We start from the raw sequence: 57,671 nt of genomic DNA, 5'->3' as shown, positions 1-57,671 counted from the left end.
GCGAGGACGGCGCTTCGCCGGCCGTGCCGCTGTGGTACAGCGCCCCCGAAAGCGCGATGTAGTTGTTGTCGTGACCGGCGGCACTGGCCATCGGGCCGTTCTGGCCCCAACCGGTCATGCGCCCGTAGACCAGGCGTGGATTACGCGCCTGGCATTCCTGCGGTCCGAGGCCCAGGCGTTCCATGACCCCGGGACGCATGCCCTCGATCAGCACGTCGGCGCTCTCGATGAGTTTCAGGACCGCTTCGCGCCCCTCCGGGGTTTTCAGGTCGGCCACCACCGAGCGCTTGCCTCGGTTCAGCGGATTGACCGGGGCATTGGCCTGGCCGGTGATCGAGACTGACTCGGCACGCTCGACAGCGATGACATCCGCCCCCAGGTCGGCCAGGTGCATGGCACAGAACGGCCCCGGGCCGATGCCACAGATTTCTACGACTTTGATACCTGAGAGCATGTGTTTTTTCCTTTTTCGTCGGGAGCTGACAACGGGGCATTGATCGCGCGCGATGCGCGAAGCATGGCCACTACGCTAGCAGGGCACCCACCCCGAACATGCCCCCCGCGGTGGGGGGCTATAGGGCGAAAAAGGGATTGCATCCCTGCGTGCAGGACCGCGGACTCAAGCAGACGGCGCGCACGCCAAGGCGTTTTCAACGAAAGCCAGCATCTGCGAATGCACCAACTCCAGGTCGACGCCCGCAGGATTGAGCAGGACCTGCAGCATCATGCCGCGCAACGTGCCCAGGAACAGCAAGGCGCCCGTCATCGGGTCCACGTCCGGGCGCATCTCGCCGTTGTCGATGCCTTCGCGGATGTAGCGTGCCAGGTGCTTTTGCACCGAGAGGTTGTACTCGGCGAGGACCTGCACGGTTTCCGAGTCCTGGGTCACCGCTTCAGACATCAGGGCCAATAGCGCGCGGGTATTGACCCAGTCGCCGTCCGGGCGCGCCAGATAGACACTGACAAATCCCTTGAGCGCATCCATCCCCGGGCGCCACTGTGGCGACCGGGCCTGAACCAACTCCATGAACGTCGAGTTGACGAAACCCGCCAGGGCACGCAGCAGACCGGCCTTGTTGCCGAAATGGTGAGTCGCCAGGCCACGGCTGTAGCCCGCCTCCTCGCCCACCTCCGACAGCGTCGTGCCGACCCAGCCCTTGCGCGCAACGATCTGTCGGGCAGCGACCAGCAGGCGTTGTTCCGCCTCGGCGCGACGCTCCAGTTGCGTGCGCCGCGACGTCGGCCGGGTGGTTTTTTCAACGGGTTCCATCGGGTGATTCCTTACTGTCCTGTAAAAACGGGCGTGCGACGTTCGGCCATGGCGCGGGTGCCTTCGGCAAAATCGGCGCTGACAATCTGCCATTCCTGCTCGGACGCCTCGCGATCGATGATCCGGTCAACCGCATCGGCCAACCCCATGCGCAGGGTTTCACGACTGGACATGACCGCGCCGGGTGCCGAAGCGGCGATTTCCTCGGCCAGCTCGCGGGCCTTTTGTCGCTCCGTGCCCGGCTCTGCCAGTACATCGGCCAAACCGATACGCACCGCTTCGCGACCATCGATGCGGCGCCCGGTAGCGATGAGCAGCGAGGCCATTTGCGGGCCGACCAGGCGCGGCATGGTAACCGAAATCCCGAAGCCTTGATGAATGCCGAGCCGGTTGAAGTTGGCCGAGAACCGCGCTTTTTCGCTGGTCACGCGAAAGTCCGCGACCAGCGCCAGGCCCAGGCCGCCGCCGATGGCGGCGCCCTCCACCACACAGATCAGCGGCTTGCGATTGCGAAACAGGCGCACGGCCGACTTGTAGACGCGACGCGGGTATTGCGGGTCGCGCTGATCGGCACCCGAGAAGTCGGCCCCGGCACAGAACACCTTGCCTTCAGCCTGCAGGATGACGACCCGGCACTGTGGCAAATCGTCGAGGTATTGCAGTGCGTCGGCCAGGTCATTGATCAGCTCGGCATCGAAAAAATTCAATGGCGGACGATTGAAATCGAGGATCGCGACATGGCCTTCAAGGTTCAGTGTCAGGCCGCGGCCGGGGATAAAGGAGGTGTTGGTCGACATGAAAGCTCCGTTTCTTTGGCGATGTTCAAGAGTGGCAGCGGCTTGATTCGCTGCCAAGGTTGCTGTTAGCTTATTTACTTGTTGGGCGTTCAGCAAGTTAGAAAACAAGACCACCACCCACTCTTCACATGAGCAAAAAGCCATGCAGGCACTCGATATCCGTCCCTGTCAATTGGACGCCAAAACACAGGCTTTACGGGCCGAAGTGCGCGAATTCGTCGCCGAAACACTGAAGGACTACCCGGCCCACGAACGCGCGAAAAACTGGAATGGCGCCGACCCTGAATTCAGCCGCAAGCTGGGCCAGCGCGGCTGGCTGGGCATGACCTGGCCCAAGCGCTACGGCGGACAGGAACGCAGTGCCCTGGAACGTTATGTGGTGCTTGAGGAGCTGCTCGCCGCTGGCGCGCCGGTCAATGCGCACTGGATCGCCGAGCGTCAATCCGGTCCGTTGCTGATGAAGTTTTCCCCCGATGTGCTGGCGCCGCGACTGATGCCGGCGATTGCACGCGGCGAACTGCTGTTCTGCATTGGCATGAGCGAGCCGAATGTCGGTTCCGACCTGGCGTCGGTGCAGACCAGGGCGGTCAAGACCGAGGGCGGCTGGGTCGTCAACGGCAGCAAGGTCTGGACTACCGGTGCCCACCGCTGCCACTACATGGTCACCCTGCTGCGTACCGGTCCGAAAGATGACAGCAATCGCCACGCGGGCCTTTCGCAACTGTTGATCGACATGCACGCCAAGGGCGTCACGGTACGTCCGATCTACAACATGCTGGGCGAGCACGACTTCAATGAGGTGTTCCTCGACGATGTGTTTGTGCCAGACGACTTTGTCATCGGCCAGCCAGGCGATGGCTGGAAGCAGGTCGGCGCTGAACTGGCGCTTGAACGCAGCGGCCCGGAACGCTACCTCAGCAGCACCCAGCTGTACCTGGAAATGCTCGACGCCGCCGACCCCGAGGATTCGCGCCACAGTGTCAGCCTCGGTCGCGTCGCCGCGCGCTACGCGGTGCTGCGGCAGATGTCGCTGGGCGTCGCCGGCATGCTCGCTCGCGGCGACAACCCGGCAACTCCGGCAGCGCTGGTCAAGGATCAGGGCGCCCTGCTCGAACAATCCCTGCCCGACCTTGCCCATGACCTGTTTGGCGGCACCCGCCAACCCGGTTCCCGACTCGACCAGGTGATGCGTTACCTGACCCAGACCGCCCCGTCGTTTTCCCTGCGTGGCGGCACCCGCGAAATTCTTCGCGGCATCATTGCCAGAGGATTAGGACTGCGATGAACCAGGCCACCCACTCTCAAGCGCTGGACGACAGTGCTCCATCCCAGTTGCAATCGATCATCGCCGACAGCGTCGAGCGCCTGTTCGCCGAACAGATCACGCCTCAGGTGCTGGCCAGTTTCGATGCCGGCCACGCCGCGACAGCGTTGTGGCAACAGGTGGTCGAGCAAGGCCTGCCCGGCGCCCTGATGGCCGAAGAAGCCGGCGGCAGCGCCGCGAGTTGGCTGGAAGTCAGCCCGGTATTGCGCGCCATTGGTTACTGGAGCGCGCCACTGCCTTTGGGCGAAACCATGCTCGCCTCGTTGTTGCTGGCCCGTGCCGGTCTGGAGGTGCCCGAAGAGCCCATCACGCTGATCCAGATCGGTCGCCTCGGTGAGCTGGTCTTGACCGCGGAGGGTCATCTCGACGGCCGTACATTCAATGTGCCGTGGGCCCGCAGCAGTCGCTGGGCCGTGGTCGCCGATGGCACAGGACAGGTGGCGCTGGTGGACCTGCGCCAGGCCACCGTCAGCCTGGAGGCCGGCAGCAACTTTGCCGGCGAGGAGCGCGACACCCTGCACTTCGCCCATGCTCGCACTCACGCCGTTGGCCACCTGCAACTGGCCGATGTGCAGGAGCCTGTCTGGGTCTTCGGTGCGTTGATCCGTGCCTGTGCGCTGGTCGGTGCGCTGGAGTCGAGCCTGGACAAGGCCGTCGGTTACGCCAATGAACGCGCCCAGTTCGGCAAGGCCATCGGCAAATTCCAGGCGATCCAGCAGCAATTGGCGCAGATGGCCGGTGCCATCGGTGCCGCGCGCATGGCGACCCAGGTTGCCTTGCGCAGTGCCTGCGAAGTGCTGCAAGCCGACGCCGGTAGCCGCAGCTGCCTGGCGTTCGATGTGGCCGTGGCCAAAGTCTGCGCTGGCGAGGCCGCCACCCTGGCGACGTCTATCGCTCATCAGGTTCACGGGGCCATCGGCTTCACCCACGAGCACACCCTGCATTTCACCACCCGCCGCCTGTGGTCGTGGCGCGATGAATTCGGCAGCGATTCGCAGTGGGCTGAAGTCCTCGGCCAGGCAGCGATCGCGGTCGGTGGCAAGGGCTTCTGGGCGGGACTGACGCAGCGCCAGTTCTGACAACAGGCACTGTCGAAGGCCCCTCAGTCAACCTGCGTCAATGACGCCTATGAGCCGGCACCCGTAAAGCGGGTGCCGGCATTTTGCGCTTGGCGCCACATTGATAGCAGAGGCCGCTTTTTCGTCTAACGTCAATGGATGCTTTTGCATGATCCACTTCCTCTGAAAATGGAGTTCGACGATGAAAACTATTGTTTCCTGGCTGACGATTACGCTGCTTGGTCTAGTGCTTGGTGCCTGTTCCGCGGTCGACTCCGTGAGTGGAGGCGCAGGCGAGACGGAGATTCGCTCGGGTAAGATCGAGCAGATTACCCAGACCCAGATGCAGACCAATCACGATAGCGGCGTCGGGGCCATATTGGGTGGTATCGGCGGTTTAGCCCTGGGAAGCCTGATCGGCCAGGGTACGGGCCGGGATGTGGCAATGGTCGCGGGAGCCCTCGCTGGCGGGGTAGGCGGCAACTACGTCGAAAAGAAAAAATATGATCAGCCCATGGACGCCCAGCAGATCATCGTCCGCACCCACAGCGGCGTACTGGTCCAGGTGACCCAGCCGATCAACCCCGCGTTGAAAAAAGGCATGAACGTTTATGTCGAAGGTTCCGGCAACGAAGCGCGGGTAGTGCCACAAAGCTAGTGGCAGCCAGGGTAATGGATGCAGATGTCTGTCTTGACCCTTGAAGGGGTGACACCCGATGAGCGAGAACAAATCGCCTGTCAGCCTCGATGAAGATATCTGCGTTCATGTCTTCACCGCCTCCGCCGCCATGGTGGGCGTCTGCATCACGGTGATCGGGATATTCCAGGTCATCACCACGCTGAGAAGTGAAAACTCGCTGGGTGATGACTTTCTTGCGATCAACGCCATTTTGTACCTGATCACCACCCTGCTTTCCTACTGGACGTTGCGCACCCAGAAAATCAACCGCAACCCCTTGCTGGAAAAGCTCACCGATGCCCTTTTCCTGATAGCGCTGACCTGCACCACCGGCATTGCCGGCTTTATCACGTGGACCATTACCCTGAAGTAATTTTTTCGGCTCGGATTATTTGAAAACCGGCACGCTGGCTGACGCGTTGGGCTTTTTCAGGTACTCACGCAACCGGGCACCCATCTCGGCAATCTTCGTCTCACCTGCCCGTAAGGCTTGCGGGTTGGTATGCACCGAGTAGTTGCCCAGCGCGAGATCGTAAGGATGAGGTTGCGCTGAACCGATCACGAAGACTGTATCTTTTTGCGGCGCGGTGAGCGTAACGGCATCGTTGCCGCGTTCGAAGATGGCCATCTCTCCCGCGTTGATCAACCCTGGTGCGGACAAAGCGCCCCGACTGACACTCAACCACAACGACTCGTGCCCATTGGGCGGCACATAGGTCCAGGACTCCCCGGCTCGCAGCGTGACTAGCAGGTAGTTCATGCCGACGGGAGCGCGGACCGGACTCTGGACGCCCAGGTAGGTGCCGAGGATCAACCGCGCCGGCCCCACTTCAGGCATCGCGCTTGACTCCAGGTATTGGCTGTCGACACTGGCGTTTTCCAACGCTGGCGGCAATGCAACCCACAGTTGAAAACCCTGAATCCGTTTCGATGTACCGACCGACATTTCCTTGCCGTGCCAGACCCCGCCTCCCGCGCGCATCCACTCGACACCGCCGTAGTCAATCATCCCCTTGCCTGAATCAGCGTCCTCGAAGCGCAGATTGCCTTCGGTAATGACCGTGACGGTGGCGATCCCCGAGTGCGGGTGCAGTGGCATGCCGTTGATGAATGAGCTCTCGCCTTCAAACAGATCAAGGAACACGAAGGGTTTGACCAGGTGGCCGAGATCGCCAGGGCTCATCAACCGGACAATCGCGCCATGCCCGCTGCCTGTGGTGCGGTAGCTGATTGCGCGATGAGTTTCGGGTTCGCGTGCAGGACCTGGGTCAATGGCGATGTGAGGTCGTGGCTGAAGGTTCATCATGATCACTCGAAGTGGGAAGCCTCTGGGCTCGATGCCTAGAACAATAGAGCGAGGCCGATTACTTTATTAGCCGGTACAATTGGATTGCACTCGTCCACTCACGTCAGGAATGACCGGCATGCTCGACCTCAATGACATCGCCATGTTTGTCCAGGTGGTACGCTGCGGCAGCTTTGCCGAGGCGGCACGACGGCTGGGCATGCCAGCCAATACCGTGAGTCGCCGCATCCAGCAACTCGAAATGCATCTGGGTACGCGGCTTCTGCAACGCTCCACCCGCAAGCTCACGCTCACCAGCGCTGGCGAGGATTTCCATGAGCGTTGTGCAGGCGCAGTCGATGGTCTGCTCGAAGCCGGACAGGAATTGATCACGGGCAGTCACGAGCCCAGTGGTCTGGTGCGCGTGGCGGCACCGGCAGACTTCTTCGATTTCTTCCAGATGGACTGGGTGAGCGAATTTCTCGCCGCACATCCGCGCGTACGGCTCGACTTCGTGCTCAGCGATGCAAAAGCAGACTTGATCGCAGAGCAGATCGATGTCGCCTTTCGCGGCGGCGCCTTGCGTGACTCCGGTTTTGTCGGCCGGCAGATCCTTGATCCGCGCAGCGTCGGGATGGTCGCCAGTCCTGCCTACCTTGCGGCGCGTGGCTCACCACGCACGCTGCAGGACCTGGTGAACCACGACTGCGTGATATCTGCGCATCCCGGCAGCCACGCCACCTGGCGTCTGGTCGGTCCGAACGGTGAGGAAGAAATACAAGTGGCCGGGCGCTTCAGCGGCAATACCGCCCAGGCATTGCGCAAGGCTGCCGTGGCGGGCCTCGGCATCGCGCTGCTGCCGCCGGTGATGGCCAGGCTTGAAGTAGAGGCCGGCCTGCTGGTCCCAGTACTGGCACAATACCAACCCAAGGGCTACGGCCTGAACGTGCTGTACCCGAGCCGTCGGCAGCTACCGCTTGCGGTATCGGCGTTCATCGCTTTGGTGATCCAGAAAATGAATGCGCTGGACGCACCGACGGTGTATCAGTAATCGCGCCCATTGCCGGCAACGCATCGACCCCTGACTCTTGTGAGCCTGAACCTTGCGTGTCTCGCCCTCCTCGCCGATTGTTGAACGAGCCCCATGACTGAGCATGCCAAATACCATCACGTGTCCGAAGTACCAGGCCTGGTGCTCGGGTCCGCACGCTTTGTAGACAACGGTTTCGATCGCCATTACCACCTCGATTTCCACATCGGCTTTGTCACCGAAGGCATCCAGCGTCATCGATCCAAAGGCGAGTCGTTTCTTTTGGGGCCGGGAAGTATTGCACTGATGCCGCCGGGTGAAATCCACGATGGTGTGCCCGAGGGCGGTAGTGTCTATACGCTCAAGACATTCCGTCTGTCCCAGGCGCTGGTTGCGAGCATGACCGAAGAGATCAGCGGCCAACCGAGCGAGCTTGAGTTGGCCGGTGTGCTGCTCGAAAACGCGGGGCTTGTCGGCCACCTGCACGGGTTGCACGAAGCGATGCAGCAGGCTGTCGGCCCCGGCAACCTCGCGCTGCAGACGCAATGGCTCACCCTCGTTGAACACCTGTTGAGCCAGTCACGGGCGATCAAGCCCGAGACGATTACCGGCACGCTATCCCCCCTGCAATGGTCTCGCGTCAGGGACTATTGTTTCAGCCATATCGATGAACGAATCACCCTCGATGATCTCGCCGGGCTGTGTGGGCTGGGCCGCTTTGCGTTTCTCAAGCAGTTCAAGCGCACCGTCGGCATGACGCCGCACGCGTGGCTGCTGCGCCTGCGTCTCGAACGGGCCTGTGGCCTGCTGTCACGCAGCGGCCAACCGATCATCGATGTCGCCCAGGCCGTTGGCTTTTACGATCAAAGCCATTTCAATCGCGCCTTTCGCCAGGCATTTGGCGTCGCGCCCTCGCGCTACAGGACATAGGGCGTCGGCCATCGGACGACCGTCAATTTTTTACAAGCGCCTTAACCATCCTTCTCCATAGGATGCGTCAATCCGGGCGAAACACCTTCGCCCGCACAGGCGAGATTTGGATGATGAACGGTGAAACAAACAGAGTGCCCGCGCTGGGTTTTTCAAGTGACAACATCGCCGGCGCATCGCCAGAGGTGGCGCAAGCCATCGTGAAGCACAGCACGGGCCAGGCGGGCCCCTATGGCAGCGACGAATTGACGGCGCAGGTCCGGCGCAAATTCTGCGAGATCTTCGAGCGTGACGTGGAGGTGTTGCTCGTGCCCACCGGCACCGCCGCCAACGCCCTGTGCCTGAGCGCGATGACGCCACCCTGGGGCAACATCTACTGCCATCCGGCCAGTCATATCAACAACGATGAGTGCGGCGCGCCGGAGTTCTTTTCCAACGGTGCGAAGCTGATGACCGTCGACGGCCCGGCAGCCAAGCTGGATATCGTCCGCCTGCGCGAGCGGACTCGCGACAAAGTCGGCGACGTGCACACGACTCAACCCGCCTGCGTCAGCATCACTCAGGCCACGGAGGTCGGCAGCCTCTACACCCTGGACGAGATTGCAGCCATTGGTGAAGTCTGCCAGTCATCCTCCCTTGGGTTCCATATGGATGGGTCCCGGTTTGCCAACGCCCTGGTGTCGCTTGGTTGCTCCCCTGCCGAGATGACGTGGAAGGCCGGCGTCGATGCCCTGTCGTTTGGTGCCACGAAGAACGGCGCGCTGGCGGCGGAAGCCATCGTCCTGTTCAACACCTCGCTCGCCACCGAATTGAATTACCGGCGCAAGCGTGCGGGCCATCTCTTCTCGAAGATGCGCTTTCTTTCCGCGCAGATCGATGCGTACCTGACCGACGATCTCTGGCTGCGCAACGCCCGCAAGGCCAACGCTGCCGCCCAACGCCTGGCGCAAGGGCTTGGCGGCCTGGGCGGCGTTGAAGTGCTGGGCGGCACCGAGGCGAACATCCTGTTCTGTCGGCTGGCCCCGACAATGATCGAAGCACTATTAAAGGCCGGCTTCGGCTTCTATCACGATCGCTGGGGGCCGAACATCGTGCGCTTTGTCACCTCGTTCGCCACCACCGCCGAAGATGTCGATCACCTGTTGAATCAGGTGAGGCGAGCGGTTGATCAGATCCACGAGTAACGGTCGTCACACAATACAGCGGCAGATGGGCGTCTCCAGTTTCGACGCCCAACTCTACGAACAAACTCTGGCAACCACTTACTTCGTGGTATCGAGGACAAGCCTGCCGCGTAAGTGACGGCCCATGCTTTTCTCGATCGCAGCTTTTGCCTCACTCAAGGGATATGCCTCTACGTCGACCGTGAGGTGCCCCTTGTCGAACAGTTCGGCGATGAGCGAGAGCTGCCGGCCATCCGAGCGAGTGGCAAAGTTGGCGGGGGTCACGCCGTAGTCGTTGGCCAGCGAGATGTTCGGCAGGCTTACGGGCGATACCAGCACTCCGTGTTTTTTCAGTACCGCAAACGAACGGGTTTGCGTTTCGCCACCCACCAGGTCCAGTACCACGTCGAGGCCGGATACCAGCGCCTCGAAGGCCTGAGTCCTGTAGTCGATGGTGTAATCGGCACCGATTTCCTTCAGGTAGGCATGATGCTGTGCCGAGGCTGTTGCGTAGACTTCAGCGCCCAGGTACTTGGCAATCTGCACGGCCATGCTGCCCACACCACCGGCCGCTGCGTGGATCAACACTTTCTGTCGTCGTTGCACGCCAGCGTGTTCGGTCAGTGCCTGCCAGGCCGTCAGGGCCGTTGCGGGCGCAGCGCCGGCCTGCAAGATACCGAGGGATTTTGGTTTGATCGCCAGCTTGGAGACCTGGGCAATCGCTTTGGTTGCATAACCACCGACGATGTTGATGAAGCCGAACACTTCATCGCCGATGCTGAATTCAGTGACGCCCTTGCCCAACGCGACGACGGTGCCGGCCACTTCCACACCCGGGGTAAAAGGCAGCGGCAAAGGAATGAACGCTTTCATGGCACCCGACAGGACTTTCCAGTCAATCGGGTTCACCCCTGCCGCGGCGACATCGATCAGCACTTCACCGACACCGGCGACAGGGTCTGCAACATCTTCCAGGCGTAAAACTTCAGGACTGCCGTATTCGTACACGCGTATGGCTTTCATGGAGGTCTCGACTATTCAAAAAAGGAGAATGCATTGCGCCGCGAGGGGCTGACCTTCGCAGCGCGGGGGATCAACGACGGCGGGCATCGAGGCTGAAGCGACCGGCACCGAAGGCCACGACTTGCAGCAGGCCACCGGCCATCGCGATGTTCTTGAAGAAGTGGATGAACTGATTCTGGTCGCCCAGCGCGTTATGGAACGCCAGTGCGGTGAACACACTGAACACTGCCAATACGGCGGCGACGGTGCGGGTGCGATAGCCGGCGATCAACGCCAGGCCGCCGCCGATCTCTACAATGATCGCCAGCGCCAGTGCCAATTGTGGAAGCGGAAGCCCGACCGAACCGATGTAGCCGACCATCATCGCCGGAGCGGTCAGTTTCGAAAAACCGGAAAGGATGAAGATTGCGCTGAGCAGTACGCGGCCGATCAACGAGGCCGAGGCTTGGGTCACGTCGGAACGGCTCGGTTCAGAGGTGTTTGTTTGAGCGATGTTTGCAGAAGTCGTCATGGGGTATTTCCTTCAATTGGGTGCGATTCGACAGGAACCGTCCGGGTGAGGAAATGTTGCTCTTCGTCAGCTAACCTGAATAGCTGACTAATTTAGATCACTAAGTTCGATAAATTAGAAAAGCAAACCCACATCGCCGGTTAAGGAGTTCATTCGTGCCATTTGCCAAGCGACATCTGACTCAAGGAAATCGGCATGATCTCTGACCCCGGTACACCGACACTGGACCAACTGCGCGTGTTCCTGACGGTCGTGGAAGTCGGCAGTTTTGCGGCGGCCGCGAGAAAACTGCACCGTGCCACCTCGGTCATCAGCTACTCGATCGCCAATCTTGAAATGCAGCTTGGCGTGTCGCTGTTCGACCGCCAGACCACCCGCAAACCCCAACTCACCGATGCCGGTCGCACCGTGTTGGCCGAAGCCAGGACCATTGCCAACGGCATTCATGGGCTACGCGCCAAGGTCAAGGGCTTGCTGCAGGGGCTCGAAGCCGAAGTTCATGTGGTGCTCGATGTCATGCTTCCCCCCGAGCGCGTGGTGGATGCACTGAAATCCTTTCGCGAGGAATTCCCTACGGTTGCCCTGCACCTGCATATGGAAGCGCTCGGCGCGGTCACCGACCTGGTGATCAACCGTGGGGCGATCGTCGGCGTCAGTGGCCCCATGAACGAGGGCATCGACGGGATCGAAAGAATTGGCGTCGGCAGTGTCGAGTTGATTCCGGTGGCTGCACCGAATCATCCACTGGCCTCAAGTGACGACAATGCTCCTGGCGCCGGGCGAGAGTTCACGCAGCTGGTGCTGTCCGACCGCTCGCTTCTGACCAAGGACAAGGACTTCGCCGTCCTCAGTAACCGCACCTGGCGCCTGGCGGACCTGGGCGCCAAGCACATGCTGCTGCGTGAAGGCATTGGCTGGGGAAACATGCCCCGGCCGATGGTCGAAGAAGACCTGCAAGCCGGTCGGCTGGTGCGTCTGAACTTGCCGGAATACCAGAGCGGCATTTATGCCTTTGACGTCATCTACCGCACGGACCTGCCGCCGGGACCGGCCGCGAGATGGCTGATTGAGCGATTCGTTCAACAAAGTTCGGTGCGATAGGTGGCTGTTTTATGAAAGTCGGCGTTATCTCAGACACCCACGGCTTGCTCCGCCCCGAAGCCATCGCCGCCCTGCAAGGCTGTGATCGCATTATCCACGCGGGCGATATCGGCAGTTCACAGATCCTTGAGCAACTGGCCGCTATCGCACCGGTGGATGCCGTGCGTGGCAACAATGACCTGGACGCGCCCTGGGCGCGCGAGTTACCCGATTGTCTGCGCCTGGACCTCAATGGCTGGAAGGTTCTGCTGGTGCATGACATGGCCGATGTGGCGGCCAATCTCGATGACGGTATCAAGCTGGTGATTACCGGGCACTCGCACAAGCCGGGCATCGACTGGCGCGGTGAGCGGCTGTTCCTCAATCCGGGCAGCGCCGGACGTCGACGCTTCACGTTGCCTGTCACGCTGGCGTTGCTTGAAGTGCAGGCCCAGTCAATCGAACCACGGCTGGTGGCACTGCTCGACTGACGACCGCCGAGGGCTTGAGCAGCGCGACACTCCAATCGCGTACCTCATGACGTGCAAAACCGCACACAACGTTTGGGCAGTGTATCGGTGCGGGGGGAGATCAACCCCGGACGACGGCTGCCCTTGAACTCGATCGATTCATGACTCGTCGGCAACCACCCTGACCCTGTGGCAATCGGACGGTCCGAGTTTTTGACCACTCAATGAGCGCACTTCAATCGGCATCAGGGACTGGCCGGACTCATTGTCCAGCAACACAGAGCGCGTCTCTTGCGGCTTGAACAGGAAACGTTCGCCCCACTGCCGCATGCTGACCACCACCGGAAAGATCTCCCGGCCTTTGTCCGTCAGGACGTACTCCTTGTAGGCACTGCCATCCGACGCCGGTTGGACGTCGAATACTCCGACCTCAACCAGCGTTTTCAGGCGCGATGCCAGGATATTCTTGGCCACCCCCAGGCTTTTCTGAAATTCGCTGAATCGGCGAATGTCGTCAAACGCGTCGCGGATGATCATCAGCGACCATCGATCCCCAATGGCCTCCAGTGTTCTTGCTACCGGGCATTCGCTGCTTTGCGATGAAGGGTCTTCGACCATCGTAATTACCTTTTGGATTAGGACTGCCACGTCCGTCGTTCAATCCTGAACAATGTGGTTGCAATTTGAAACCTGATTCAGTAACAATCGAATCCAGTTTTCAATTGAAACCAGTTTAGCGCCACGGAGGCTCATGTGACAGCAGATACCGACTCAGCCATCCATCCTTTTGTCACACAGGCTCCGGGACTTTCTCCGGCACTCACGTTTTTATTTTCTGTCGCCAGCGCGCTGGCCGTCGCCAACGTTTACTTCGCTCAACCCTTGCTCGATTCAATGGCCCGGAGCCTGGGTGTTGCTTCATCGATGATCGGGGTTGTGGTGACGGCGACTCAGGTCGGTTATGCGCTGGGGTTGCTGTTCATCGTCCCGCTGGGCGACTTGTTGAACCGTAAAGGACTGATCCTGACGCAAGCATTGCTGTCTGCAGTGGCACTGGCGGGGGTTGGCGCCGCACAACAATGGCTGACCCTGTTGGGGGCCATGATCGTCGTGGGTTTGCTGGCGGTGATGGTCCAGGTGCTGGTGGCCTGCACCGCCGCGCTGGCAACACCGTCGCAACGTGGCCAGGCCGTGGGAACCGTCACCAGCGGCATTGTCCTGGGCATACTGCTGGCGCGATTCACCTCCGGGCTGATCGCCGATCTGGCGGGCTGGCGCGCCGTGTATTTCGTTTCCTCGGGGCTGATGCTGATCCTCGCCGCGGTGTTCTGGAAAACGCTGCCGCCTGTGGTGTCCCCACACAATCGATACACCTACCCGGCACTCATCCGGTCGCTCTTCACGCTGTTCATGACCGAGCCGGTCTTGCGCATCAGGGGCCTGCTGGCCTTGCTGATCTTTGCCGCTTTTTCCGTGCTGTGGACATCCATGGTGCTGCCGTTGAGCGCCCCGCCGCTGGCGCTTTCACACACGCTCATCGGCATGTTCGGCCTGGCAGGCGTCGCTGGCGCCCTGGCTGCCAGAAGAGCCGGTCGCTGGGCCGACCAGGGCCTGGGGCAACGCGTGACCGGCATTTCGCTGGCGATCCTGACGCTGTCCTGGCTGCCCATCGCGTTTGCGCAGGCGTCACTGATCGCGCTGGTGTGCGGAGTGATCCTGCTCGACTTCGCCGTGCAAGCCGTACACGTCACCAATCAGAGCCTGGTTTTTGCGGCACGACCTGACGCGCAAAGTCGCATGGTCGCTGCCTACATGTGCTTTTACTCGGTGGGCAGCGCAGTGGGAGCTGCCGCCGCGACGCAGGTTTATGCGCTATGGGGCTGGATAGCCGTCAGCCTGCTGGGCGCCTCGATCAGCGCGATGGCCCTGGCGGTGTGGTTTCTCACGCTGCATGGCTCAACGAACCATCAAGGAAGAACCGCATGAAGACCCTACACCTCTTGCTCGCCATTTCGATCATGGCCATATGGGGCGTGAATTTCTCGGTGATCAAACTGGGACTCGCGACTGTCAACCCGCTGCTTGTATGCGGATTGCTAATAGATCTTGACGATGCCACGCGTGAGTCTGATTGCCTCACTGGCTGACTTCACCTAGGCTTTCCAACCCGCTCAGCACACAAAATTACCCGCCAAAGGAGAAGGCGCCATGATGATAGATAAAGCTTGCCCGGTGGTGCTACGGAGCCGTCAAACGCTAGAAATCCTGGCTTTTGAACATCCATTGGCCGGTCTGCAATTGGTCAAAGGGAGTGTCGAGCCCGGTGAGTCTACTGATGTGACCGCTGCACGAGAGCTGGTAGAAGAGGCAGGAATTCAAGGTGCGGTAGTGCGAGATCTGGGAACGTGGTGCTCGCGTATAACAGGACATACATGGGCATTCCATGAGTGTCACGTCGCACAAGAGCTCCCCGATACCTGGGTTCATCATGCTGAAGATGACGGTGGGCATGCGTTCAGATTCTTTTGGCATCCATTGGTGAGCGAGCCCTCTGATGCATGGCATCAGATTTACAAAGATGCGCTAGGATTCCTGAGATTTAAACTGGCTACACGCCTACCATCTCTCCCTTGATGATCATCCATCGTCGGAACGCAACACCTGCAGTACCGGCGCCCATTCGCCGGCCTTGAATTCGGTGCTGGAGATTTGCCGCAGTTACCCAATCCGCGTTCCAAGGACTCGAATGTGAAAATAAAAACAAACAAAATCCTAGTCTCCCCCCCCGCTCCTCTCTACCAATCCCGGGGGGCACATCCTGAGCAAAAGTCGCACTACTTCGATACCACCAGCGCCGGTGGCTGCCAGCTGCCTTCGCCAGCAGGAAGAATCGAAGGCGGTGTGGTCTTCGGCCAGTAGAGACGCATCACCAGATAGACCGTGTCGTCAGGCGCCGGCAACCAGTTGGCTTCCTTGGCCTTGCCGGGGGAGTCCTTCTGGATATACAGCGTCAGCGAACCATCCGCGTTCTTCTTCATGGCCGACAACATCGGCGAATTGATCAGGTAACGGTTGATCGGGTTTTTGATCAGCAGTTGGCTTTTGCCGTCGTACATGGTCACCGACCAGAAGGCATTGACCGGTGGCAGCTTTCCAGCGGGGAAGGTCAGCGTGTAGTTGTGCTTGCTGGTATCGAGCGTCTTGCCGGTGCCGTCGGTGCGGGTATAGGGGTACATCGCCTCGACGGCGTCATTACCGTACAGTCCGCCCTTCGCGGCGCCGGCACGCATCAACCAGTCGGCCTTGTAGAACGCCTGGTCGCCGAAGAACGCACCGACGTTCCAGCCGTTGATATTTTTCATACCGCTCGAGAGAAACCTGTCGACTTTCTCGTCGCCAGCCTTCATCCCCAGCAAGACCACAGCCTTGTGCTCCAGCGACAGGTCTTTGAATTCGAAGCGCCGGTCGGGGCCTACGCCGATGCTGGCCAGCTTCGCCCGGATTGCCTTGTCGTCAGCCGATGGCGGCACATACTCCAACGCGGCCGACAGGTACTCGAAGAAATTGTCCTTGATACCAGCCGTGGTGGCCGGTACGAAATCAATCTTCGGCGCAGCGGGCGGCGCGGGTTGATGGAGGAAGGCGGAAAGCGGCTGGACCTTGTAACCCGCCTGAACCTTCTCGACATTCGGCATGTCGGCTGGATTGAACAACTGGGTCCGGATCAACGTCAGTGCGAAGGGGGTCGTGGAGTTGAACACTTTATCGATGCCGCGGGGTGTCGCCCCCTTCCAATCGGGGCCTGCAATCAGATAGCTCCCGGGTGCGCTGGCAGTTGCCCGGCTGCCGATGTAGCCGTAGTTATAGGTGTTACCGTCGATAAGTTGCACCGAGTAGTAGCGCTTTTTCGAGACTGCGGGCACCGTAATCACCAGAGGTTCGGCCCGCAGGTCGGCCCAAAGTATCGAATACGGGGTGTCGCTGTTTGGCGTAATGACGGCGGTGTCAGCGGGCGTCGCGACCCGATGCTCGTTGGACAGTTGGTTAAAGGGGGCCTTGAACTGGCTGGACCTGGAGTCCACCGCGAACTCATTCATCACGGCGTAGTTCATGACCAACGGCAAGCCGTAGACAAAGCCTTCCTCGGCGATCGCCTTGGTCTGCTCCAGACTCGGCGCGGGCACGCCCTTGGCCACATCGGCTTGGTCTGCCTGCGTGATCGGATCGGTCTTGCTCGCACACCCTGTGAAAAGCGTTGAACCCACTACGACGACTGCCGCAGCCATTGTCCATCCCCTGTTAAACATCCTGTTCATTTCCACCTCGTTAGTTTTGAGCAAGCTGGCTTCGTGAGTGTTTATGGCCACGGCGAAACAATCTGAATGCCTGAACCCTCCCCCGATTTTTTTCAATAGTGCCAAGTCATGTTGGTGGTCAGATCTTCAATACAGGGGCGAAGCACCCACTCACAGGTCCGGGGAGTGTAGATCACGTTGAGCCAGCATCCCCTTGCGCCAGGATCGTGCCCGTCATTTGTACGGTTTACCGCCATGATGAATACAATATGCAAGCCAATTGCGGACAGTCAGAGAGCTGACTGCTATGTTTCCCAGATTGACTCTTGAGGTCCGCCAGCGACTGTTATGGGGCGCTCGCAGTCGGTCACTTGCGCCTCAATTCGAGTTCACCCCGACTAAGCCGACTCAATTAAAAGCACTGATTCATCCTGCGTGACAATCCGTCATGACATGTCATGACCTCTTTAAAAAACCGACTTTGACCAGCAAATACGGGGTTTAAAGGACGAACGGTCAAGAGGCGTCAAGCGCGGGGAATTGCCGGGAGTTTGCAGCCACTACAGGCTTTTCAGGTGGGCACGTTCGTCGCTGTCAAGTGAACTTCACTTTCATCACGTGTCACATTAGGTCCCCGTCAAGTGAACTTCAGCAGAGGTACAGCTTAATGAACATGGCCACAGTAGTAAGTGCCGTGATTTCGAGTCTCGCACCCAGTGTCTTTGACCAGAACGGCCTGCAAGCGCCAGGTGCACATGTCTCAGCCGTCGATTACCACTACGGAATGGACATCGATGTGAAACAGCTCTTGCAGCGCACCGATACATCCGACAAGACCGGCGTGGTACCGGTGACCCTGGTCTACCTGGACAGCCAGGGCGAAGTCCAGAAGATCCGTTTCCTCGAATGGGGTGGAAGCCCTGCCAACCCCGCCAGCATTGCCTGATCCGCTCGCCGAGAGTGTTCCGGGCCTCGCCGCCCCCCCAGAAGTGGAAGTTGAACCGTCGATGCACTCAGTGCGATTGAGGTTTTTTGTTACCTGAAAATGGACATGATCGAATGATTAAAAGCTCATTCGCGAAAATCGCCATTATCTTGCCGGCGTAACGCGGCAAGTTTATTTAATAATAATTACTGGATCCTGATTGCAATCAGTAACGGCAAACTCCAATCAAGCCGTGCCGAGAGCCATGTTGATTCACTATTGAAGTCAGGAGGTCACCATGGAACTTAGTATGTTCTCTTCGTCCACCGTGGAATATATGCGTTTGGGCGTTGTATATTTTCATCTTATCGCCTGCTGTGTGGCAATCGGGCTGGTGTTGACCAGTGATATTGCAATGGTCAAGCAACTCCTGAAGGGAGATGTGTCGGGTCACCAGGATGACGCGCACATGGAAAGCCTTCAAAAAACCGTATCGCTTGCACTTGTAGCGCTCTGGATTACCGGCATTGGTATTATCGGCATCGATTATGCCGGCAAGGGAATGGAGTATTTCCTCAATCCAAAGTTACAAGCCAAGATCGGCATCGTTGTACTGCTGACCTTTAATGGTTTCCTGTTGCATAGCGCTGTATTGCCGGCGCTGAAAAAAGCCGGTTCGATACTCAAACTCTCCTTCAACTTGCGCATGCTCGCGCTGTTCTCCGGCGCCCTCTCTGGTGTGTCGTGGTTCTATGCCGCCATGCTCGGTGTTGGTCGCCCATTGGCCTGGAAGTACTCGCTGGTCGAGTTGCTGGCCGCCTATCCGGTGCTCATCGTCGGTGGATTTGGCGCGATGGTACTGCTCACTGCCTGGGCAAAAAACAAAGACGCTGAAGGCCGTATGGAGCAACGCACCTGGGACAGCAGAAACGCTGCCCTGGCTGGATGGTAACGCTAAGCCCGTTCAGCTTTAGCCCACGAATTCGCTGTTAACTTTTACTAAATCTCACTTTTTCCCTTGAGGATAATCAAATGAAATCCATGAAAACTCTCTTCGTAATCGCCGCTCTGACCGCTTCTTCCCTGGCCATGGCCACGGGTGGTGGTGACAAGAACTTCAATCGCATGGAGGCGGCCCGCAAAGTCTCGATGGAAGCCTTCCAGGTTGCGCAGAAACAGAAGGCTGAAGCCGCTGTGGCTCAAAGCAAGGCCAAGGCAAGCGATCGCACCAACGGCTGATCGGTGTAGTACAGGCTGGGGCAAGCCTTGGGTGTTCACTCTCGCGAAGGGGTCGTTTCTTTGCGCAGCGACCGCCTGACCTCAGCCTGTACGGCATAGGCCGGCGCCTCCACGGCATTGAAATCCTGTGTATAGCGCCGGGCAAATCCCGCCACTCCCCACGCCTGATACTGCTGCACATGCTTGAGTTCGTGCGCCCAGAGCGCAATGTCCTGCTCTGCGGCTTGAGCGTCGCGGAAGAGGATGATGTCGATCAGCGTCACGGCACCGACATCGGGGTTTTGCAGCATGGCAGTGGCGGCGCTGAATTGGCCGTTGTCGCTGATTTTGTAGCGCGCGGTATCGAGGACGTCGGGGTCGTACCAATGCAGCAGTTGCTCACGGATGTGCGCTGGAATCGGCTGGATGCCGGCACTGGCTGCTTCGGCGCGGGCTTGGGCCAGCCACAGCGCCAGGGCCGGCGCGGCGATCTGGTAGATGCCATCGGGCACCACGTCCGGCAGGCAGATGCAGTCGTCCAGGCAGACTGGTTTCTCGCCGGCCGGACAGTCGTTGGCCTGGGCCGGCACTTCAAGCGTCAGGCCAAACACAAGCAGCGCCAAAAGGCACGTGATGATGGGCGACATTGGGCGCTCCATGTAGCGGGTAGCGGTGAACCGGTTCCGGGCCAGGCTACCCATTCATCCCTATGCCGACCAGGCGCCTGAATCAATCATTGACCCGCAGTTCTTGCAGAATAAACCCCAGTGAATCCGGGGCTGCGCAATGACTTTTTTCCGAACGGTGTTCATCCCACGGCATCGCGTCATCGGTGCAGAAATCGCCAACACATTCCATGTGCAACTCGACATCGAGCAGCCCGAGCGGAATCCAGAAGTAAGGCGTTTCTCGAAGCGGATTTGGCACCGTCGAGCCGCAGCTTGCGCAAAAGTCATTTCTGTAGCCGCTGGATTTGCGCCAACTGCTGATCGCCTCTTGCCCACTTTCCCATCGAAAGTCGCGGGCATTGACCAGCGTCGCGAGATTATGGCCGACCCCGGTTTGCTTGCGACACAGGCTGCAATGGCAGCGATAGAAAAATCGTGGTTCAACGGCCAGGCAAAAACGTACCGCCCCGCAAAGACATTGTCCTGATGCCATGTGTAGCTCCCTTGAAGAATGACTCATCCGTGTTTGCTTCTATCATGAAATTTGGTTCTTCACGCATTCCCGGGAAACTGTAGGAGCCGGCTTGCCGGCGATGGACTCCAACGCGCCGCGGTTATCCAGTTTGTACGCGTTATCGTTAACCACCATCGCTGGCAAGCCAGCTCCTACAAGGGACCGCGTCCGGGTCGAAATGATGTGAACGCCAAACTGTAGGAGCCGGCTTGCTGGCGATGGACTCCAGTGCGCCGCGTTTATCCAGTTTGTACGCGTTATCGTTAACGACCATCGCTGGCAAGCCAGCTCCTACAAGGGACCGCGTCCGAGTGGAAATGATGTGAACGCCAAACTGTAGGAGCCGGCTTGCTGGCGATGGACTCCAGTGCGCCGCGTTTATCCAATTCACACGCGTTATCGTTAACGACCATCGCTGGCAAGCCAGCTCCTACAGGAGACCGCGTCCTGGTCGAAATGATGTGAACACCAAACTGTAGGAGCCGGCTTGCTGGCGATGGACTCCAGTGCGCCGCGTTTATCCAATTCACACGCGTTATCGTTAACGACCATCGCTGGCAAGCCAGCTCCTACAGGAGACCGCGTCCTGGTCGAAATGATGTGAACACCAAACTGTAGGAGCCGGCTTGCTGGCGATGAACTCCAGTGCGCCGCGTTTATCCAGTTTGTACGCGTTATCGTTAACGACCATCGCTGGCAAGCCAGCTCCTACAAGGGACCGCGTCCGGGTCGAAATGATGTGAACGCCAAACTGTAGGAGCCGGCTTGCTGGCGATGGACTCCAGTGCGCCGCGTTTATCCAGTTTGTATGCGTTATCGTTAACGACCATCGCTGGCAAGCCAGCTCCTACGAGGGACCGCGTCCGGGTCGAAATGATGTGAACGCCAAACTGTAGGAGCCGGCTTGCTGGCGATGGACTCCAGTGCGCCGCGTTTATCCAGTTTGTACGCGTTATCGTTAACGACCATCGCCAGCAAGCCGGCTCCTACAAGGGACCGTGTCCGAGTCGAAATGATGTGAACGCCAAACTGTAGGAGCCGGCTTGCTGGCGATGGACTCCAGTGCGCCGCGTTTATCCAGTTTGTACGCGTTATCGTTAACGACCATCGCTGGCAAGCCAGCTCCTACAAGGGACCGCGTCCGAGTGGAAATGATGTGAACGCCAAACTGTAGGAGCCGGCTTGCTGGCGATGGACTCAAGTGCGCCGCGTTTATCCAATTCATACGCGTTATCGTTAACGACCATCGCTGGCAAGCCAGCTCCTACGAGGGACCGCGTCCGGGTCGAAATGATGTGAACGCCAAACTGTAGGAGCCGGCTTGCTGGCGATGGACTCCAGTGCGCCGCGTTTATCCAGTTTGTACGCGTTATCGTTAACGACCATCGCCAGCAAGCCGGCTCCTACAAGGGACCGTGTCCGAGTCGAAATGATGTGAACGCCAAACTGTAGGAGCCGGCTTGCTGGCGATGGACTCCAGTGCGCCGCGTTTATCCAGTTTGTACGCGTTATCGTTAACGACCATCGCTGGCAAGCCAGCTCCTACAGGAGACCGCGTCCTGGTCGAAATGATGTGAACGCCAAACTGTAGGAGCCGGCTTGCTGGCGATGGACTCCAGTGCGCCGCGTTTATCCGGTTCACACGCCATCGCTGACAAGCCAGCGCCTACAAGGGACCGAGCAGTGAACTCGCCAGCAGCGCCTTCAAGCCCATCGGCTTGGCAAAATGATAACCCTGGGCCTGCCCTGCCCCCATTTCCCGCAGCAGCTCCAGCGTCGCTTCATCTTCCACACCTTCGGCCACCACACTCAGGTCCAGCGACTCGGCCATCCGCACTATCGCCCGGACGATCGCGCGACTGCGCGGGCTGGTGGTCAATTCGAGGATGAACGACTTGTCGATTTTCAAGCCGCTGAACCGGTATTGATGCACATAGCTCAGGGATGAAAACCCTGCACCGAAGTCATCGAGTACCACCGACATGCCGTTGTCCGCCAGTTGCTGCATGGTCTGCCGGGCAATCGCCGGCTCGGCGACGAGCGCCCCTTCGGTCAGTTCCAGGCAGATTCGCGACGGCGAGACCCGGTGCTGAGCCAACAGTTCCAGCACCTCACTGGCGAAGTCGGGACGCGTCATGCTGTAGCTCGAACAATTGACGTGCACCGGTGGCCAATTGGCGTGGTCAGGTTGTGCGAGGATTGCGGCAATGCTGGCAAGCATGTACAGGTCCAGTCGACCGATCAGGCGCAAGCCCTCGACATCCGGCAGGAACTCCCCCGGCGCGATCACCCGGCCGCCCGGCTGATGCCAGCGGATCAGCGCCTCAAGAGCCAACAGTTCGCCGGTCTCGACGCTGACGATCGGCTGGAAATACGGCAGCAGCTCGTCAGTACGCTTGAGCGCGTTGCGCAAGGCCCCTTCTCGCTCGACCTGGTCCGAGACTTCACGGCGCACTTCCTGGTTGAACACCGCGAAGCTGTCGCGCCCGGCACTCTTGACCCGGTACATCGCCGCATCGGCATCGCGCAACAAGTCGGCGGGCTCGTGATGGAACTGACTGTCGGCACTGACGATGCCGATACTGCAGGACGAGAAAACCTCATAGCCATTGATGAAAAACGGCAGGTCGAACGCGACCAGGATCCGCTCGGCAATTTCGATCACCACTTCCAGCGGGGCGTCGGGCGCCAGCACCGAAAATTCGTCGCCCCCCAGGCGCGCCAGCATGTCGGTGTCGCGCAGGCAACCGCGCAAACGGTGGGCCGCCTGCATCAACAGCAGGTCGCCAAAATGGTGGCCGAGGCTGTCGTTGACCATCTTGAAGCGGTCGAGATCGATGAACATCACCGCCAGGTGCCCGCCTTCACTGCCGAACCGCGCCCAGGCCAGATTCAGGCGCTGTTGCAGGTAGGTGCGATTTGGTAGCCCGGTCAGCGCATCGTGGGAGTTTTCGTGCTGCAACTTGGCATTGGCGTGATCGAGTTCGCGGGTACGGCTCTGCACCCGAGCTTCCAGCTTGAGGTTGGCGGCATGGATCGCTTCGGCCGCCGTGCGTCGCGACAACGCAGTGTCTATGTGCCGTGACACGAACGTCAGCAGTTCCTGGTGACGCAGGGTATAGCGCACCTGCGAGGTGTAGCTCTGCACCGCCAGCACGCCACGCACCACGTCCTCTTCGAACAATGGAATGCCCAGCCAGGAGTAGGAGCGTACGGACTCGCGGGCCTCTTCGATTTCACCCTGGGCCGACAATCGCTCAGCCTCGCCGGCGTCAATCAGGCAAGGCCGGCGCTGACGGATCACGTACTCGGTCAAGCCCCTGCGCCCTCGGCGTGCCGCCGGGCAGGTCGTCTGCCGCTCATCCACATAATAGGGAAACGTCACCTCACCGGTGTCGTCGTCGAACAGCGCGATGTAGAAGTTCTGCGCGAATAGCAGATCGCCGACGATGCCATGCAGGGTCTGGAACAACTCGGCCATGTCGCCCGGCTGGCTCGACAGTTCGGCAATCTGGAACAGCGCGCTCTGCAGATGTTCGGCGCGTTCGCGGTCTGCCACTTCCTGCCTCAAGGCGTCATTGAGTGCCGAAAGCTCCAGGGTGCGACGCATCACTGTTTCTTCGAGGTCCTCGCGGTGCAGAATCCGGTCCAGTGCCATGGCCACGTGGCGGGCGACCACCAGAAACAGCGCGCGGTCTTCGGCACTGTAGGTACGAGAAACGTCGTAGACCTGCATCGCCAGCATGCCAAACACGTCATCCGAGGCGTTTTTCAACGGCGCGCCCATCCAGAACTCGGGACGCTCGCCCACGCAGTAGAAACGCCCTTCGGCTTGAGCCGCGAGAATGCCGGCGGCGTCGATCAGCACCGGCTGGCCGGAGGTCAATACCTGGCCGGTCAACGACAGGTGCGTTGGGTCAAGGTATTCGTAGTTCTCGGCCTCCAGGGCCTCCGGATCAATGATATCGACGTAATAGGGATAGTCGATCTTGCCGGTGCGCGGGTTATACAGCGCGAGGTAGAAGTTCTCGGCGTCGATCAGGCTGGCCAGCAAGCGGTGAACCCCGACCAGAAATACCGAGCGATCACGGGTCGAACTGGCCAGGTAGGTGATTTCATACAGCACACGCTGCGTGATCTGCGCGCGGGCCAGGGTATCGGTCTGTAGCTGGATGCCCAGGCGCTGGGCAAATCCCGCGAGCGCCGGCGCCGCAGCATCCTCGATTGGCGCAAGCAGCCAACCCAACTCACTTTCGCCCCTGCCGGTCGGCCAGCGGTGCACGTTGCGGGCGCGGCAAAAGGCTTCAAACTCGTCATTCGCAACGCTTGAAGGCCACTGTGCCCGCGGATCGCCCTGGCCAACCCGATGCATCTGTTCACCGGCGCGGTAAAACACCCACGCGGTGGTATGGACCCAGTTCCGCGCTGAGTCCAGCAAGTGTTCGATGGTGTCGTCGTCGCCAGCGTAAGCCATGCCGACAGTATCCGGGTTCCCTATGGGTTGAAGTGCGGCAACTCCGCAATGGCTCGAATGCCGGCGGGAGTCGGTCAATGTACGAATACTCATCAGGGCTCCCTGCGCCAAAAACTGCCGAAACTCACCTACTACCTACTAGCAATATGACATTACGCCTCTCATTTAAAGCTTATAGCGGTTTTTTTCAATGACTTTGTTCACTTTAGTACCAGGGATGAGACTGGCCGCAAATTATTCGCTGCCTGTTGCCCAGGCAAGGTATCCATGGTGATGCGCTTGATCACCCTGAGCGAAGCGGGTGGCAAGCGACCCTAACAAAGAAACGCCACTCTAGTGAGTGGCGTTTTTTTTGATGTTCAGTCTCAGACACAAGCTCTGCGAGGGGCCAGGTTCCACGGCAACTGCCCATTAGCCCCTGCTTTCAAATGGCCTTGAACCTGTCAGTCGTCGTTGTCATCACGATCGCGGTAGCGACGGTGATCGCGGTCATAATCACTGCGATCATAGCCTCGACGATCATATCCCTGATCATCGTCCCCTCTTTGGTCGTAACCCCGTCGATGGTCATGATCGTGATAGCGGCCGTACCGTTCTCCGTCATCCCAGTGCGGGCCGCAGCCTCCCAACAAGACGGCGCTGGAAATGGCCACGATCAAGGTTACTGCGCGATTCATAGGAACGTCCTGAATGTCGGAGGTATGCAAGGGTTGCGGCCGTCCGAATTTTCATCCGGGCAGCGTTCAGTCGTGGCTATGACCATCCAGTAACTCAATGATTCCTTTAGGAAATACAAACAATTGCTGCGTAGCACTCAGCCATCACGCCAGCAAATGCCCCCTCCAGACACCCGGGTCTGTCATGGATAGCCAAGGGACTGTCGTCAAATGAAAAGCGCCCCCGTACCGTGGGGCTTTTAATGGAGGTTCTAAAAAGTCTCTGGCTATCGAGCCGGCGGATACGACCGCTGCGCCCGAGTCACGAGTTGCCTGGTACGCCAGGCAGGAGAATAACAATATGAAATTCGTGAAAAGTCTTCTGGCCGCCGTGCCGCTCATGGTGCTGGCCATTGATGCCCATGCCGCCGTATCGAACCAGGAAGCCGCCCGGCTCGGCACCAGCCTGACGTGGGTGGGGGCCGAAAAGGCCGGGAATGCCGACGGCTCTATTCCGCCCTACAACGGTGGCCTGACCACCGCCCCCTCCAGCTTCAAGACCGGCGACAGCATGCGCCCGGACCCCTTTGCGGACGAAAAACCGCTATTGGTGATCAACGGCAGGAACGTCGATGCCTACAAAGGCATGCTCACCGCCACCACCGTAGCATTGGCCAAGCGCTACCCCGGCTTTCGCATCGACGTGTATCCGACCCACCGCACGGCATCGCTGCCACAGGCGGTACTGGACAATAGCCGCAAGAACGCCACAGCCGCCAAGTCCCTCAACGGCGGAATTGCGTTCGACAACGTGTTGCCGGGTGTGCCGTTCCCGATCCCGCAATCGGGCGCCGAGGCCATGTGGAATTTCCTGCTGCGCTACCAGGGCGTCAACATCCATTCCAAATATGACTCGTGGAGCGTCGACACGGCGGGCGTGGCGAGCCTGGCTGTGACCGGCGAGGCGTTCGTCTCCTTCCCGATTTACGAGAACATGGCGAAACCGATCAACAACTCCGACATCTACTACCAGTTGAAGCTGTCCTACACCGGACCTGCGCGGCGGGCCGGCGAGTCGATCATGCTCAAGAACGCCACCAACCCGCTGCAGCGCCCCGGCCGTGCCTGGCAGTACATGCCGGCCCAGCGCCGGGTCAAACAGATTTCGATCCTGGCCTATGACACCCCAAACCCCGGTACCGCCCGTGCACTCGAGCTGTATGACTGGACGCTGGTGGGCAAGCAGGAAATGATCGTGCCCTACAACACCTACAAACTGACCTACGCTCGCGACGCCAAATCACTGACCACGCCGAACTTCATTGCGCCGGACTTCGTGCGCTGGGAAAAGCACCGGGTCTATGTCGTGGAGGGCAACCTCAAGGCCGGTGCAACGCATATCTATCAGAAGCGCCGCTTTTACCTGGATGAAGATACCTGGGCCGCGGTGGCCTCCGATCAATACGACACCAGTGGCCAGCTGTACCGTGGTTCCTTCGCCTTCTTCAGCCAGAGCTATGACAAGCAGGTCCCGGATGCCACCCCGTTCATGACGTACGACCTGTCGAAAGGCACCTACAACATCAATGGCGTGGTGGGCCCCCATGGTGGCATCCGCTACATCGAGCCGCTATCGACGGCGCAGTGGGTGCCGGAGTCCATGGCGGGCACCGGTATTCGTTGAGTTCGTGGCGATAAAAGGCCCCTCTGGTTCGAAAGAACGGGGCCAGTGCTTCCGGGATCAGCTTTCGGGGGATACGACCGGGTCTTGAGCGGCTTCGGCTTCCAGCTTCAACCGGTCAGCCTTGCTGATGTATTTATCCTTGTTTTTCGGTGCCAGTTTGGCGCTGGCCTTTTTCGCGTTGGCCTTGAGTATCTGATTCAGTTTCTTGCGACGATTCATGGTGTTCTGCTCAACCTGTAATTGCTCGATTGTATCAGACCAAAGTCTCAGACCGGGCCGCCACATCCCCCGGAAATGGGGTTCTTCACCCACCTACCCGGGTGTTTATCACCAAATTAGAGGAATAACCCCCTCTCTCCCCCTCTTCTTTGGGCTGCAACGCCCGGAAAAACTGATTCGTTGATTTGAGTTTCTTTTGCTCCAGTAATGGCTCATTAGTTGCACACCCCCTTTTGTGCCCAAAACAGCAGTCGTCCCGGACATGGAGACGGCGGGACATCAAGCGAGGGGTGACCTATGAAACGCGCAACACACTCAAGCAATTCGCTCTATCTGCTGCGCAAAACAGGCCTGCCTTGTGCGATGTTGTTTTCCCTGGCCACGGCAGACGCCGTGCCGCTGGATGATTTCGGCCCGCCACCACCGACCGACCCCTCGGCGTTTGCCAACCCGCCAGCCGACCCCAAGGCCGCGCTGGATGCCTTGCTGACCTTGCCAGCCACCAACCAGGGCGCCATCGCCCTACCCAACGGCGCGTATGGCGACCGGGACACGCCACGGGCCGACAACGTGCTGCCGCCAGCCCTGCAGACATCCTTCAAGATCCCTACCAACGGCAAGCCCAGCCCATTGTTCGGGGCCCTGCCGTACACGCAGCAGCTGCTGCTGTTCGAAGAATTCGGCACGGAAAAACTCGACCCGACACTGCCGGCCCCACCGCTGACCTTCCCGCCTCCGATCGTTGGCCCGGCGCCCACGCAGGACCCGAACAGCATAGCCCGCAGTGGCCCTTCGGCGGCGTCGCTTGAAGCCTTCATGCGCCAGCCGGGGCTGTACCCGTTTCCGTCGCAGTACTCCAACGTGCTGGACCGCAACCCGTGGAAAGCGCAGATCGAAGCTTTCCTCAACCGCCATCCAGTCAGCTCGCCGGCCGAAGGTCGTCCGCCAGGAAAAGGCTGGTCGCACCAGCGCTGGAACGAGTTCTACCCACAGGTCGCCTTCAAGACCGCGCAAGCGGGCGCCAAGCTCAACGGCGGCATGCGCGACCGCCGCCAGTTGCACAACTATGCCGTCGGTGAGTTCGGGCCGGGTGGGCTGTATAACCAGACCTCGGACACCCCGATCATCGCGGGCACTACCAAAGGCATCGACACGCGTTTTCACCCCAACATGCCGATCCAGAACCACAAGGCGCTCTGGACCTTCGACGGCACCTTTCCGCCAAAACTGTTGATGGTGCGCTACGGCCAGGGGGTGCTGATGCGGCACTACAATGCCCTGCCGATCGATCCATCGGCCAACATGGGTTTCGGCCTGCACACCCTCAGCACCCACGAACACAACGGTCACTCCCCGGCCGAAAGCGACGGCTATGCCAACGCGTTTTTCTTCCCGGGCCAGTACTACGACTATCGCTGGCCGATCCAGTTGGCCGGCTATGACAGCATCAATACCAACGCCCAGGATGCGCGCGCGGCGTTCCCCTGCGCCCCGGGTGAAACCCTGTTCGTCAACGATGCTACGCCGGGCCTGAAGACCTGCAACAACGGCAGCATCAAGATCCGTGGCGACTGGCGCGAAACCATGAGCACCCACTGGTTCCACGACCACATGCTCGATTTCACCGCGCAGAACGTCTACAAGGGCAATGCGACGATGATGAACTACTACAGCGCCGTGGACCGTGGCAACGAAGCGCTGCAAGACGGGGTCAACCTGCGCCTGCCCAGCGGTTCGGCGCTGCCCTGGGGCAACCGCGACTATGACGTCAACCTGATGATCGCCGACAAGGCCTGGGACGCCAATGGCCAACTGTGGTTCAACCCGTTCAACACCGACGGCTTCCTCGGCGATCAGATCCTGGTCAACTGGCAGTACCAGCCGCGCCTGAACGTGCGGGCGCGCAGCTATCGCTTCCGCATCCTCAATGGTTCGGTGTCGCGCTTCTTCAGGATTGCGCTGGTGCGTGAAGTCGTTGGCACCGGTGGTGAGTTCCCCGGCCCGGCCGGTTCCGGCCTGTCGTATACCCGGGTGCCGTTCCACATGATCGGCAACGACGGCAACCTCATGGAACACGCCGTGCCGTTCGACGGCAGCATGGACCTGGACGCCGACGGCGATGTGCAAGACCACAACGCCATCCTGCCGACCCAGGGCATTGCCGAGCGCTTCGACATCATCGTCAACTTCGCGAAAAACGGGATCAGGACCGGCGACAAGCTGTACTTCGTCAACCTGATGGAGCACCAGGGCGGCAAGGGGCCGGAGAGTACACCGCTGAGCCTGGCCGACGTACTGTCCGGCAAGTACAAGGCGGTGCTCAAGTCGGGCAGCAAGGGGCTGGAATGGGACCTGGGTGACCCGGCGGTGGGCAAGTTCATGCAGATGGTGGTGCAGCCTTATGCCGGCCAGGACGTGAGCATGAATCCCGCCGACTACGAACCAGCCAAACCGGGTAAACCGGTGGGCAAGGTCATGATCCCGCTGACGATCAACCGCGACGATCCGACGATGCAGGCCAAGCTCAAGCTGGCGCGGCATCGCGAGTTTGTCTTCGGCCGCTCCGACGGCACCGACCAGGAACCCTGGACCATCAAGACCGACGGTGGTTTTGGCAACCGCGCGGACCTACGCCGGATCAGCGCCGCGCCGCAACTGGCCACTGGCCCGAGCCCTGCCGGGTTCTCCGGCGACGGCACCCTGGAAGTGTGGAAAATCAGGAACGGCGGCAACGGCTGGAGCCACCCGGTGCACGTGCACTTCGAAGAAGGCGTCATCCTCAACCGCGACGGCAAGGCACCGCCGGAATGGGAAAAATGGGCACGCAAGGACGTCTATATCATCGGCCAGGGCATCGACAGTACGGTGGACGTGGAAATGGCGATCCGCTTCCGTGAATTCGCCGGGACCTACATGGAGCACTGCCACAACACCCAGCACGAGGACACGTCCATGTTGCTGCGCTGGGATGTCGAGAATCCCGGCCAGTTCCAGTTGATGCCAACGCCACTGCCCGGCTGGGACGGCGTCACCTACGTCAACTCCGCCGCGCTGCCAACCTTCCGCACTGGCGATACACGTAATGGTGACGGCGATAACAAAAAACCGATCGCCAACCCCGACAGCGCTGTCAGCAACGGTCAACCGGTGACCATCAACGTCCTGGCCAACGACACCGACCCTGACGGTAACGTGCCACTTAAAGTGGTGGGCCTGGCGCAACCGGACTCCGGCAAGGGCACGGTCAGCACCGATGGCCTGCGCGTGGTCTACACACCACCGGCTACTGTCGCCGCACCGTTCACCGCGACCTTTACCTATCAGGCCGCCGATGCCAAGGGTGCGGAGTCGACACCGGCAACGGTATCCGTGGCGGTCTCGGCAGCGGTCGTCGAGAACCTGATCGTTACCGGCGCTACCGTTACTGCCCGCAGCAACGGCCGCTATTACTGGGTCCTGTCCGGCACCACCTCACGTGGCACAGGCAATAGCATCACAGCGACTGCCACGACCACAACCGGTACGGTGAACCTTGGCAACGCCACCCTGACCACCACGCCTACCGGCGCACGCTGGCAGTTCGCGGTGACCACCGTCGGTAGTCCGCCATCGACCAGCCCGACAGCGACCATCAAGTCGGCCTTCGGCAAAACCGTGACAGTGCCGGTAGTGGGGAACTGAGTTCAACCTGGCTTTAGCAACGAGGGCCTCAAAAGATTTGAGGCCCTTTTGTTTCGACGGTCACTTGTAGGAGCCGGCTTGCTGGCGATGATCGTTAACGATGACGCGGGTGAGCCGGATGAACGCGGTCCCTTGTAGGAGCTGGCTTGCCAGCGATGGTCGTTAACGATAACGCGGGTGGACAGGATAAACGCGGTGCACTGGAGTCCATCGCCAGCAAGCCGGCTCCTACAGTTTGGCGTTCACATCCTTTCGACCGGGACGCGGTCCCTTGTAGGAGCTGGCTTGCCAGCGATGGTCGTTAACGATGACGCGTATGACCTGGATAAACGCGGCGCACTGGAGTCCATCGCCAGCAAGCCGGCTCCTACAGTTTGGCGTTCACATCCTTTCGACCGGGACGCGGTCCCTTGTAATTGGATGGACTCGCCCAAGCCGAGGCGTCAATGCGCCACGGTGGCAGTCTAAACAGCCAACGACAGCGAGGGCGAGTCCATGAAAAATCATAGTTCGTTTGATCAATCCGTGTCTTCTTCCGATTTGTCGGCCTGCACAACCTTGGCGGTCGACTTGGCCAAACAGGTCTTTCAGGTCGCCGGTGAAGATATCCTCGGCCAGGTGCGCTACGAGCAGCGGATCAAGTCGCGCGAGGCGTTTTATGATTTTCTCCGACAGTTGCCGGCGCATGTCGTGGTTTTGATGGAGACCGGTCCGGGTGCCCAGGCCTGGGCCCGGCAGCTGCAAGACAAGGCAATCCGGTGCGGATTCTTCCAGCCGGTTTGGTGGCCACACATCGCAGCGGGCCTAAAAATGATCGCAACGATGCGCTGGCGATTCTGCGGGCCAATCGCGATGAAAAAATCTGCGCAGTACCGGTCAAAAGCGTTGCGGCGCTGGCAATGCAGGCGTTGCATCGCGCCCGCCAGGGCTATGTGCGTCGACGCACGGCCCTCAGTAATCAGATGCGCGGCCTGCTGCTTGAGCACGGCGTAGCCTTGGCACAGGGCGATGTTGCGATCAGCCAGAAAATCCCGCGGGTGCTGGAAGATGCCACCCAACCGGTGCCGGGCCTGCTGCGTGAACTGATCGACGAACTGTTGGCCGAGTGGCGCCATTTGGGCGAGCGCATCAGCGTACTGACGGGACGCCTGGAAGTGGCCGCCAACGCTGACATGACGGCGAAGCGGCTAATGACTGTGCGCGGCATCGGCCCGGTCACTGCCACGGCACTGGTGGCCAAGGAAACCAAGCCTGAGCGCTTTCCCAATGCCCGCAAGTTTGCCGCGTACTTTGGCATGGTGCCTGACCAGCACAGCAGCGGGGAGACGGTCCGGTTGGGGGGCATGACCAAGCGAGGTGATGCTTATTTACGCAGCCTGATGATCCAGGGGGCCCATGCGGTGCTGCAACAACTACGACCTGATTCCCAGCAACCCGATGACCGCCGCTTGTTGCACTGGATGAGCCGGTTGGGCCGTAAGGAGGCTGCGATCAGGCTAGCCAACCGCAACCTGCGAATCGTCTGGGTGCTTCTACAGAATGACCAGACTTATCGTCGCCACGCGGGTGATGGCCAGCCAGCGACGATGGGCCACTGAGCGACAGAGTTCTGCCACCGAGGTACTAACCGTCTGACCCTCTGCTGAAAAAAATTGACCCCAGGTAAGACCGGCGTGGATTGATGCCTAAGCTCCTACTGGCCTTCGAGGCCTGACTGTAATCGGCATACCACGAGCTTTTCCAATTTTGGCCAGAAGCCGAAGACGGCTTCCACGAATAGGCCTAATACATAGATGCAACGGGGCAGCGGTTTTTCAAAAGCGGGTAGACAGTGGGGGCGAGTCCATACATAGGAGCTGGCTTGCCAGCGATGGTCGTCAACGATAACGCGTGTGACCTGGATAAACGCAGCGCACCTGAGTCCATCGCCGGCAAGCCGGCTCCTACAGATATTGCGCGGCCCCTTGTAGGAGCTGGCTTGCCAGCGATGGTCGTCAACGATAACGCGTGTGACCTGGATAAACGCGGCGCACTGGAGTCCATCGCCAGCAAGCCGGCTCCTACAGTTTGGCGTTCACATCCTTTCGACCGGGACGCGGTCCCTTGTAGGAGCTGGCTTGCCAGCGATGGTCGTTAACGATGACGCGTGTGAACCGGATAAACGCGGTGCACTGGAGTCCATCGCCAGCAAGCCGGCTCCTACAGTTTGGCGTTCACATCCTTTCGACCGGGACGCGGTCCCTTGTAGGAGCTGGCTTGCCAGCGATGGTCGTTAACGATAACGCGGGTGGACAGGATAAACGCGGTGCACTCAAGTCCATCGCCAGCAAGCCGGCTCCTACAGTCCATCGCCAGCAAGCCGGCTCCTACAGGTATTGCGTTGTCGGTGTTTCCCGGGATTGCGTGAAGAACCCAATAAATGCCAGGTGGACAGCGTAACAGGCAACAATCGGCTCTCATCTGCAGTTCAACCGAGGGGCTCGATGATCCTGAGCCAGGGCCAACGGGCCTGATAACTTTTCGCCTTCTGCTCGAACAAGTCTGGACTGGGGTTCTTTGGATTGTTTCGAAGTAGCCCGTGCTCTGTGTCGGCCAGGCCGTTGGGAGCATAAACCTCGCCGGTTGCAACATCCCAACCCATGCAGGTACCGGCAACCAGGTAGCGATCGATCCCGTCCCTGGCCGACTGAAGCTGAGGATAATCCCCGCCAAACCGCTGTCTGTACCACAGGTGCACGCGAGCCTGGTTCTTGACTTCAACGTTCACCCCGAGGTCCTCGAACAGACGCCCGGCGCGCTGGATGACCTCATCCTCTGCTTCCCAGGACAGATCTTCATCGAAGTAAAAGACGTCGTAATCCTTCACTCCCCACGCTACCGGTCGCTGCGACTGACGATTCCAGACAGCCTGGAACAGGCAACCGGCCGTGAGCATGCATTGCTGCAGACCGAGCTCGGGCAAGCGCTCGGCAAGGGCTGCATTTACCGGGTTGGTCATTGCGATACTGATCAGTTTTTCGACAGTCAATGTCATTTTCATCCCTTTTAAATCGTTGAAGTCCTGGTAGGCGAACAGCGGGCAATTTAACGGCAAGACGTCGGTACTGACTATGTGGATGACACTTTTGAAGTAAACCGCCGCAGAGCCTGCCCTGATAATCGATAGCTTACTGACGAATTGTCGAGGTCAAGCATGACGAGCGCAACTATGGAACAAGTCAGCCCAAAAACGCTGAGAAGAGTGATTGTGGCCGCCGGCATTGGCAATTTCGTCGAGTGGTTCGACTTCGCCGTCTATGGCTTTCTGGCCACGACCATCGCCCAGCAATTTTTCCCCAGTGGCGATGCCAGTGCCGCGTTGCTCAAGACCTTTGCGGTGTTCGCCGTGGCCTTTGCGTTTCGACCCCTTGGCGGGATTTTCTTCGGCATGCTGGGCGACAGGATCGGCCGCAAGCGCACCCTGGCGATGACCATTCTGTTGATGGCCGGTGCGACGACCCTGATCGGCCTGCTGCCCACTTATGCGGCGATCGGGGTCGCGGCGCCGATTCTGCTGTCGCTGATCCGTTGCGCCCAGGGCTTTTCCGCCGGGGGCGAATACGCCGGCGCCTGTGCCTACCTGATGGAACATGCACCGAGTGATAAACGCGCCTGGTACGGTAGCTTCATTCCGGTGTCGACCTTTTCCGCTTTCGCCGCGGCCGCCGTGGTGGCCTACGCGCTCGAAGCGTCATTGTCGGCCGAAGCAATGGGCAGTTGGGGTTGGCGCCTGCCGTTCCTGATTGCCGCGCCGCTGGGCCTGGTGGGGCTTTACCTGCGCTGGAAGCTCGATGAGACACCGGCATTCCAGGCGGTGACCGAGGAACATGCCGTCGCCCACTCGCCACTCAAGGAAACCTTGCGCAACCATGGGGCAGCGATCTGTTGCCTGGGTGCCTTTGTGTCACTCACCGCACTGTCGTTTTATATGTTCACCACCTATTTCGCGACTTACCTGCAAGTCGCCGGCGGCTTGAGTCGCGCCACAGCGTTGCTGGTCTCACTGATCGCATTGCTGTTCGCTGCGGCGATCTGCCCGCTGGCGGGGCTGTATTCGGATCGGGTCGGACGTCGAAGGACGGTGATGACGGCATGCGCGCTGCTGATCGTGGCCGTGTATCCATCGTTCCTGATGGCCAGCTCCGGCTCGTTCGCAGCGTCCGTCGTCGGCGTCATGCTCCTGGCGATTGGCGCCGTGTTGTGTGGCGTGGTGACAGCGGCCCTGCTCTCGGAAACCTTCCCTACCCGTACCCGATACACCGCCTCGGCGATCACCTACAACATGGCGTACACCCTTTTCGGCGGCACCGCACCGCTGGTGGCGACGTGGCTGATCAGCACCACCGGCAGCAACCTGTCACCGGCGTTCTACCTGATCGCGGTGGCCTTGCTCGCGCTGGCGGGTGGACTGGCATTGCCGGAGACCTCAAGGATTTCCCTGCATGAGGTTGCGACACAGGAGAAAGGCGCAGGAGTGAGCGCTGCGGTCTGAAACACGAAACGAGCCGGCCAGGCGCTATATCCGTGAGGTTTCCTTGACAGCCGTTGACTGGCCATCAAAACCCTGCACAATTGCCGGCTTTTTTCGCGACAGGACGTCCCTCCCATGCAACGGATCGTAATTCTGGGCAATGCCGGTAGCGGCAAATCCACCCTCGCCCGCGCGCTCGGCAAGCGTCTGGGCTTGCCGGTGGTGCACCTCGATACATTGTTCTGGGAGCCCGGCTGGATCGAACCCGACGCCGGGCAGTTCCGCGCGCGGGTCAGCGCAGCAATCACAGCGGATACCTGGGTGTGTGAAGGCAACTATGCCCGGCGCACCTTCGACCTGCGCCTGCCCCGGGCCGACCTGATCATCTGGCTCGATACGCCGCGACTCACCTGTTTCATCCGGGTGATCATGCGCAGCGTCTTGAACCGCCCTCGCCCCGACCTGGCAGCCGGCTGCACAGAGAAGCTCGACCGGGCGTTCCTGACCTTCCTCAAGTTCGTGTGGAATTTCGATCGAGGCTACCGCCCGGGTATCGAGGCGGTGCGCCTGACCATAGGCCCACGGATTCCTGTGGTGCACTTGCGCGGTAGCCGCCAGATAGCCGCCTTTCTCCATGGCTTGCCCGCAGTGCCTGAAATCGACATCGTGGACTTGTCATGAAATGACAAGAAATTGTCGTCGAATGAATCGCCGCCAGTCTCCCCCGCCCATAAATTCCTAGTCGAGCCCGGTGCAATGCTGGGCGCCTGTCTGCTTTATATGCTCAACATCATAATAATAATCCGAGGGGCCGCACCGTATGCGCGTGAATTTACCCGTGACCGAGCATGAAAGAGTATTCCCTGCCGAACAGCGATTGATCTCCACCACCGACCTCGACAGCCGCATCACTTACTGCAATGACGCCTTTGTGGCCATCAGCGGTTTCACCTACGACGAACTGGTCGGTCAGCCCCATAACCTGGTTCGACACCCCGATATGCCTCCCGGGGTATTCATTCATATGTGGCACACCATCAAGCAAGGCAAACCCTGGATGGGTCTTGTGAAAAACCGCTCGAAAAATGGTGACTTCTATTGGGTCAGTGCCTACGTCACGCCCATCTATGAAAACGGACGCCTGAGTGGTTACGAGTCGGTTCGTTCGCTGCCCAGCCGCGACCAGGTCAGTCGGGCAGCGGCACTCTATGCAAGGATGCGCGCCGGCAAGCCGATCGTTGCCCGCAGTGCGCGGATTCTAAGACCGCTGCAACACGGCTGGCCGTTGCTGATGGCTGGCGGGCTCTCACTGCTGGGCAGTCAGTGGCTACCACAAACGGCGGCGCAAGGAGTCCTGGTGGCGAGCCTGGGCATTGCCTGGTACCTGATCGAATCCCGACAGCGCAGAGCCATCGAGCGCACCCTGGCCGAGCATCCGAAAGCCTTTTCCGATCCATTGGTCGCGCTCACCTATAGCGACAACCACGGCCCCCAGGGTCGCCTGGACATGGCCATGCTCAGTGAGGAAGCGCGCTTGCAGACAGCCCTGTCCCGGCTCGTCGATGCCGGGGTCAACGTCAAGGCCAAGGCGGCGCAGTCATCCGCACTCTCGGGTTCCCAGGCGCAGTCGCTGGATCGTCAGCGCAGTGAAACCGATCAGTCCGCCGCCGCCATTTCCCAGATGGCCGCGACCATCCAGGAAGTCACCCAAAACGTCATCAGCACCGCACATGCCGCGTCGCAGGCCGACCAGTTGACCCGCGAGGGCACTGAGCTGGCGGAGCAAAGCCTGAGCGCCATGGCAACCATGCACGCGGCGGTCAACGAGATTGGCCAGGCAGTCAATGCATTGGCCAGCGAAACGCAATCGATCGGCAGTGTCGTGGATGTCATCACCGCCATTGCCGAACAGACCAACCTGCTGGCGCTCAATGCGGCGATCGAGGCGGCCCGGGCTGGCGAGCAAGGGCGCGGTTTTGCCGTGGTGGCCGACGAGGTGCGTTCCCTTGCACAACGCACTCGCACCTCCACCGAACAGATCCACGGCATCATCGCTTCGCTGTATAGCGGTGCCGATCGCGCAGTCTCGACGGCCAGCCGTGGCGAGCAGATTTCCCGTGAAAGCATGCAGCGTGTCGAGGCGGTGCAGTCGGCTCTGGTCGGTATCAGCCAGGCCGTCACCCGGATTACCGGCATGAGCCAGCAGATGGCCTCGGCGTCTGAAGAACAGAGCCATGTGGCTGAAGACATCAACCAACAGATCACGCGAATTGCCCAACTCTGTGATCACAGCGCCGGGCAGGCCAAACAAGGTGCCGCGATCAGCCAGGACCTGGAAGTCATGGCCGAGTACCTGCACAGCCTGGCTGCGCGTTTTAGTCGATAGTCATCAGCGCCCCGGCAAGATGGATTGCGGAACGGAAATGCGAGCGAAGGTGTCAGCTGTATAGACACCTCTGTTTCGCATCCCAATCCAGATGGAGCGCTGAAGTCATGAACAACATTATCTATCTCGTCGGTGCTGTTGTGATCGTCCTGTTCATCCTGTCGTTTGTCGGCATTGTCTGACCGACCACTGAAGGTCGTGACAACTTGGCAAAGGTCCGCGCAGGCTTTTCCTCACAGCGGGAGGAAAAGCCATGGACGTTACTTATCTGGCACTTGGTTCAACACCCCCGGCTTCACACGCTACGCTACTGCCTGAGGCTTTCCTGACATCAGGCATCAACGTAGCTAAACCGGGGGATTCAAACCGTGCAGGCACTCTTCGCGTTTCTCAACGCCAATCCCTACATGTTGCTGTTCCTGGTGGTGAGCCTGGCGGTGCTGATTGGCCGCTTCACCATCAAGGGTTACGGGTTGGGTACCGTCGGCGGCGCCATCGTGGTTGGCTGCGGCGTCGCCATTGCCGCCTCTCTCTATGGCATCACGTTCAAGCTCGACACGTTCACCATGAACCTCTTCTACTACCTGTTCATGTACGGGGTCGGTTTGCGCGTCGGTCCGTCCTTTCTCAATAGCCTGAAGGATGATGGGCTGAAGTTCACCGTGCTTGCGGTCATTTGCAGTGTGGTCAGCCTGGCCGTGGTGGTCTTGGGCACGCGTCTTTTCAACCTGCCGACTGGCGCGGCCGGCGGCATCCTCGCCGGGGCCACGACCATGTCCTCTGCCATCGGCTCGGCCGAGCAGGCGGTTACCTCGGGTGCCGTCCACCTCGCACCGGGCGACACTGTCGAGGGGGTGTCGGCGATGATCACCCTGTCCTACGGCATCACCTACATCTGGGGCACCGTCGGCATCGTGCTGATGTGCAAATACATGCCGCGCTGGTGGGGGGTCGATGCCAAGGCGGCAGCCCGTCGTTATGAGGAAGAGCATGGGATGCATGATCTGGAGGACGACGGCCTCACCGCTGACAAGGCCTTCGGGTTGCGCGCTTATCGCCTGGAAAACCGTACGACTGCCGGCCTGACCGTCCGCGAATTTCTCGCTCGATTCCCGGAGTATCGCATCGTCAATGTGCATCACGGCGATGAGGCGATAGGGGCCGATCCTGACATCCAGCTGCAGCTGGGGGATGTGATTACCCTTGGCAGTACACGTACAGGCCTGACCACCAACATCGGCCTGATCGGCCCGGAGGTCGATGACGCCAAGGCGCTCGCCGTCCCCCTGGACCACGCGGAGATCCTGGTGACAGAGAAAACCGTGATCGGCAAGCAGCTCAAGGAGTTTCGCGGACTGGACCTGGCCGGGCAGCTTCAATTGACTCGCATCCAGCGCGGCGGTGTTCCATTGCCCGTCGGGCCTGAGACTCGGTTGCAGCGTCGCGACGTGCTGTTCGTCACCGGCCTGTCCAGCGCCGTGCAGCGCGCGGGCGAGTTGTTTGGGGTTATCGCCCGGCCCAGCAGCATGACCGATTTATTGACGTTGTTTGTCGGGATGTCCCTGGGGCTGCTGATCGGCCTGATCCAGTTCCCCGCCTTCGGCGCCTCCGTCGGCCTGGGGAGCGCGGGTGGCCTGATGGTCTCGGGCATCATCGTCTCGTCGCTGTCCTCGCGCCTGCGCTTCTTCGGCAATACGCCGAACGCAGCGCGTAACATCCTCGAGGACATCGGCCTGCTGGTGTTCGTTGCCATTGTCGGGATCAATGCCGGCGCCACCCTTCTCGCTCAACTGACGGGGATGCTCGCCGTGCAGATTTTCCTGGTGGGCTTCGTCGCCTGCATGCTGCCGCCGTTCGCCGTCTGGGTGGTTGGCTATCACTTGATGAAGATCAATCCGGCGGTACTGATGGGTGGCATGGCCGGTGCCCGCAGTCATTCCGGCCCGTGTCTTGAGGCTGCGGCGGAGATCGGTAGCAACGTGCCGTGGGTCGGTTTTCCGGTCGCGTTTGCAGTGTCGGGCATTCTGCTGACGGTCCTCGGCTACTTCGCCATGGTCTTTGCCAATTGATGCGGTACCCAATGAAAAGGCCGCCCGCAGGCGTAATTCGGTCCAGTCGCAAGTAAACCAAGTGCTCCTTTGTGGGAGTGAGCCTGCTTGCGAAGGCGGCCTGACAGCCGGCCTGTCTTTTGTTTTGATCGTGTACATATCCGTTGCTGCGGTAACGGCGGCTTAGGGTTTCGCCCTTACGGCGAGTCCCTTTTCCAAACGCCGAAAAGGAACCAAAAGGCTTTGCCCCACCATTCGGTGCCTCGCTAATGCTCGGCATGCCCTCACTCCGGCATTGCTCCGTGGGCCCGCCGCGATCGGCCATCCATGCCGGGATGCCCACTGCGCAATGCCTGCGTTCGGCCTCTGGAAACGGGGCTGGTAGATCAAGATCAAAAGCCAGAGCCAAAGCCAAAGTCTTTTTTTGATCGCGTACATATCCGTTGCTGCGGTAACGGCGGCCTATGGTTTCGCCCTTACGGCGAGTCCCTTTTCCAAACGCCGAAAAGGAACCAAAAGGCTTTGCCCCACCATTCGGTGCCTCGCTAATGCTCGGCATGCCCTCACTCCGGCATTGCTCCGTGGGCCCGCCGCGATCGGCCATCCATGGCCGTGCGCGGCTATCCCGGCATCCATGCCGGGATGCCCACTGCGCAACGCCTGCGTTCGGCCTCTGGAAACGGGGCAGGTAGATCAAGATCAAAAGCCAAAGCCAGAGCCAGAGCCAAAGCCAAAGCGTAGAAACGTCCGAGCTATCGACCAGGCCGGCCAGCAGGCCGCCTCGCTTTTGCTTTGGCTTTTGATCTTCTTGCCCCATCGAGAGGCCGAGTGGAGGTTCTGCGCAGTGGGCAACCCGGCATGGATGCCGGGTTAGCCGCCCCCGGCCATGGATGGCCGATGGCGGCGGGCCCACGGAGCAGGACCGGAGCGAGGGCATGCCGAGCCACAGCGAGGCACCGAACGCCAGGGGCAAGAGCCCTTGGTTACTTGGGGCTTTTCCAAGTGACCCGCCGTAAGGGCGGAACCAAAAGCAGCCGTTACCGCAGCAACGGATATGTACGCAGTCAACAAAAAACAGGTCGGCTGTCAGGCCGCCATCGCTGGCAAGCCAGCTCCTACAGGGAAAAATACGCACGGCTCCCAATCAGGCCGGTTGGCCACCTCGTTTTGGCTTTTGCTTTGGATCTTCTTGCCCCATCGAGAGGCCGAGCGCAGGTTCTGCGCAGTGGGCAACCCGGCATGGATGCCGGGTTAGCCGCCCCCGGCCATGGATGGCCGATGGCGGCGGGCCCACGGAGCAGGACCGGAGCGAGGGCATGCCGAGCCACAGCGAGGCACCGAACGCCAGGGGCAAGAGCGCTTGGTTACTTGGGGCTTTTCCAAGTGACCCGCCGTAAGGGCGGAACCAAAAGCAGCCGTTACCGCAGCAACGGATATGTACGCAGTCAACAAAAAACAGGTCGGCTGTCAGGCCGCCATCGCTGGCAAGCCAGCTCTTACAGGGAGAAATACGCACGGCTCCCAATCAGGCCGGTCGGCCGCCTCGCTTTGGCTTTTGCTTTGGATCTTCTTGCCCCATCGAGAGGCCGAACGAAAGGGGCAAGAGCCCTTGGTTACTTGGGGCTTTTCCAAGTGACCCGCCATAAGGGCGGAACCAAAAGCAGCCGTTACCGCAGCAACGGATATGTACACCACCCCACCACGTATTAAGTGAACAACATAACGCCCGCAAGCGGCCTTTGACTCACGATGACATCAGGGCAACGCATACACCCTGAACAGTCTCTTCACCGTAAGGTTGCTCCCGCCCAGATACTGGTCGTAGGCCTTTTCCACAAAGCCCGAGTAATAGGCCTCACTCAGGGCCGTGTCGACCAGCAAGCGGAAGTCTTCGTCGTTGCGTTCCACCATCATCGCCACCGGCGAGTACTCGAAGATGCGGTCCAGGATCATCAGGTTCTTGGCCGCGCCTTCCTTGGCCACTTCGTTGCGCAGCAGCATGCGTTCGGAGAAGAAGGCATCGGCCTTGCCCTCGGCAACCAGCTTGACGCCCTCGTCGTTGTTGGCCACGGTCACCAGCGAAGCGATCACGTTGAGCAGGCGCATCTGCTCGCGAATCCAGTCTTCGGTCACGCCGCCCTCAAGGGTCGCGTAGGTCTGGTTGGCCAGGCCATTGTTGATGCTGGCTCGCCAGGTCGGGCCGGTGTTGGCGACCTTGCCATTGAGCACATTGAGCAAGGGTTCGCCCGCATCGTTGCGCACCACGACCGAGAGACCGGCAGTGTAGATCGGGATGGAGTAGCTGATCATCTTGCGCCGTTCCAGGGTGGGCGCTGTCGGCGTGCAGAGGATATCGACCTTGCCCTGGCTCACGGCACTGACCTGGTCCGCAACCGTTACCGGCTGATAGTGCACCTGCAGGTCGGGCAGGCCCAGTTCGCGCTTGAGCGTGTCGGCGATTTTCAGGCACAGGTCGATGGCATAACCGCTGGCCTTGTCGCCTTCCTGTTTGCTGAAAGGGGCCAGGTCAGGCAAATAACCCAAGGTAAAAGTGTGGCTGCTGCGCACACGCTCAAGGGTGTTGGCGCCGGCCACCAGCGGCAGCGTCAAGAGTGCGAAGGCCAGCAGCAGTCTGGTGGTTGTGGCAAATGGTACGTTCATGTCCGGTTTCCCCGTATGCAGATGTCTGTGCAGTCCTGATGGCCACGCCTAAGGATTACCGGCCCTGGCCTGGTTGGCGGATGGCGCTTCGGTGAAGCGCTTGGCGAGGAATCCATAGAGCAGGTAGCCGACAGCGAGCACCAGGGTGCCGCCCATCACGGCGTCCTTGCCGCAGGCATACAGGGCGTACAAGGAGTAGGTGACGGCGATCAGCAAGACCACCACGTTGCGCGTGTGAATAGCCGACGAAACCCCGGCCTTGTGCATGATCACCAGCAGGCCGGTCAGCGCAGTGATATAGGGGATCAGGTTGGTCACCGCTGCCAGGCTGACCAGCTTGCTGAACTGGGCGGCGGCATCGGGAGAGATGGTCGACAGGGCCATGAAGGTCTGCAGCACGCCGCAGACGATCATCCCGACGACGGGCGCATTCATCGAGTTGACCTTGCTGAACAGCTTGAGGAACAGGTTCTGGTCAGCCGTCATCTTCGCGGTTTGCGCCAGGGTAAATTGCCAGCCCAGCAGCGAGCCGACACAGGCCATCACCGCCAGGGCCATGACGATAGTGCCCACCATCGGGTTGAATATCGTCGCGTAGACCAAGGCGAAGGGTGCCGAGGATTTGGCCAGCTCGGCATTGGGAATGATGCCCTGGATTACGGTGGTCGAGAGCACATAGACCACGGCGGCACCCAGGGTGCCGAACAGGCAGGCCAGGGGCACGTTGCGCTTGGGGTCTTCCACGGCATCGGTGGCCTGGGCCGCCGATTCCATACCGAGGAAGGCCCACAGGGTCAGGGGGATGGCTTTGCCGATGGCTTCGGAAATCGCCAGGCTATTGGGGTTCCAGGCGGCGGCCAGCACATCGGGCTTGAACCAGAACCAGCCGATGATGCTCAGGCCCGCTACCGGAATGATCACGCCCCACACCGTGAAAGCGCCGATCTTGCCGGTGATGCCCGGGCCACCGAAGTTGGCGAAGGTGGTCAGCCAGATCAGCGCGATCGTGCCGACGCACAGTGGAATGGCACCCGTGCCCAGCCAGGGGATGAAGGCCGTCATGTAGCCCACCGCCGAGATGGCCACGGCCACGTTGGCGATAGCCAGGGACAGGAAGTACAGGTACGAACAGAGGAAAAACCCCGACTTTGAATGGGCTTCCTCGGTGTAGGCGGACAAACCGCCCGAACGCGGACAGAAGATCCCGCACTGGGCAAAGCAGTAGGCAATGGCCATCGAGCCGATCGCGGTGAAAATCCATGACAGCAGCGAGACCGCGCCCAGTTGCGCCATATTGGTAGGCAACATGATGATGCCCGAGCCCATCATGTTGACCGTCACCAGCGTCGTGAGCCCCATCAGGCCCATTTTCTTGCTTGAATCCGCCATCGCAAACTCCTTGCCTTGTTCAGAGTTTTGAACCTGGCCTGGCGACGTGCAGCACGCGGCCAGACAGGGGCTAACACCTACTGCATCAGACCTTGAGCACGTAACCGTAGGCCCGGGTTCGACCGGCTTCCTGCTGCAAATACACGCCCTGCAACTCCGGTGTGAAACCCGGCAGGCGGTTGATGCCTTCTTCCAGCGCCAGGAAGTACTTGAGCACCGCGCCGCCCCAGACTTCGCCCGGGATGATGCAGAGCACGCCCGGCGGATAAGGCAACGCACCTTCAGCCGCGATCCGCCCATCGGCATCCGCCAACGCCACCAGCTCGACGTTGCCGCGGATGTACTCGATTTGCGCCTGCTGCGGGTTCATGGCCTTTTTCGGGAAGTGTTCCTTGCGGAACATGTCCTTTTGCAGTTGCTGCACGTTGTGATGGCGGTAGAGGTCGTGCATTTCCTGGCAGAGCTGGCGGATGGTGTAGTTGCGGTAGCGTTCCTGATGCTGCGCGTAGATCGCTGGCAACACCCGGCTCATCGGCGCGTCATCGCTGATGAAGCGTTCGAAACGGGCGATCTGTGCGGCCAGGTGGGTCATCTTCGCCCAGTCTTCGGCCGGGGTGAGCAGGAACAGGATCGAGTTGAGGTCGCATTTTTCCGGAACGATGCCGTTCTCGCGCAGGAAGTTGGCGAGGATGCCGGCGTGAATGCCGAAGTCGGTGTAGCTGCCGTCGACCGGGTCGATCCCCGGGGTGGTGAACAGCAGCTTGCACGGGTCGATGAAGTACTGCTTCTCGGCATAACCGGCAAAGGCGTGCCAGCGATCCTTGGGATGGAACTCGAAGAAGCGGATGTCATTGGCGATTTCTTCGGTGGGATAGTCTTCCCAGGCGCGCCCTTCGATGGTGTACGGCACGAACGGGCGGACCATGGTGCAGGCTTCGAGGATCAACTTGCGCGCCTCGATGCCGAACTTCACGCAGTCTTCCCACAGGCGCAGGCCGCTGCGGCCCGAGTGAATGCGCGCATTCACATCCAGCGAGGCGAACAGCGGGTAGAACGGGCTCGTCGAGGCCTGGGCCATGAACGCGTTGTTCAGCCGGTGATGGTTGCAATAACGCGCCTGGCCCTTGATGTGGCGGTCTTTCTTGTGCACTTGGGAGGCCTGGGAAAAACCGGCCTGCTGCTTGTGCACCGACTGGGTGACGAAGATGCCCGGGTCGTTTTCGTCGAGGTCGAGCAGCAGCGGCGAGCAGTCCTTCATCATCGGGATGAACTGTTCGTAACCGACCCACGCCGAGTCGAACAGGATGTAGTCGCACAGCTTGCCGATGCGGTCGACCACTTGCCGGGCGTTGTACACGGTGCCGTCGTAGGTGCCCAGTTGAATGATCGCCAGGCGGAACGGCCGTGGCAGTTGCGCCTTGTCCGGGGCGACTTCGGCAATCAGTTCTCGCAGGTAGTCTTCTTCGAAACAGTGGGCGTCGATGCCGCCGATGAAGCCGTAAGGGTTGCGTGCGGTTTCCAGATACACCGGCGTCGCGCCGGCCTGCAACAGCGCACCCTGGTGGTTGGACTTGTGGTTGTTGCGGTCGAACAGCACCAGGTCGCCGGGGGTCAACAGGGCGTTGGTCACCACCTTGTTGGACGCCGAGGTGCCGTTGAGCACGAAGTAGGTCTTGTCCGCGTTGAACACTTGCGCCGCGTGCTTCTGCGCCAGCAGCGCCGGGCCTTCGTGGATCAGCAGGTCGCCGAGCTTGACGTCGGCGTTGCACATGTCGGCGCGAAACAGCGTCTCGCCGAAGAAGTCGAAAAACTGCCGACCGGCCGGGTGCTTGCGAAAGAACTGGCCGCCCTGGTGACCGGGGCAAGCGAAGGTCGCATTGGCTGCTTCGGTGTAGTGCTTGAGGGCGTCGAAGAACGGCGGCAGCAGGCTTTCTTCGTAGGCCTTGGCGGCGGTTTCCAGTTGGTTGCCGTAGTACTGGGCATTATTGCTGGAGACATCAAAGACACCATTGACCTGCAAAATCACATCCTGCAGTTGTTTGTAGACCTCCAGGGAGCGACTGCTGCCGCCCTTCCTGGCCACCAGGAAGATCGGGATGTCGAAGCCGGTACGCTTGATGGCGTCCAGCGAACCGGCTGCCAGATCATCGATCGAGAGCACGGCAACCGCGACATCGGTAAAGTCAGTCTGGTCGAGCGGGACGATTTCACGGGAATTAAAAAAACAATCCCGAACCGCCTCGCTGGCAGCGATTTTCAAGGCATTCATAACCAGAATCTCTCAGTCGAATGACGTTGAAGTTCCAGGGACGATCAACTTCAAAGGCACCATGTCCCGGGGTCAGGAGCGATTGCCCTATTGGGTATAGTTCATTTTTACTATTTGTTACTTCTTGCCGGATTTATTTCCTTGACCCGCTTTTCCGTGGGGTTCATGGCGAAGTAACCGAACCTGTTTTCCGGTCTTTCGGTGCTTTAATAAACACTAAGTATTAATGCCAAAGCGCTATTTCTCACCGATCACGCACCCTATTAATCCGTGAGTGAAACACCCCAAAGGATGAATCCAGCCTTCGGGGCACTGCTCATCCAGCCATCAGGTACGCCCTGCTGAACCTGTCACGGGCAGGTTCCCGAGCAGTTTGAGCCCGGTACTCTTCACGAAGGTTTCATAGTCCATGGGCTTCTGGATACGGGTTTCTGCGTTCGGCAGCACATAGGCCCAGGCACGCTTGGACGATGCGTCGTAGACCAGCTTGAACAGGCGCGTCGGCACCCACACCTGGTTGTCGCCGATGGTCGAGTAGCCTGGGTCAAACAGCGGGCCGGTAAAGACAAACACGTTGCCATCGGCGCGCTTGGCAAACTTGCGGACATCCGCCTCGACCTTGCTCCAGATCTTGCGGTTGTTGGTCGGGTCTTGCGGCACCATGTTCGACAGCGCAAAGGACTGGGCCATGGCATTGGGATTCGGTGCATCGGCTGCCGGGGATTGATGACCACGGTCCACGGCCGGTTTCTGGCTGCGGTAGTCGCTCAACTCCGCGCGCCCGCCCTTGGGGATGCGGGGGTCCGGGTAGAACTGGTTGGTGCGTTCCTCTCCTTTGGCATCCTGCAGCTGGGCCGCATTCAGGCGTTCGACCACGACCAGCGGGGTCTTGCTGGTTTGCGAGTACAAAACCGCGAAGTTGTCGGAACACAGCGCCAGGGGCTTCATCGATGCAGGCACGGTGGCGGTGTTGATCGGATTCGCTGCCGGGAACAGCTCTGCACAGCCGTCAAACGTTGGCTGCTTTTGTTTGTTCGAGTAGAGGTCCAGGGCCGCGCGCTGGCTGATCGAGCCCGAGCGTGACGCTTGTTCGTGTTGCGCGGTGGGCGGCTTGAGCAGATCCAGCAGGCTGCGGGCTTGCGCCCCGTTTGAAAGCAAAACAAGGGCCGACAGCCCAACTGCAATTTTGCGTAGGTGCATGGGTTAAATCTTCGAATGGAATTGAGGGAAAACGTGCGGTGAGGCCGTGCGGGTTTTATTGACCGTGACCAGACAGGTTGGTGCCTGCCGGCCAGAGGTTATTTTGCGCGACTGTTCAAGTTAAGACATTACTTGAGCTCGCACGACCGGATGGAGCTAGTCCCCGCTGTCATCGACAGCCGTGGGGGTCACCGCCGAGCCTGCCAGGAGCCCCCCGTCGATGTTGAACTCACTGCCGGTGACGTACGTCGAGTCATCCGCGGCGAGAAACAGGGCCATGGCCGCCACCTCTTCGGGCATCCCGAATCGTCTCAGCGGAGTGTCGCGAACCAGGGCCGCCATCCGCTCTTCACGGCCTGCGTCTGTGCCCAGCATGGGCTCCCATATGGGGGTAAGGATGGCGGCCGGATGAATCGAGTTGCACCGCACTTTCAGGCCTTGCCCGGCGCAGTAAAGCGCCACCGTCTTGGTGTGATTGCGAACGGCGGCCTTGGACGACGCGTAGGCCGCCGCGCCCGGTATGCCGACCAGTCCGGAGCGAGAGGAGACATTGATGATCGAGCCCGCGCCTGCATGTCGCATGGCGCGAATGGCGTACTTGCAACCGAGAAATACCCCGTCGAGATTGGTGCGATGTACGGCGTGCCAGTCCTCCAGGCGCGCATGCTCCGGGTCGTGCCGCACGGCACCTTGCTCAAATCCGGTAACGGCGGCGTTGTTCACCAGGACGTCCAGCCTGCCGCGCTCCTTCAGGATCTGCGTCGTCACTCGCTGCCAATCTTCTTCACACCGTACATCGAGACGCAGATAGCTGGCGCGATCACCGAGTGCGTTGGCAACCGTGCTGCCGAGTTCGTCGTTGATGTCGGTGACGTAGACAAAGCAATCCTCCTGCACGAAAAGTTGCGCAATTGCCGCGCCGATCCCTTGGGCGGCCCCTGTGATGAGTGCAATCCTGGAAGTGAGCTTGCTGGCCATAAGTGATGTGGAGACTCCTTTGGTTGGGCCTGGTGATAACACATTCCTTGGCAAAAGCCCAAACGCTGCGCCCGCCATGCCTTGCGTGGTGAGCTTTTTTGCGCCGTATCAACGTCTGCGGTGGATGACATATCCAGCCCCGCTCGATACCCTTTCTCACCCCCGGTGCCTGACTACAATTCAGGCCAAATCACACGCCATCCAGACGAACGAATAATGAAATCCTCCGCAGGTTTGCTGTTGTCAGGCATCGAGCTGGACCGCGCCAGTTCGATCCCCTTGTACCGCCAACTCTACTTGCAGATTCGCAAACAGATTCTCAGTGGCAGGATTCAGGGCGGCGTACGTCTGCCGTCCACCCGGACCCTGAGCAAGGAGCTGCAGCTTTCTCGAATCAGCATTCTCAATGCGTTCGATCAACTGATCGCCGAAGGTTTCCTGACGTCGCGCACCGGGGCCGGGACTTATGTCGGCGATGAATGGGAAAGCCGTGGTATTGATGACGAAGAGAGTCAGCGCCAACCTCCCCGCCTGTCCAATCTGAGCCAGTCCGTGCTGTCGTTGCGCAGCGATCATTTCCGTGGTGTTTCCTATGCCGACTGGGCGACCGGCAGCCCGACCTCGTTCCTGCCCAGCCACAGCGCCTACGATGCGTTTCCGCAAACGGTCTGGAAGCGGCTGATGAACCGCCACCTGCACAAGCCGACCAAGGCCATGCTCGGCTATGGCGAACTACAGGGACTGCTGGCCCTGCGCGAGGCGATTGCCGAATACGTATTCGATGCCCGCGGCATCGACTGCACGGCCGAGCAGGTGGTCATCGTTTCCGGCGCCCAGCAAGCCTTCAACCTGCTGGGCATGCTGTTGCTCAATCCGCAGGACAGCTTCTGGATGGAGGACCCGGGGCATATCGCGGCGCGCATTGCGCTGCAGGCCCAGGGTGGTCTGGTGGTTCCTTTGCGTATCGACGAACAGGGCATCGATGTCCAGCAAGGCCTGGCCCGGTGTCCTGACGCCCGCCTGGTGTTTACCACGCCTTCGCGCCAGCATCCGTTGGGCATCACCATGAGTTATGCGCGGCGCCAGGAGCTCATCGACTGGGCCGCCCACAATCAAAGCTGGATCATCGAAGACGACTGCGACAGTGAGTTTCGCTACAACGGCCGCCCCCTGCCGGCACTCTATGCCATGGACCAATGGGCCCGGGTCATCTACGCCGGAACGTTCAGCAAAGTACTGTTCCCGTCGCTGCGCCTGGGTTACGTGATACTGCCCAACGCCTTGATCGAACCCTTCTGCACCCTGCGGGCGGTCATGGACCGCAGCCCGCCCACCCTGCTCCAGGCCGTCACGGCAGACTTCATGCGCGAAGGCCACTTCCTCGGCCATATCCGTCGAATGCGTGCGCTGTACCAGGCTCGCCAGCAGGCGCTGGTCAAACACCTGCAGAAACGCCTGGGGACTTTCTTCAGGATCACGCCGGTGGAAGCCGGCATGCACCTGATCGCCTGGTTACCCGCGCATCTCGATGACGATGCCCTGGCCAGGGAGCTCGGCCAGCATGGCATTCATACCTATCCCCTGAGCGACTACTGCGTCGAACATGTCTTGCCGCCGGCGCTGCTGATCGGCTTTGCCAGCACCCCCGAAGACCAGGCCCAGGCACGCGTCGAAGCGCTGGCCCAGGCCCTGGACACAATGGGTTATCTGCAACAGGCCACTTGACGCAACGCAAGTGGTCTTATGATTTAACTGATAATGGATCTATCGAGAGTTCCTGACTGGCGCGATAAAGGCTGCGCCGGTAGACCCGGTGTCTGAACCAGGAACGACTCGAATGAACAATAAGATCCAGGAACGATTCAACGCCCTGCTCAGCCATAAGGCTGTCGAGGCCGAGGCTCCCCCCGCATTGACCGAGGCACTGGCCCGCCGGTTGCTCGACCGACTGGCGCAACTGCGCCTGTTTGCCCACGCCTATCCCTTGCTGACCAACCTGACCCACGGTCGCGTGACACCTGCCGACCTGCTGGACTTCGCCTATCGCCACGAGCTGCAGGGGCTGAGCCTGCACTTGCTCGACGGCGAGGAAAACAGCCTGAGTCAAATGGCACCTGCGCAACTTCAGGCATTTGCAGACAAGGCCAATTCCCTCGGGTTGGATGTGCATCTGGAAATCAGCAGCACCTTGAAAAAAGACGTCGATCAAGTGATCGCCATTGCCAAGGCGGTGGGCACCCGCAATATCCGTGTCTACTCACGCTACGAAGGGGCGCTGTCGCGGGTCATGGACGTGATCGAGTCGGACCTGCACTACCTCGCGCAGCAGGCTGACGAGCACGACCTGTACTTCGACTTCGAGCAGCATGAGGAACTCAAGAGCGACGAGATCGCGCAGCTGTTGAGCCGGCTGAATCACCCTCGCCTGCACGCCCTGTTCGACTTTGGCAACATGATCAATGCCTGCGAACAACCCCTTGCGGCACTGCGAAATCTCGCGCCGCACATACGCCAGACCCACCTCAAGGGTGTGCGCATCGTGCCTGAGCAAAACGGCTTCGGGCATTACGGCGTGCTGCAAGGGTGTGACGAAGACGACCTGCCCAACGCCCGCTTGCTGTTCGAGCTGCTGATGCTCGGCGAATCAACCCCGCAAGTGATCGCCTTCATTCTCGAGCAGGAAAACCACTACGTCGCCCCGGCATTCCGCCAGCTCGACGAAGCCGCCGACCCGTTCATTGCCTACCGGGAAATGAGTGAAACAGCGCTGCCGCAAGGCTTCTCCCTGGAGCAGATGCTCGCCGGCGAACACCGTTGGGCCAACAACCAGGTCGCCTATGTACGAAGCCTGCTGGCGGAATTCCGCACCCTGGCCGAGTTGACCCTGGCCCATTGCGCTGACGCCTGAACCTGACGTGCCTGGCGGCACTGCCTACCCAATCAAGCCTGGAGAACAATAATGACATCCCATGACAAGGCCAAATGGCTCAGATTCCTGATTCTCATCCTCGGTGGTGGCACCATCTACAAGCTGGCGAATCTCAAGGACGCCTTTTACATCCCCATGCAGGAATTCATGGGGCTGTCCCACACTGAAATCGGCGTGCTGCTGAGCGCCAACGCCATCATCGCCACCGCGCTGTTCGTGGTGGGCGGCATGCTCGCCGACCGGTACGACACGCGCAAGTTGATCCCCCTTGGCCTGATCGGTACCGGCAGCCTCGGGCTCTACCTGGCGACTTTTCCGCCCTTCAGCAATCTGCTGATTGTGTTCTGCCTGCTGGCCGTGTGTGCCGACTGCATCTTCTGGCCTTCGCTGCTCAAAGCCATCCGCAACCTCGGCGACGATAAGGAGCAGGGACGCCTGTTCGGCCTGCTCGAAGGCGGGCGCGGCGTCATTGATACCCTGGTGGCCTTCTCTGCGCTGGGCGTCTTCGTCGCCATGGGCTCCGGTGAAAACGGCCTGAAGTCGGCGATCCTCTTCTACTCGGTCATCGACATTCTTGCCGGCACCCTGACCTGGCTGCTGCTCAAGAGCGGCAATACCCAGTCGACCGTCAAGCCGAAGAACGGTTTGTCGAACCTGTTCGAGGCCATCAAGGTGCCGGGCATCTGGCTGGTCAGCCTCAACGTGTTCATGGTCTACATCGTGTACTGCGGCCTGACCTACTTCATTCCCTACCTCAAGGAAATGTACGGACTGCCCGTGGCCCTGGTGGGCGCCTACGGCATCATCAACCAGTACTTCCTCAAGATCCTCGGCGGCCCTGCTGGTGGTTTCATTGCCGACAAGCAATTCAAGAGCTCCAGCCGCTATCTGAAATGGGCATTCCTGGCGCTGTTGCCGCTGATGGGCGTGATCATGCTCATCCCGAAAAGCCCGGGTTTCATCTACGCGGGCATGGCGGCCACCCTGTCCTTCGCGCTGATTGTCTTTTCCATGCGAGGCGTGTTCTGGGCGCCCATGGGTGAAGTCGGCATTCCCCAGCACATCACCGGTTCAGCCTTTGGCATCGGTTGCCTGATCGGCTATGCGCCGGGCATGTTTGCCTACGTCATCTATGGCTCAATCCTTGACCATTTCCCAGGTCAGCAAGGCTACAACTACGTGTTCTCGTTGATGAGTGTGTTGGCTATTGTCGGGTTCTTGGTGTCCAGCCTGCTGTATCAAGCGGTCCGCAAGAATTGCGCAGTCACTGGCAAGGTCAGCGCCGCACAGGCCTGAACATGTGCTCACTTAAGAGATAGGCCAAGCACCTGTGGCGAGGAAGCTTGCTCCCGTTGGACTGCGCAGCAGTCCCATTGTTTGGTTCTTTTATTGGCTTGGAAGCCACTTCACCTTCGACTCGGACACAGTCTCTTGTAGGAGCTGGCTTGCCAGCGATGGTCGTTAACGATAACGCGCATGAACCGGATAAACGCGGCGCCCTTGAGTCCATCGCCAGCAAGCCGGCTCCTACAGGTGAAGGTCAACGCGGCCTTTTGTAGGAGCTGGCTTGCCAGCGATGGTCGTCAACGATAACGCGTACAAACTGGATAAACGCGGCGCACTTGAGTCCATCGCCGGCAAGCCGGCTCCTACAGTTTGGTGTTCACATCATTTCGACCAGGACGCGGTCCCTTGTAGGAGCTGGCTTGCCAGCGATGGTCGTTAACGATGACGCGTGTAAACCGGATAAACGCGGCGCACTGGAGTCCATCGCCAGCAAGCCGGCTCCTACAGGTGAAGGTCAATCCATTTTCGACCAGGACGCGGACCCGTGTAGGAGCTGGCTTGCCAGCGATGGTCGTTAACGATGACGCGCATGAACCGGATAAACGCGGCGCCCTTGAGTCCATCGCCAGCAAGCCGGCTCCTACAGGTGAAGGTCAACGCGGCCTTTTGTAGGAGCTGGCTTGCCAGCGATGGTCGTTAACGATAACGCGTACAAACTGGATAAACGCGGCGCACTTGAGTCCATCGCCGGCAAGCCGGCTCCTACAGGTGAAGGTCAACGCGGCCTTTTGTAGGAGCTGGCTTGCCAGCGATGGTCGTTAACGATGACGCGTGTAAACCGGATAAACGCGGCGCACTGGAGTCCATCGCCAGCAAGCCGGCTCCTACAGTTCGCCGGGATTCCGTGAAGAACCAATTTTCAGGGCCGCTTCGCGCCCCAGCGGGAGCAAGCTCCCTCGCCACAGTTGCAGTGTTCGTCCTTAATAGGCAGGTGTTCACGGGACGGTGCCGCCATCAAAATGCGAAATCGGCCTCGTCCATGGCCATCAGGCAATGGGCCCCGCCCCGCAGGCTTTCGCGGTGGCCACTGGCACGGGGCAGCACCCGGCGCCAGTAAAAGTCCGCCGCTTGCAGCTTGGCCCGATAGAACGCCGGTTCGTCGGTACCGGCATCCAGTACGGCTTGGGCACGCACAGCCGCCTGCATCCACAGCCCACCCACCGACATCGCGCCGATTTCCTGCACATCCCGCTGACACGCCTCGACGACCTCGGCACCCAGTTCGCGCCATTCGACGAGACGCTGCTGCATGGCCTCGGCCATTTTCCTCAGCCCTGCTTGCGAACCGGCTGCATCGACATGCGCGGCGAGTTCATCGATCAAGGCGCCCAGCTCGGTTGCGCCATCGCCCAGCACTTTGCGCCGAAGCAGATCCAGCGCCTGGATACCGTTGGTACCCTCGTATAGCTGGGTGATGCGGCTGTCGCGCATCAACTGTTCCATGCCCCACTCGCGGATGTAGCCGTGGCCGCCATGCAGTTGAACGCCAAGGCTGGCGACTTCCTGGCCGACGTCGGTGAAAAACGCCTTGACGATCGGGATCAGCAACGCTGCCCGACGCCCTGCCTGCTGCCGCCCCTCGGGTTGCGGGTCACCGTGTTCCAGGTCCAGTTGCAGGGCGGTGTAGGTCGCGAGCAAACGGCAGCCTTCGCTCAAGGTTTTTTGCGTGAGCAGCATGCGGCGCACATCGGGGTGCACGATGATCGGATCGGCGTTTTTGTCCGGCGCTACCGGGCCGCTGATGGCCCGCGATTGCAGACGCTCGCGGGCATAAGCGAGGCCACCCTGGAACGCAGCCTCGGCGATACCCAGTCCCTGCAGGCCAACCTGGAAGCGGGCATCGTTCATCATGGTGAACATGCACGCCAACCCCTGATTGGCTTCGCCGATCAGCCAGCCTTGGGCGCCGTCGAAGTTCATCACGCAGGTGGAAGCGCCCTTGATACCCATCTTGTGTTCCAGTGCGCCACAGCTCAGCGAATTGCGTGGCCCCGGTGTTCCATCGGCAGCGGCGATGAACTTGGGCACCAGGAACAGGCTGATGCCCTTCACCCCGGCCGGTGCATCCGGCAAACGGGCAAGGACCAGGTGAACGATGTTGGCAGTCAGGTCCTGCTCGCCGCCGCTGATGAAAATCTTGCTGCCCGTGACCTCATGGCTACCATCGGCCTGGGGCTGGGCACGGGTGCGCAACAGGGCAAGGTCGGTACCCGCCTGGGGCTCGGTGAGGCACATGGTGCCAGACCATTCACCGCTGACCATTTTCCCCAGGTAAGCCTGTTTCAGTGCCTCGCTGCCATGGCGATGCAGGGCCAGCACCGCGCCTTCGGTGAGGCCAGAGTAAATGCGAAAGGACAACGAGGCGGACATCAGCATTTCGTGGAAGCTGGCCGAAATCAGCTGCGGGAAACCCTGGCCGGCGAACTCCAGCGGCCCGGTCATGCTCGCCCAGCCGTTATCGACGTACTGCCGGTAGGCATCGGCAAATCCCTGGGGCGTGGTGACGTGGCCGTCGTTCAGCTCACAGCCCTGCTCGTCACTGTTGCGGTTCAGTGGCGCGACCACTTCGGCGGCAAACCGCGCGGCCTCTTCGAGGACCCCGTCGATGGTTTCCCGGTCCAGGCCGTTGTTCAACCGCTCGCAATGGCCGCTGGCATCGAACACTTCGTGCAGCACGAAACGCATGTCGCGCAGGGGAGCTTGATAATTCATGACCGGGCCTCTTGGGTTGTCAGCGTGGAAAATATTGCCGCCACCCTAAGCAGGCGCCTACTATTTTTGAAATTTCATTTTCATATGCCTGGTATTTGTAATTTGAATTTAAAAACCTTCGACCTGAATTTGCTGCGAGTGCTCGATATGTTGTTGCGCGAGCAGAACGTGTCGCGGGCGGCCGAGCGCCTGGCACTCAGCCAGCCAACCGTCAGCAACGCCCTCGCCCGCCTGCGCGCACTGTTCGACGACCCGTTGCTGGTGCGCGTTGGCCGCCACATGCAACCCACCACCCGGGCGCTGGCGCTTGAAGGGCCGATTCGTGCAGCCTTGCAACAGATCGAACAGACCCTCAATGCCGGCGAAGCCTTCGACCCACGCATGAGCCAGCAACAGGTGCGCATCGCCCTCACCGACTTTGTCGAACAGCTGTGCATGCCGCCTTTGCTTGCGCGCCTGGGTGAACTGGCGCCGAACCTGCGGATCGACGTCGCCCACCTCGCCCCCAGCCTTCCCGCCGAGCTGCTGGACCGGGGTGAACTGGACATGGTGCTGGGGCGCTTCGAAGAAGTGCCGGCACGTTTCACCCGTCGGATCTGGCACAGCGAAACCCTGCGACTGGCGGTGCGCAAGCAGCATCCGCTGGCACACGACACACTCACGCTGGATGACTTCCTGGGCCTGCGCCATCTCTGGGTGAGTGGCGGCCAGTCGCGCGGCATGGTCGACCAATGGCTGGGCAAGCAAGGCCTGTCGCGAAAAATCGTCTACACCACGCCCAACTACCTGCAAGCGGCGCACCTGGTCGCCCATTCGGATTTGAGCGTTGTGCTGCCCACCCAGTTGGCCAATCAATTCGCGCAGTTGCTACCGCTGCAAGTGTTCGAGTTGCCGTTCGACGTCGGCTCGTTCCAGCTCGAACTGGTGTACCTGGCGCAACGCCAACATGACCCGGCGCTGGCGTGGCTGATCGAGCAGATCCTTGCGGTGCGGCCGGTTTGAACTGAAACCGGGTCGGGATGATCATTCGCGGTGAGCAGTCGACCAGTGCCGCTGTCGAATCGCTATACAGTGAACTACTGTCAGTCATGGGCGTGGCGCCAAACTGCGGATTGGCGTTGAGCTGCAGGGTTTGCAAGCGACCTGTCTCGATGATCAGGGAACCAGACCAATGGCAAAAGATGTAAAAGTCGAATCACAGAACCAGACTTTTATCGCGCAGGAGATTGAGGCCCTGGTCGAACCTGCGGATATTTCCGATGGAATTCGCAATGGAGTCTGGCGCACCCGGATGAGGCTCAGGGCGCGCAATCTGAGTCACTCGACCCAGTTTGTCATTGCCGCTGCGGTGATCCTCGGGCTGACCATGTTCTTCGTCGGCAATTTGGTGAGCGCCCGCATAGAAAGTGCCGCGGTACATAGCGCCGCAGAAGCAGGCGCCCAGTACATGGATACGTTCCTGGAGCCTTTTGTGCAGGAGTTGAGCCGGGACAACGAGCTCTCGGCCGCCAGTGTCCAGTCCCTGGACCGCCTCACGGAAAGTCGTTCGCTGAAACAGCACATTGTCTCGATCAAGATCTGGCGAGCAGATGGCACGGTGGTCTACAGCACCAACAAAGACGTCACCAACCTTCAATTTCCATTGGATGAGATCACCGAGGCGCTCAAGGGCAAAGTGGTCACCGATCTTCAAGAGCTGACCCAGGACGAGAACGAGTTCGAGCGCAAGCTCAACGTGCCACTCTATGAGATCTACGCGCCCCTGCGGGATTCACGCTCCGGGAAAATCATCGCGGTGGGCGAATTTTACGAAAAGGCCGATAGCCTCAGGCGCGAGATCAATCGGGTCCGGGAGGAGGTATGGGGAGTCGTCGGCGCCGCGACGCTGGCCATGCTGACGCTGCTGTTCTTCATCGTGCGACGCGGTGACAAGATTATCCAGCAACAGCAGGTGGCACTGCGCTTGCGGCTGATAGAGCAAACCCGCCTGCACATCAGCAATGCCGAACTGCAGCGCAAGATGGCGACGGCTACCGAGGAGTTTTCCCATATCAACGAACTCACCTTGAGGCGCATTGGCGCAGACCTGCACGATGGGCCGGCGCAGCTGTTGACCTTGATTCTGATCCGGCTCGACGACCTGGCCGAGGACTTCTCCACGGTCGATCAGGAGGCGCTGGAAACCGTTCGCGGCGCCGCCACCGACGCATTGCGTGAGGTCCGCGATCTATCACGAGGCCTGGCACTTCCGGAAATCAACGCGTTGAGCCTGGTGGAGGAGTTGCAAC

The 57,671-nt window shown here is 60.2% G+C and carries 46 protein-coding genes and 2 pseudogenes (2 of these 48 cut by a window edge); 28 read left to right on the top strand and 20 right to left on the bottom strand.

The annotated features are described in order from the left end of the window. From QMK54_RS15640 to QMK54_RS15630, 3 genes are all read right to left on the bottom strand, one after another. A protein-coding gene (locus QMK54_RS15640) for a CaiB/BaiF CoA transferase family protein (RefSeq protein WP_110657657.1) crosses the window boundary here: on the bottom strand, positions 1–454 show its 5' portion. 662 nt of this gene lie to the left of the window's left edge; 454 of the gene's 1,116 nt are visible here — the first part of the coding sequence; it begins with the start codon at positions 452–454; the stop codon falls past the left edge of the window. A 165-nt stretch (positions 455–619) separates the two neighbouring features. Next, complete coding sequence (locus QMK54_RS15635) at positions 620–1,270, bottom strand: TetR/AcrR family transcriptional regulator (RefSeq protein WP_320400816.1); 651 nt, start codon at positions 1,268–1,270, stop codon at positions 620–622. 11 nt (positions 1,271–1,281) lie between these two features. Next, on the bottom strand, positions 1,282–2,067 hold the full coding sequence (locus tag QMK54_RS15630; protein ID WP_110657653.1) for an enoyl-CoA hydratase/isomerase family protein: 786 nt from the start codon (positions 2,065–2,067) through the stop codon (positions 1,282–1,284). Positions 2,068–2,209: 142 nt separating this feature from the next. Here QMK54_RS15630 and QMK54_RS15625 point away from each other — a divergent pair, with 142 nt between their 5' ends. The 4 genes from QMK54_RS15625 (at position 2,210) to QMK54_RS15610 (ending at position 5,501) form a co-directional block, all read left to right on the top strand. Continuing rightward, entirely contained in the window at positions 2,210–3,352 is a 1,143-nt protein-coding gene (locus QMK54_RS15625; protein WP_110657652.1) for an acyl-CoA dehydrogenase family protein, read from the top strand. Beyond that, positions 3,349–4,470: an acyl-CoA dehydrogenase family protein gene (locus QMK54_RS15620; RefSeq protein ID WP_223588601.1), complete on the top strand. Its 1,122-nt coding sequence runs from the start codon at positions 3,349–3,351 to the stop codon at positions 4,468–4,470. The genes QMK54_RS15625 and QMK54_RS15620 overlap by 4 nt, the downstream gene beginning before the upstream one ends. Before the next feature lie 181 nt (positions 4,471–4,651). Beyond that, on the top strand, positions 4,652–5,107 hold the full coding sequence (locus QMK54_RS15615; protein ID WP_110657647.1) for a glycine zipper 2TM domain-containing protein: 456 nt from the start codon (positions 4,652–4,654) through the stop codon (positions 5,105–5,107). Between the two features lie 58 nt (positions 5,108–5,165). Further along, positions 5,166–5,501 carry a hypothetical protein gene (locus QMK54_RS15610; protein ID WP_110657645.1) on the top strand — a complete coding sequence of 112 codons (336 nt, stop codon included), beginning with the start codon at positions 5,166–5,168 and terminating at the stop codon, positions 5,499–5,501. A 15-nt stretch (positions 5,502–5,516) separates the two neighbouring features. On the opposite strand, the gene QMK54_RS15605 is transcribed toward QMK54_RS15610, so the two are convergent. After that, positions 5,517–6,431: a pirin family protein gene (locus QMK54_RS15605; protein ID WP_320402916.1), complete on the bottom strand. Its 915-nt coding sequence runs from the start codon at positions 6,429–6,431 to the stop codon at positions 5,517–5,519. Positions 6,432–6,552: 121 nt separating this feature from the next. Here QMK54_RS15605 and QMK54_RS15600 point away from each other — a divergent pair, with 121 nt between their 5' ends. The 3 genes from QMK54_RS15600 (at position 6,553) to QMK54_RS15590 (ending at position 9,557) form a co-directional block, all read left to right on the top strand. Further along, entirely contained in the window at positions 6,553–7,464 is a 912-nt protein-coding gene (locus tag QMK54_RS15600) for a LysR family transcriptional regulator (protein ID WP_320402882.1), read from the top strand. Between the two features lie 93 nt (positions 7,465–7,557). Continuing rightward, entirely contained in the window at positions 7,558–8,373 is an 816-nt protein-coding gene (locus QMK54_RS15595) for an AraC family transcriptional regulator (RefSeq protein ID WP_223588597.1), read from the top strand. 110 nt (positions 8,374–8,483) lie between these two features. Continuing rightward, positions 8,484–9,557 carry a low specificity L-threonine aldolase gene (locus tag QMK54_RS15590; RefSeq protein WP_320402881.1) on the top strand — a complete coding sequence of 358 codons (1,074 nt, stop codon included), beginning with the start codon at positions 8,484–8,486 and terminating at the stop codon, positions 9,555–9,557. Positions 9,558–9,635: 78 nt separating this feature from the next. Here the strand turns inward: QMK54_RS15590 and QMK54_RS15585 are convergent, their stop codons facing one another. Further along, entirely contained in the window at positions 9,636–10,559 is a 924-nt protein-coding gene (locus QMK54_RS15585; protein ID WP_110657639.1) for an NADP-dependent oxidoreductase, read from the bottom strand. Between the two features lie 70 nt (positions 10,560–10,629). Further along, positions 10,630–11,070: a DoxX family protein gene (locus QMK54_RS15580; protein ID WP_320402880.1), complete on the bottom strand. Its 441-nt coding sequence runs from the start codon at positions 11,068–11,070 to the stop codon at positions 10,630–10,632. A gap of 195 nt (positions 11,071–11,265) precedes the next feature. Between QMK54_RS15580 and QMK54_RS15575 the strand changes: the two genes are divergently transcribed. Beyond that, complete coding sequence (locus QMK54_RS15575) at positions 11,266–12,171, top strand: LysR family transcriptional regulator (protein ID WP_320402879.1); 906 nt, start codon at positions 11,266–11,268, stop codon at positions 12,169–12,171. An 11-nt stretch (positions 12,172–12,182) separates the two neighbouring features. Next, positions 12,183–12,641, top strand: coding sequence for a metallophosphoesterase family protein (locus QMK54_RS15570; protein ID WP_110657633.1), 459 nt, complete (start codon positions 12,183–12,185; stop codon positions 12,639–12,641). Between the two features lie 138 nt (positions 12,642–12,779). Here the strand turns inward: QMK54_RS15570 and QMK54_RS15565 are convergent, their stop codons facing one another. Beyond that, the gene (locus tag QMK54_RS15565; protein ID WP_110657631.1) at positions 12,780–13,238 is read right to left on the bottom strand and encodes a winged helix-turn-helix transcriptional regulator; all 459 of its coding nucleotides are present in this window, start codon (positions 13,236–13,238) and stop codon (positions 12,780–12,782) included. Between the two features lie 135 nt (positions 13,239–13,373). On the opposite strand from QMK54_RS15565, the gene QMK54_RS15560 reads away from it, so the two are divergent. From QMK54_RS15560 to QMK54_RS15550, 3 genes are all read left to right on the top strand, one after another. Further along, positions 13,374–14,606 carry an MFS transporter gene (locus QMK54_RS15560; protein ID WP_320402878.1) on the top strand — a complete coding sequence of 411 codons (1,233 nt, stop codon included), beginning with the start codon at positions 13,374–13,376 and terminating at the stop codon, positions 14,604–14,606. After that, on the top strand, positions 14,603–14,767 hold the full coding sequence (locus QMK54_RS15555) for a hypothetical protein (RefSeq protein ID WP_320402961.1): 165 nt from the start codon (positions 14,603–14,605) through the stop codon (positions 14,765–14,767). Before QMK54_RS15560 ends, QMK54_RS15555 begins: the two co-directional genes overlap by 4 nt. Before the next feature lie 61 nt (positions 14,768–14,828). Further along, the gene (locus QMK54_RS15550) at positions 14,829–15,254 is read left to right on the top strand and encodes an NUDIX hydrolase (protein WP_320402877.1); all 426 of its coding nucleotides are present in this window, start codon (positions 14,829–14,831) and stop codon (positions 15,252–15,254) included. Positions 15,255–15,454: 200 nt separating this feature from the next. Here the strand turns inward: QMK54_RS15550 and QMK54_RS15545 are convergent, their stop codons facing one another. Further along, complete coding sequence (locus tag QMK54_RS15545; RefSeq protein WP_320402876.1) at positions 15,455–16,906, bottom strand: DUF1254 domain-containing protein; 1,452 nt, start codon at positions 16,904–16,906, stop codon at positions 15,455–15,457. 676 nt (positions 16,907–17,582) lie between these two features. Between QMK54_RS15545 and QMK54_RS15540 the strand changes: the two genes are divergently transcribed. From QMK54_RS15540 to QMK54_RS15530, 3 genes are all read left to right on the top strand, one after another. Continuing rightward, a complete protein-coding gene (locus QMK54_RS15540) occupies positions 17,583–17,861 on the top strand; it encodes a DUF2790 domain-containing protein (protein ID WP_320402875.1) in 279 nt (92 codons plus the stop codon). Positions 17,862–18,138: 277 nt separating this feature from the next. Beyond that, complete coding sequence (locus tag QMK54_RS15535) at positions 18,139–18,792, top strand: hypothetical protein (RefSeq protein ID WP_320402874.1); 654 nt, start codon at positions 18,139–18,141, stop codon at positions 18,790–18,792. An 80-nt stretch (positions 18,793–18,872) separates the two neighbouring features. Next, a complete protein-coding gene (locus QMK54_RS15530; RefSeq protein ID WP_320402873.1) occupies positions 18,873–19,079 on the top strand; it encodes a co-regulatory protein PtrA N-terminal domain-containing protein in 207 nt (68 codons plus the stop codon). Positions 19,080–19,114: 35 nt separating this feature from the next. On the opposite strand, the gene QMK54_RS15525 is transcribed toward QMK54_RS15530, so the two are convergent. The 4 genes from QMK54_RS15525 to QMK54_RS15510 all read right to left on the bottom strand — a co-directional run bounded on the left by QMK54_RS15525 (position 19,115) and on the right by QMK54_RS15510 (position 25,391). Continuing rightward, positions 19,115–19,705: a DUF4157 domain-containing protein gene (locus QMK54_RS15525; RefSeq protein WP_320402872.1), complete on the bottom strand. Its 591-nt coding sequence runs from the start codon at positions 19,703–19,705 to the stop codon at positions 19,115–19,117. Positions 19,706–19,787: 82 nt separating this feature from the next. Further along, positions 19,788–20,219: a GFA family protein gene (locus QMK54_RS15520; protein ID WP_110657746.1), complete on the bottom strand. Its 432-nt coding sequence runs from the start codon at positions 20,217–20,219 to the stop codon at positions 19,788–19,790. A gap of 1,687 nt (positions 20,220–21,906) precedes the next feature. Then, positions 21,907–24,807, bottom strand: coding sequence for an EAL domain-containing protein (locus tag QMK54_RS15515; protein WP_320402871.1), 2,901 nt, complete (start codon positions 24,805–24,807; stop codon positions 21,907–21,909). Positions 24,808–25,157: 350 nt separating this feature from the next. After that, positions 25,158–25,391: a hypothetical protein gene (locus tag QMK54_RS15510; protein ID WP_110662179.1), complete on the bottom strand. Its 234-nt coding sequence runs from the start codon at positions 25,389–25,391 to the stop codon at positions 25,158–25,160. Between the two features lie 340 nt (positions 25,392–25,731). On the opposite strand from QMK54_RS15510, the gene QMK54_RS15505 reads away from it, so the two are divergent. Continuing rightward, positions 25,732–27,054 carry a DUF1329 domain-containing protein gene (locus tag QMK54_RS15505; RefSeq protein ID WP_223588562.1) on the top strand — a complete coding sequence of 441 codons (1,323 nt, stop codon included), beginning with the start codon at positions 25,732–25,734 and terminating at the stop codon, positions 27,052–27,054. Positions 27,055–27,111: 57 nt separating this feature from the next. Here QMK54_RS15505 and QMK54_RS15500 read toward each other — a convergent pair whose 3' ends face one another. Then, positions 27,112–27,273, bottom strand: coding sequence for a DUF2986 domain-containing protein (locus QMK54_RS15500; RefSeq protein WP_110662633.1), 162 nt, complete (start codon positions 27,271–27,273; stop codon positions 27,112–27,114). A 297-nt stretch (positions 27,274–27,570) separates the two neighbouring features. Here QMK54_RS15500 and QMK54_RS15495 point away from each other — a divergent pair, with 297 nt between their 5' ends. Both QMK54_RS15495 and QMK54_RS15490 read left to right on the top strand, forming a co-directional pair. Next, on the top strand, positions 27,571–30,954 hold the full coding sequence (locus QMK54_RS15495) for an Ig-like domain-containing protein (protein WP_413787362.1): 3,384 nt from the start codon (positions 27,571–27,573) through the stop codon (positions 30,952–30,954). Positions 30,955–31,494: 540 nt separating this feature from the next. After that, a pseudogene (locus QMK54_RS15490) lies at positions 31,495–32,552 on the top strand (IS110 family transposase). A gap of 869 nt (positions 32,553–33,421) precedes the next feature. On the opposite strand, the gene QMK54_RS15485 reads toward QMK54_RS15490, so the two are convergent. Next, positions 33,422–33,988, bottom strand: coding sequence for a nucleotidyltransferase family protein (locus QMK54_RS15485; protein WP_320402914.1), 567 nt, complete (start codon positions 33,986–33,988; stop codon positions 33,422–33,424). A 159-nt stretch (positions 33,989–34,147) separates the two neighbouring features. Here QMK54_RS15485 and QMK54_RS15480 point away from each other — a divergent pair, with 159 nt between their 5' ends. The 5 genes and pseudogenes from QMK54_RS15480 (at position 34,148) to QMK54_RS15465 (ending at position 39,919) form a co-directional block, all read left to right on the top strand. Beyond that, positions 34,148–35,485 (top strand): MFS transporter, encoded by a 1,338-nt coding sequence (locus tag QMK54_RS15480; protein ID WP_320402870.1) that lies wholly within the window; start codon positions 34,148–34,150, stop codon positions 35,483–35,485. A 114-nt stretch (positions 35,486–35,599) separates the two neighbouring features. Continuing rightward, the gene (locus QMK54_RS15475; RefSeq protein WP_223588556.1) at positions 35,600–36,145 is read left to right on the top strand and encodes an AAA family ATPase; all 546 of its coding nucleotides are present in this window, start codon (positions 35,600–35,602) and stop codon (positions 36,143–36,145) included. Between the two features lie 139 nt (positions 36,146–36,284). Then, positions 36,285–36,563 (top strand): annotated as a pseudogene (locus QMK54_RS31210) (PAS domain-containing protein); the annotation flags it as partial. A 117-nt stretch (positions 36,564–36,680) separates the two neighbouring features. Next, positions 36,681–37,850, top strand: a complete 1,170-nt coding sequence (locus QMK54_RS15470; protein ID WP_413787372.1) for a methyl-accepting chemotaxis protein — start codon at positions 36,681–36,683, stop codon at positions 37,848–37,850. 368 nt (positions 37,851–38,218) lie between these two features. Further along, complete coding sequence (locus QMK54_RS15465; RefSeq protein WP_110661269.1) at positions 38,219–39,919, top strand: aspartate:alanine exchanger family transporter; 1,701 nt, start codon at positions 38,219–38,221, stop codon at positions 39,917–39,919. Between the two features lie 1,734 nt (positions 39,920–41,653). On the opposite strand, the gene QMK54_RS15460 is transcribed toward QMK54_RS15465, so the two are convergent. The 5 genes from QMK54_RS15460 to QMK54_RS15440 all read right to left on the bottom strand — a co-directional run bounded on the left by QMK54_RS15460 (position 41,654) and on the right by QMK54_RS15440 (position 48,395). Beyond that, a complete protein-coding gene (locus QMK54_RS15460; RefSeq protein WP_110662412.1) occupies positions 41,654–42,559 on the bottom strand; it encodes an amino acid ABC transporter substrate-binding protein in 906 nt (301 codons plus the stop codon). Between the two features lie 48 nt (positions 42,560–42,607). After that, positions 42,608–43,948 carry a putrescine-ornithine antiporter gene (gene potE, locus QMK54_RS15455; protein WP_110662411.1) on the bottom strand — a complete coding sequence of 447 codons (1,341 nt, stop codon included), beginning with the start codon at positions 43,946–43,948 and terminating at the stop codon, positions 42,608–42,610. Between the two features lie 85 nt (positions 43,949–44,033). Beyond that, entirely contained in the window at positions 44,034–46,217 is a 2,184-nt protein-coding gene (gene speF, locus QMK54_RS15450; RefSeq protein WP_320402868.1) for an ornithine decarboxylase SpeF, read from the bottom strand. 327 nt (positions 46,218–46,544) lie between these two features. Continuing rightward, positions 46,545–47,417, bottom strand: a complete 873-nt coding sequence (locus QMK54_RS15445) for a DNA/RNA non-specific endonuclease (protein WP_320402867.1) — start codon at positions 47,415–47,417, stop codon at positions 46,545–46,547. Between the two features lie 156 nt (positions 47,418–47,573). Further along, positions 47,574–48,395, bottom strand: coding sequence for an SDR family oxidoreductase (locus QMK54_RS15440; protein ID WP_320402866.1), 822 nt, complete (start codon positions 48,393–48,395; stop codon positions 47,574–47,576). A gap of 216 nt (positions 48,396–48,611) precedes the next feature. Here QMK54_RS15440 and QMK54_RS15435 point away from each other — a divergent pair, with 216 nt between their 5' ends. The 3 genes from QMK54_RS15435 to QMK54_RS15425 all read left to right on the top strand — a co-directional run bounded on the left by QMK54_RS15435 (position 48,612) and on the right by QMK54_RS15425 (position 52,620). Next, entirely contained in the window at positions 48,612–50,120 is a 1,509-nt protein-coding gene (locus tag QMK54_RS15435; RefSeq protein ID WP_110661282.1) for a PLP-dependent aminotransferase family protein, read from the top strand. Between the two features lie 112 nt (positions 50,121–50,232). After that, entirely contained in the window at positions 50,233–51,303 is a 1,071-nt protein-coding gene (locus tag QMK54_RS15430) for a sugar phosphate isomerase/epimerase family protein (RefSeq protein WP_110661283.1), read from the top strand. Between the two features lie 51 nt (positions 51,304–51,354). Further along, positions 51,355–52,620 carry an MFS transporter gene (locus QMK54_RS15425; protein WP_110661284.1) on the top strand — a complete coding sequence of 422 codons (1,266 nt, stop codon included), beginning with the start codon at positions 51,355–51,357 and terminating at the stop codon, positions 52,618–52,620. 1,005 nt (positions 52,621–53,625) lie between these two features. Here QMK54_RS15425 and QMK54_RS15420 read toward each other — a convergent pair. Continuing rightward, a complete protein-coding gene (locus QMK54_RS15420; RefSeq protein ID WP_320402865.1) occupies positions 53,626–55,383 on the bottom strand; it encodes an acyl-CoA dehydrogenase family protein in 1,758 nt (585 codons plus the stop codon). Between the two features lie 84 nt (positions 55,384–55,467). Here QMK54_RS15420 and QMK54_RS15415 point away from each other — a divergent pair, with 84 nt between their 5' ends. Together QMK54_RS15415 and QMK54_RS15410 are read left to right on the top strand one after the other, a co-directional pair. Further along, complete coding sequence (locus tag QMK54_RS15415) at positions 55,468–56,385, top strand: LysR family transcriptional regulator (RefSeq protein ID WP_320402864.1); 918 nt, start codon at positions 55,468–55,470, stop codon at positions 56,383–56,385. Positions 56,386–56,554: 169 nt separating this feature from the next. Then, positions 56,555–57,671, top strand: the 5' portion of a protein-coding gene (locus tag QMK54_RS15410) for a sensor histidine kinase (protein WP_110660120.1). It continues 371 nt past the right edge of the window; the window shows 1,117 of its 1,488 coding nt (coding positions 1–1,117); its start codon is at positions 56,555–56,557; its stop codon lies beyond the right edge, outside the window.

The sequence above is a fragment of the Pseudomonas sp. P5_109 genome (assembly GCF_034009455.1).
In the GTDB taxonomy this organism is placed as follows: Bacteria; Pseudomonadota; Gammaproteobacteria; order Pseudomonadales; family Pseudomonadaceae; genus Aquipseudomonas.
This window is presented reverse-complemented; position numbering and strand designations above follow the sequence as displayed.

Excerpts from the sequence above, each read along its gene's own strand:
- QMK54_RS15635 (WP_320400816.1), bottom strand. The coding sequence starts at position 1,270 with ATGGAACCCGTTGAAAAAACCACCCGGCCGACGTCGCGGCGCACGCAA.
- QMK54_RS15630 (WP_110657653.1), bottom strand. The coding sequence starts at position 2,067 with ATGTCGACCAACACCTCCTTTATCCCCGGCCGCGGCCTGACACTGAAC.
- QMK54_RS15625 (WP_110657652.1), top strand. The coding sequence starts at position 2,210 with ATGCAGGCACTCGATATCCGTCCCTGTCAATTGGACGCCAAAACACAG.
- QMK54_RS15620 (WP_223588601.1), top strand. The coding sequence starts at position 3,349 with ATGAACCAGGCCACCCACTCTCAAGCGCTGGACGACAGTGCTCCATCC.
- QMK54_RS15615 (WP_110657647.1), top strand. The coding sequence starts at position 4,652 with ATGAAAACTATTGTTTCCTGGCTGACGATTACGCTGCTTGGTCTAGTG.
- QMK54_RS15610 (WP_110657645.1), top strand. The coding sequence starts at position 5,166 with ATGAGCGAGAACAAATCGCCTGTCAGCCTCGATGAAGATATCTGCGTT.
- QMK54_RS15605 (WP_320402916.1), bottom strand. The coding sequence starts at position 6,431 with ATGAACCTTCAGCCACGACCTCACATCGCCATTGACCCAGGTCCTGCA.
- QMK54_RS15600 (WP_320402882.1), top strand. The coding sequence starts at position 6,553 with ATGCTCGACCTCAATGACATCGCCATGTTTGTCCAGGTGGTACGCTGC.
- QMK54_RS15595 (WP_223588597.1), top strand. The coding sequence starts at position 7,558 with ATGACTGAGCATGCCAAATACCATCACGTGTCCGAAGTACCAGGCCTG.
- QMK54_RS15590 (WP_320402881.1), top strand. The coding sequence starts at position 8,484 with ATGATGAACGGTGAAACAAACAGAGTGCCCGCGCTGGGTTTTTCAAGT.
- QMK54_RS15585 (WP_110657639.1), bottom strand. The coding sequence starts at position 10,559 with ATGAAAGCCATACGCGTGTACGAATACGGCAGTCCTGAAGTTTTACGC.
- QMK54_RS15580 (WP_320402880.1), bottom strand. The coding sequence starts at position 11,070 with ATGACGACTTCTGCAAACATCGCTCAAACAAACACCTCTGAACCGAGC.
- QMK54_RS15575 (WP_320402879.1), top strand. The coding sequence starts at position 11,266 with ATGATCTCTGACCCCGGTACACCGACACTGGACCAACTGCGCGTGTTC.
- QMK54_RS15570 (WP_110657633.1), top strand. The coding sequence starts at position 12,183 with ATGAAAGTCGGCGTTATCTCAGACACCCACGGCTTGCTCCGCCCCGAA.
- QMK54_RS15565 (WP_110657631.1), bottom strand. The coding sequence starts at position 13,238 with ATGGTCGAAGACCCTTCATCGCAAAGCAGCGAATGCCCGGTAGCAAGA.
- QMK54_RS15555 (WP_320402961.1), top strand. The coding sequence starts at position 14,603 with ATGAAGACCCTACACCTCTTGCTCGCCATTTCGATCATGGCCATATGG.
- QMK54_RS15550 (WP_320402877.1), top strand. The coding sequence starts at position 14,829 with ATGATGATAGATAAAGCTTGCCCGGTGGTGCTACGGAGCCGTCAAACG.
- QMK54_RS15545 (WP_320402876.1), bottom strand. The coding sequence starts at position 16,906 with ATGGCTGCGGCAGTCGTCGTAGTGGGTTCAACGCTTTTCACAGGGTGT.
- QMK54_RS15540 (WP_320402875.1), top strand. The coding sequence starts at position 17,583 with ATGAACATGGCCACAGTAGTAAGTGCCGTGATTTCGAGTCTCGCACCC.
- QMK54_RS15535 (WP_320402874.1), top strand. The coding sequence starts at position 18,139 with ATGGAACTTAGTATGTTCTCTTCGTCCACCGTGGAATATATGCGTTTG.
- QMK54_RS15530 (WP_320402873.1), top strand. The coding sequence starts at position 18,873 with ATGAAATCCATGAAAACTCTCTTCGTAATCGCCGCTCTGACCGCTTCT.
- QMK54_RS15525 (WP_320402872.1), bottom strand. The coding sequence starts at position 19,705 with ATGTCGCCCATCATCACGTGCCTTTTGGCGCTGCTTGTGTTTGGCCTG.
- QMK54_RS15520 (WP_110657746.1), bottom strand. The coding sequence starts at position 20,219 with ATGGCATCAGGACAATGTCTTTGCGGGGCGGTACGTTTTTGCCTGGCC.
- QMK54_RS15515 (WP_320402871.1), bottom strand. The coding sequence starts at position 24,807 with ATGAGTATTCGTACATTGACCGACTCCCGCCGGCATTCGAGCCATTGC.
- QMK54_RS15510 (WP_110662179.1), bottom strand. The coding sequence starts at position 25,391 with ATGAATCGCGCAGTAACCTTGATCGTGGCCATTTCCAGCGCCGTCTTG.
- QMK54_RS15505 (WP_223588562.1), top strand. The coding sequence starts at position 25,732 with ATGAAATTCGTGAAAAGTCTTCTGGCCGCCGTGCCGCTCATGGTGCTG.
- QMK54_RS15500 (WP_110662633.1), bottom strand. The coding sequence starts at position 27,273 with ATGAATCGTCGCAAGAAACTGAATCAGATACTCAAGGCCAACGCGAAA.
- QMK54_RS15495 (WP_413787362.1), top strand. The coding sequence starts at position 27,571 with ATGAAACGCGCAACACACTCAAGCAATTCGCTCTATCTGCTGCGCAAA.
- QMK54_RS15485 (WP_320402914.1), bottom strand. The coding sequence starts at position 33,988 with ATGACATTGACTGTCGAAAAACTGATCAGTATCGCAATGACCAACCCG.
- QMK54_RS15480 (WP_320402870.1), top strand. The coding sequence starts at position 34,148 with ATGACGAGCGCAACTATGGAACAAGTCAGCCCAAAAACGCTGAGAAGA.
- QMK54_RS15475 (WP_223588556.1), top strand. The coding sequence starts at position 35,600 with ATGCAACGGATCGTAATTCTGGGCAATGCCGGTAGCGGCAAATCCACC.
- QMK54_RS15470 (WP_413787372.1), top strand. The coding sequence starts at position 36,681 with ATGCGCGCCGGCAAGCCGATCGTTGCCCGCAGTGCGCGGATTCTAAGA.
- QMK54_RS15460 (WP_110662412.1), bottom strand. The coding sequence starts at position 42,559 with ATGAACGTACCATTTGCCACAACCACCAGACTGCTGCTGGCCTTCGCA.
- potE (WP_110662411.1), bottom strand. The coding sequence starts at position 43,948 with ATGGCGGATTCAAGCAAGAAAATGGGCCTGATGGGGCTCACGACGCTG.
- speF (WP_320402868.1), bottom strand. The coding sequence starts at position 46,217 with ATGAATGCCTTGAAAATCGCTGCCAGCGAGGCGGTTCGGGATTGTTTT.
- QMK54_RS15445 (WP_320402867.1), bottom strand. The coding sequence starts at position 47,417 with ATGCACCTACGCAAAATTGCAGTTGGGCTGTCGGCCCTTGTTTTGCTT.
- QMK54_RS15440 (WP_320402866.1), bottom strand. The coding sequence starts at position 48,395 with ATGGCCAGCAAGCTCACTTCCAGGATTGCACTCATCACAGGGGCCGCC.
- QMK54_RS15435 (WP_110661282.1), top strand. The coding sequence starts at position 48,612 with ATGAAATCCTCCGCAGGTTTGCTGTTGTCAGGCATCGAGCTGGACCGC.
- QMK54_RS15430 (WP_110661283.1), top strand. The coding sequence starts at position 50,233 with ATGAACAATAAGATCCAGGAACGATTCAACGCCCTGCTCAGCCATAAG.
- QMK54_RS15425 (WP_110661284.1), top strand. The coding sequence starts at position 51,355 with ATGACATCCCATGACAAGGCCAAATGGCTCAGATTCCTGATTCTCATC.
- QMK54_RS15420 (WP_320402865.1), bottom strand. The coding sequence starts at position 55,383 with ATGAATTATCAAGCTCCCCTGCGCGACATGCGTTTCGTGCTGCACGAA.
- QMK54_RS15415 (WP_320402864.1), top strand. The coding sequence starts at position 55,468 with ATGCCTGGTATTTGTAATTTGAATTTAAAAACCTTCGACCTGAATTTG.